The organism is Frankia sp. AiPa1 (assembly GCF_023243075.1).
Taxonomy (GTDB): Bacteria; Actinomycetota; Actinomycetes; order Frankiales; family Frankiaceae; genus Frankia.
This window is the reverse complement of sequence record NZ_JALKFZ020000175.1, coordinates 57,672-115,342: the sequence shown is the minus strand read 5'-3', so window position 1 is coordinate 115,342 and position 57,671 is coordinate 57,672. Positions and strand designations below refer to the sequence as shown.

The 57,671-nt window shown below is 71.4% G+C and carries 46 protein-coding genes and 1 tRNA gene (1 of these 47 only partly in view); 33 read left to right on the top strand and 14 right to left on the bottom strand.

Going from position 1 to position 57,671, the window contains the following annotated elements; genetic code table 11:
- Both MXD95_RS21650 and clpX read left to right on the top strand, forming a co-directional pair.
- Window positions 1–172, top strand: partial view of an ATP-dependent Clp protease proteolytic subunit gene (locus MXD95_RS21650; RefSeq protein ID WP_250642539.1) — the end only. The gene continues 485 nt to the left of window position 1, outside the view; 172 of the gene's 657 nt are visible here — the last part of the coding sequence; its start codon lies off the left edge, out of view; it ends in the stop codon at window positions 170–172.
- Window positions 173–478: 306 nt separating this feature from the next.
- Window positions 479–1,768, top strand: a complete 1,290-nt coding sequence (gene clpX, locus MXD95_RS21645; RefSeq protein WP_250642513.1) for an ATP-dependent Clp protease ATP-binding subunit ClpX — start codon at window positions 479–481, stop codon at window positions 1,766–1,768.
- A 49-nt stretch (window positions 1,769–1,817) separates the two neighbouring features.
- On the opposite strand, the gene MXD95_RS21640 is transcribed toward clpX, so the two are convergent.
- Window positions 1,818–3,125: a bifunctional folylpolyglutamate synthase/dihydrofolate synthase gene (locus tag MXD95_RS21640; RefSeq protein ID WP_250642512.1), complete on the bottom strand. Its 1,308-nt coding sequence runs from the start codon at window positions 3,123–3,125 to the stop codon at window positions 1,818–1,820.
- Between the two features lie 164 nt (window positions 3,126–3,289).
- Here MXD95_RS21640 and MXD95_RS21635 point away from each other — a divergent pair, with 164 nt between their 5' ends.
- The 10 genes from MXD95_RS21635 to MXD95_RS21590 all read left to right on the top strand — a co-directional run bounded on the left by MXD95_RS21635 (window position 3,290) and on the right by MXD95_RS21590 (window position 20,194).
- Window positions 3,290–4,801 (top strand): glutamate ligase domain-containing protein, encoded by a 1,512-nt coding sequence (locus tag MXD95_RS21635; protein WP_250642511.1) that lies wholly within the window; start codon window positions 3,290–3,292, stop codon window positions 4,799–4,801.
- Window positions 4,802–4,904: 103 nt separating this feature from the next.
- On the top strand, window positions 4,905–5,318 hold the full coding sequence (ndk, locus tag MXD95_RS21630) for a nucleoside-diphosphate kinase (RefSeq protein WP_250642510.1): 414 nt from the start codon (window positions 4,905–4,907) through the stop codon (window positions 5,316–5,318).
- Window positions 5,319–5,781: 463 nt separating this feature from the next.
- A complete protein-coding gene (locus MXD95_RS21625; RefSeq protein WP_250642538.1) occupies window positions 5,782–6,813 on the top strand; it encodes a rod shape-determining protein in 1,032 nt (343 codons plus the stop codon).
- A 325-nt stretch (window positions 6,814–7,138) separates the two neighbouring features.
- Window positions 7,139–8,215: a rod shape-determining protein MreC gene (mreC, locus tag MXD95_RS21620; protein ID WP_250642509.1), complete on the top strand. Its 1,077-nt coding sequence runs from the start codon at window positions 7,139–7,141 to the stop codon at window positions 8,213–8,215.
- A gap of 6 nt (window positions 8,216–8,221) precedes the next feature.
- Window positions 8,222–8,782 (top strand): rod shape-determining protein MreD, encoded by a 561-nt coding sequence (gene mreD / locus MXD95_RS21615; RefSeq protein ID WP_250642508.1) that lies wholly within the window; start codon window positions 8,222–8,224, stop codon window positions 8,780–8,782.
- Entirely contained in the window at window positions 8,779–11,178 is a 2,400-nt protein-coding gene (gene mrdA / locus MXD95_RS21610; RefSeq protein ID WP_250642507.1) for a penicillin-binding protein 2, read from the top strand. Before mreD ends, mrdA begins: the two co-directional genes overlap by 4 nt.
- A 457-nt stretch (window positions 11,179–11,635) precedes the next feature.
- Window positions 11,636–12,871, top strand: coding sequence for a rod shape-determining protein RodA (rodA, locus tag MXD95_RS21605; protein WP_250642506.1), 1,236 nt, complete (start codon window positions 11,636–11,638; stop codon window positions 12,869–12,871).
- A gap of 71 nt (window positions 12,872–12,942) precedes the next feature.
- A complete protein-coding gene (locus MXD95_RS21600; RefSeq protein ID WP_250642505.1) occupies window positions 12,943–14,883 on the top strand; it encodes a TIGR03960 family B12-binding radical SAM protein in 1,941 nt (646 codons plus the stop codon).
- Window positions 14,867–15,706, top strand: a complete 840-nt coding sequence (locus MXD95_RS21595) for a TIGR03936 family radical SAM-associated protein (protein ID WP_250642504.1) — start codon at window positions 14,867–14,869, stop codon at window positions 15,704–15,706. Before MXD95_RS21600 ends, MXD95_RS21595 begins: the two co-directional genes overlap by 17 nt.
- Before the next feature lie 942 nt (window positions 15,707–16,648).
- The gene (locus tag MXD95_RS21590) at window positions 16,649–20,194 is read left to right on the top strand and encodes an Rne/Rng family ribonuclease (RefSeq protein ID WP_251078801.1); all 3,546 of its coding nucleotides are present in this window, start codon (window positions 16,649–16,651) and stop codon (window positions 20,192–20,194) included.
- 256 nt (window positions 20,195–20,450) lie between these two features.
- Here MXD95_RS21590 and MXD95_RS21585 read toward each other — a convergent pair whose 3' ends face one another.
- Window positions 20,451–21,080, bottom strand: a complete 630-nt coding sequence (locus MXD95_RS21585; RefSeq protein ID WP_250642502.1) for an MFS transporter — start codon at window positions 21,078–21,080, stop codon at window positions 20,451–20,453.
- A 350-nt stretch (window positions 21,081–21,430) separates the two neighbouring features.
- On the opposite strand from MXD95_RS21585, the gene rplU reads away from it, so the two are divergent.
- From rplU to proB, 4 genes are all read left to right on the top strand, one after another.
- Entirely contained in the window at window positions 21,431–21,748 is a 318-nt protein-coding gene (rplU, locus tag MXD95_RS21580; RefSeq protein ID WP_250642537.1) for a 50S ribosomal protein L21, read from the top strand.
- Between the two features lie 5 nt (window positions 21,749–21,753).
- The gene (rpmA, locus tag MXD95_RS21575) at window positions 21,754–22,026 is read left to right on the top strand and encodes a 50S ribosomal protein L27 (RefSeq protein WP_250642501.1); all 273 of its coding nucleotides are present in this window, start codon (window positions 21,754–21,756) and stop codon (window positions 22,024–22,026) included.
- A 230-nt stretch (window positions 22,027–22,256) separates the two neighbouring features.
- Entirely contained in the window at window positions 22,257–23,879 is a 1,623-nt protein-coding gene (gene obgE / locus MXD95_RS21570) for a GTPase ObgE (protein WP_250642500.1), read from the top strand.
- A gap of 128 nt (window positions 23,880–24,007) precedes the next feature.
- Entirely contained in the window at window positions 24,008–25,129 is a 1,122-nt protein-coding gene (proB, locus tag MXD95_RS21565) for a glutamate 5-kinase (protein ID WP_250642499.1), read from the top strand.
- A gap of 30 nt (window positions 25,130–25,159) precedes the next feature.
- Here proB and MXD95_RS21560 read toward each other — a convergent pair whose 3' ends face one another.
- The gene (locus tag MXD95_RS21560) at window positions 25,160–28,573 is read right to left on the bottom strand and encodes an AAA family ATPase (RefSeq protein ID WP_250642498.1); all 3,414 of its coding nucleotides are present in this window, start codon (window positions 28,571–28,573) and stop codon (window positions 25,160–25,162) included.
- The gene (locus MXD95_RS21555; protein ID WP_308301547.1) at window positions 28,573–29,883 is read right to left on the bottom strand and encodes a metallophosphoesterase family protein; all 1,311 of its coding nucleotides are present in this window, start codon (window positions 29,881–29,883) and stop codon (window positions 28,573–28,575) included. Before MXD95_RS21555 ends, MXD95_RS21560 begins: the two co-directional genes overlap by 1 nt.
- A 306-nt stretch (window positions 29,884–30,189) precedes the next feature.
- Between MXD95_RS21555 and MXD95_RS21550 the strand changes: the two genes are divergently transcribed.
- From MXD95_RS21550 to MXD95_RS21535, 4 genes are all read left to right on the top strand, one after another.
- A complete protein-coding gene (locus MXD95_RS21550) occupies window positions 30,190–31,464 on the top strand; it encodes a glutamate-5-semialdehyde dehydrogenase (RefSeq protein WP_250642497.1) in 1,275 nt (424 codons plus the stop codon).
- Between the two features lie 246 nt (window positions 31,465–31,710).
- Window positions 31,711–33,339, top strand: coding sequence for a malate synthase A (aceB, locus tag MXD95_RS21545; protein ID WP_250642496.1), 1,629 nt, complete (start codon window positions 31,711–31,713; stop codon window positions 33,337–33,339).
- 209 nt (window positions 33,340–33,548) lie between these two features.
- On the top strand, window positions 33,549–34,436 hold the full coding sequence (locus MXD95_RS21540) for an AAA family ATPase (RefSeq protein WP_250642495.1): 888 nt from the start codon (window positions 33,549–33,551) through the stop codon (window positions 34,434–34,436).
- A 73-nt stretch (window positions 34,437–34,509) separates the two neighbouring features.
- The gene (locus tag MXD95_RS21535; RefSeq protein WP_250642494.1) at window positions 34,510–35,955 is read left to right on the top strand and encodes a vWA domain-containing protein; all 1,446 of its coding nucleotides are present in this window, start codon (window positions 34,510–34,512) and stop codon (window positions 35,953–35,955) included.
- 40 nt (window positions 35,956–35,995) lie between these two features.
- On the opposite strand, the gene pgm is transcribed toward MXD95_RS21535, so the two are convergent.
- Window positions 35,996–37,681, bottom strand: a complete 1,686-nt coding sequence (gene pgm, locus MXD95_RS21530) for a phosphoglucomutase (alpha-D-glucose-1,6-bisphosphate-dependent) (RefSeq protein ID WP_250642493.1) — start codon at window positions 37,679–37,681, stop codon at window positions 35,996–35,998.
- Between the two features lie 286 nt (window positions 37,682–37,967).
- Between pgm and nadD the strand changes: the two genes are divergently transcribed.
- From nadD to MXD95_RS21510, 4 genes are all read left to right on the top strand, one after another.
- Window positions 37,968–38,582 carry a nicotinate-nucleotide adenylyltransferase gene (gene nadD / locus MXD95_RS21525; RefSeq protein WP_308301546.1) on the top strand — a complete coding sequence of 205 codons (615 nt, stop codon included), beginning with the start codon at window positions 37,968–37,970 and terminating at the stop codon, window positions 38,580–38,582.
- A gap of 117 nt (window positions 38,583–38,699) precedes the next feature.
- Window positions 38,700–39,179, top strand: a complete 480-nt coding sequence (gene rsfS / locus MXD95_RS21520) for a ribosome silencing factor (RefSeq protein WP_250642492.1) — start codon at window positions 38,700–38,702, stop codon at window positions 39,177–39,179.
- On the top strand, window positions 39,176–39,877 hold the full coding sequence (locus MXD95_RS21515; RefSeq protein WP_250642491.1) for a histidine phosphatase family protein: 702 nt from the start codon (window positions 39,176–39,178) through the stop codon (window positions 39,875–39,877). Before rsfS ends, MXD95_RS21515 begins: the two co-directional genes overlap by 4 nt.
- Before the next feature lie 101 nt (window positions 39,878–39,978).
- Window positions 39,979–40,052, top strand: a tRNA-Ala gene (locus tag MXD95_RS21510).
- 335 nt (window positions 40,053–40,387) lie between these two features.
- Here the strand turns inward: MXD95_RS21510 and MXD95_RS21505 are convergent.
- Window positions 40,388–40,948, bottom strand: coding sequence for a nuclear transport factor 2 family protein (locus tag MXD95_RS21505; protein WP_250642490.1), 561 nt, complete (start codon window positions 40,946–40,948; stop codon window positions 40,388–40,390).
- Between the two features lie 135 nt (window positions 40,949–41,083).
- Between MXD95_RS21505 and MXD95_RS21500 the strand changes: the two genes are divergently transcribed.
- A complete protein-coding gene (locus MXD95_RS21500) occupies window positions 41,084–41,623 on the top strand; it encodes a TetR/AcrR family transcriptional regulator (RefSeq protein WP_250642489.1) in 540 nt (179 codons plus the stop codon).
- 98 nt (window positions 41,624–41,721) lie between these two features.
- Here MXD95_RS21500 and MXD95_RS21495 read toward each other — a convergent pair whose 3' ends face one another.
- The 3 genes from MXD95_RS21495 to MXD95_RS21485 all read right to left on the bottom strand — a co-directional run bounded on the left by MXD95_RS21495 (window position 41,722) and on the right by MXD95_RS21485 (window position 44,040).
- On the bottom strand, window positions 41,722–43,221 hold the full coding sequence (locus tag MXD95_RS21495; protein WP_250642488.1) for a class I adenylate-forming enzyme family protein: 1,500 nt from the start codon (window positions 43,219–43,221) through the stop codon (window positions 41,722–41,724).
- 106 nt (window positions 43,222–43,327) lie between these two features.
- Complete coding sequence (locus tag MXD95_RS21490; RefSeq protein ID WP_250642487.1) at window positions 43,328–43,642, bottom strand: hypothetical protein; 315 nt, start codon at window positions 43,640–43,642, stop codon at window positions 43,328–43,330.
- Window positions 43,643–43,839: 197 nt separating this feature from the next.
- Entirely contained in the window at window positions 43,840–44,040 is a 201-nt protein-coding gene (locus MXD95_RS21485; RefSeq protein WP_250642486.1) for a hypothetical protein, read from the bottom strand.
- Window positions 44,041–44,310: 270 nt separating this feature from the next.
- Between MXD95_RS21485 and MXD95_RS21480 the strand changes: the two genes are divergently transcribed.
- Window positions 44,311–45,090 carry an SDR family oxidoreductase gene (locus MXD95_RS21480; protein WP_250642485.1) on the top strand — a complete coding sequence of 260 codons (780 nt, stop codon included), beginning with the start codon at window positions 44,311–44,313 and terminating at the stop codon, window positions 45,088–45,090.
- A gap of 17 nt (window positions 45,091–45,107) precedes the next feature.
- Here the strand turns inward: MXD95_RS21480 and MXD95_RS21475 are convergent, their stop codons facing one another.
- Window positions 45,108–46,556, bottom strand: coding sequence for an ATP-binding protein (locus MXD95_RS21475; RefSeq protein ID WP_250642484.1), 1,449 nt, complete (start codon window positions 46,554–46,556; stop codon window positions 45,108–45,110).
- A gap of 77 nt (window positions 46,557–46,633) precedes the next feature.
- Window positions 46,634–48,397: an NAD(P)/FAD-dependent oxidoreductase gene (locus tag MXD95_RS21470; protein WP_250642483.1), complete on the bottom strand. Its 1,764-nt coding sequence runs from the start codon at window positions 48,395–48,397 to the stop codon at window positions 46,634–46,636.
- A gap of 41 nt (window positions 48,398–48,438) precedes the next feature.
- On the opposite strand from MXD95_RS21470, the gene MXD95_RS28655 reads away from it, so the two are divergent.
- The 5 genes from MXD95_RS28655 to MXD95_RS21450 all read left to right on the top strand — a co-directional run bounded on the left by MXD95_RS28655 (window position 48,439) and on the right by MXD95_RS21450 (window position 52,169).
- On the top strand, window positions 48,439–48,570 hold the full coding sequence (locus MXD95_RS28655; protein WP_285223706.1) for a hypothetical protein: 132 nt from the start codon (window positions 48,439–48,441) through the stop codon (window positions 48,568–48,570).
- A gap of 844 nt (window positions 48,571–49,414) precedes the next feature.
- Complete coding sequence (locus MXD95_RS21465) at window positions 49,415–50,089, top strand: CE1 family esterase (protein ID WP_250642482.1); 675 nt, start codon at window positions 49,415–49,417, stop codon at window positions 50,087–50,089.
- A 79-nt stretch (window positions 50,090–50,168) separates the two neighbouring features.
- Entirely contained in the window at window positions 50,169–50,882 is a 714-nt protein-coding gene (locus MXD95_RS21460) for an MBL fold metallo-hydrolase (protein ID WP_250642481.1), read from the top strand.
- A gap of 82 nt (window positions 50,883–50,964) precedes the next feature.
- On the top strand, window positions 50,965–51,753 hold the full coding sequence (locus MXD95_RS21455) for a carbon-nitrogen family hydrolase (RefSeq protein ID WP_250642480.1): 789 nt from the start codon (window positions 50,965–50,967) through the stop codon (window positions 51,751–51,753).
- Window positions 51,754–51,767: 14 nt separating this feature from the next.
- A complete protein-coding gene (locus MXD95_RS21450; RefSeq protein WP_250642479.1) occupies window positions 51,768–52,169 on the top strand; it encodes a pyridoxamine 5'-phosphate oxidase family protein in 402 nt (133 codons plus the stop codon).
- Between the two features lie 10 nt (window positions 52,170–52,179).
- Here MXD95_RS21450 and MXD95_RS21445 read toward each other — a convergent pair whose 3' ends face one another.
- Window positions 52,180–52,908, bottom strand: a complete 729-nt coding sequence (locus MXD95_RS21445) for a TetR/AcrR family transcriptional regulator C-terminal domain-containing protein (protein ID WP_250642478.1) — start codon at window positions 52,906–52,908, stop codon at window positions 52,180–52,182.
- Window positions 52,909–53,144: 236 nt separating this feature from the next.
- Between MXD95_RS21445 and MXD95_RS21440 the strand changes: the two genes are divergently transcribed.
- The gene (locus tag MXD95_RS21440; RefSeq protein ID WP_250642477.1) at window positions 53,145–54,689 is read left to right on the top strand and encodes a DHA2 family efflux MFS transporter permease subunit; all 1,545 of its coding nucleotides are present in this window, start codon (window positions 53,145–53,147) and stop codon (window positions 54,687–54,689) included.
- A gap of 61 nt (window positions 54,690–54,750) precedes the next feature.
- Here MXD95_RS21440 and MXD95_RS21435 read toward each other — a convergent pair whose 3' ends face one another.
- Entirely contained in the window at window positions 54,751–55,926 is a 1,176-nt protein-coding gene (locus MXD95_RS21435) for a sensor histidine kinase (protein WP_250642476.1), read from the bottom strand.
- Between the two features lie 203 nt (window positions 55,927–56,129).
- Between MXD95_RS21435 and MXD95_RS21430 the strand changes: the two genes are divergently transcribed.
- Window positions 56,130–56,543: a DUF7715 family protein gene (locus MXD95_RS21430; RefSeq protein ID WP_250642475.1), complete on the top strand. Its 414-nt coding sequence runs from the start codon at window positions 56,130–56,132 to the stop codon at window positions 56,541–56,543.
- Between the two features lie 238 nt (window positions 56,544–56,781).
- Here the strand turns inward: MXD95_RS21430 and MXD95_RS21425 are convergent, their stop codons facing one another.
- Entirely contained in the window at window positions 56,782–57,573 is a 792-nt protein-coding gene (locus MXD95_RS21425; RefSeq protein WP_250642474.1) for a hypothetical protein, read from the bottom strand.
- Window positions 57,574–57,671 lie beyond the last annotated feature (98 nt).

Here is a 57,671-nt window from a genome sequence, read left to right as displayed (position 1 = left end):
GCGCTCGCTGCTGGAGCGGATGCTGGCCGTGCACACCGGCCGCAAGGAAGAGGACATTCGCAAGGACATCGAGCGAGACAAGATCTTCAGTGCCGATGAGGCCAAGGAGTACGGCCTCATCGACGAGGTGATCAAGACCCGTAAGTCCTCCCGCCTCGCCACGACGAGCTGAGGCGTGCCAAGCCCGCGTACCCGGCGATTGGGACCTACCACGCCGGGTACGCAGGCGGACGCACATGTGGTCAGCGGGTCCAGTCCGTGACGCCTTGGCCTAACGGGACGGTGTGGACGCGCGAGGTCGGCCGAGGTGACCGTAGGCTGACCGGTATGAGCCGAGCGATAGGGCACTCACCGGGTCGCTCGGCGGGGTACCGTCCCCACGGGGATGGTTACAGGCAGACATGCGACGACCGGGCGGTGTCAACCGCCCCTGACACGCAGGCGACACCATCGTCTGGACGAAGGGACTGAGTCCTCGGTGGCACGCATCGGTGATGGCGGTGACCTGCTCAAGTGTTCGTTCTGCGGCAAATCGCAGAAGCAGGTGAAAAAGCTCATCGCCGGCCCTGGCGTCTATATCTGCGACGAATGCATCGATCTGTGTAACGAGATCATCGAGGAAGAGCTCTCGGAGTCCTCCGAGCTCAAGTGGGACGAGCTTCCCAAGCCGCGGGAGATCTACGAGTTCCTCGACGGCTACGTCGTGGGCCAGGAGACGGCGAAGAAGACCCTCTCCGTCGCGGTCTACAACCACTACAAGCGGGTGCAGGCCAGCGGATCCGGGGCCGGCGACGGGGTCAAGGGCGAGGTCGAGCTGGCCAAGAGCAACATTCTGCTGCTCGGCCCGACCGGCTGCGGCAAGACGCTGCTGGCCCAGACCCTGGCGCGGATGCTCAACGTCCCGTTCGCCATCGCCGATGCCACGGCGCTCACCGAGGCCGGCTACGTCGGCGAGGATGTCGAGAACATCCTGCTGAAGCTCATCCAGGCGGCTGACTATGACGTCAAGAAGGCCGAAACCGGGATTATCTATATCGATGAGGTCGACAAGATAGCCCGTAAGTCCGAAAATCCCAGTATTACCCGGGATGTGTCGGGCGAGGGAGTGCAGCAGGCACTGCTCAAGATTCTCGAGGGCACCACGGCGAGCGTCCCGCCGCAGGGCGGTCGCAAGCACCCGCATCAGGAGTTCATCCAGATCGACACGACGAACGTGCTGTTCATCGTGGGTGGTGCCTTCGCAGGTCTGGACCGCATCATCGAGTCCCGGATTGGCAAGAAGTCCCTGGGCTTCCGCGCGGTGTTGCACGGCAAGGACGACCCCGACTCCTCCGACGTCTTCGGCGACATCATGCCCGAGGACCTGCTCAAGTACGGCATGATCCCCGAGTTCATCGGCCGGCTGCCGGTCATCACCAGCGTGTCGAACCTCGACCGCGAGGCTCTGATCCGCATCCTCACCGAGCCCAAGAATGCGCTGGTGCGTCAGTACAAGCGGCTGTTCGAGCTGGACAGCGTCGACCTCGATTTCACCTCCGACGCGCTGGAGGCGATCGCCGATCAGGCGATCCTGCGTGGCACCGGCGCCCGTGGCCTGCGGGCGATCATGGAAGAGGTGCTGCTGTCGGTGATGTATGACATTCCGAGCCGCAAGGACGTGGCCCGGGTGGTTGTCACCCGGGAGGTCGTCCTCGAGCACGTCAACCCGACCCTGGTGCCCCGGGACGTCGCGTCCAAGCGCGCCCCTCGCCAGGAGAAGTCCGCCTGACGTCGCGGACGTCGCCTCTGACCCCACCCGAGGCCGCCGGACGCACCGCTCACCACGGCTGTGGCGTCGCGGAGAGGATCCGGCGGGCCTCGGTCAGGTGGTAGAAGGAGCCGGTCACCAGGATCGCCCCGCGGGGGCCTTCCTCGCGCAGGGCAAGCCGGACGGCCGTGGCTACATCGGCGGCTCCCCGCGCCGGCAGCCCGAGCCGCCCGGCGGCGGCGGCGACCTGCTCGACCGGGATGGCCCGTGGCGACGCCGGCTCGCAGCACAGCAGCGACTCCACTCGGGAGCCGGCCAGTTCGGCGAGGGTTCCCTCGAAGTCGTGCCCGCGTAGCGCCCCGTAGACGACAGTCCAGCGCCGGCCCGGGAACTCCTCGGCGAGTGACCGGGTGAGCGCGCCGGCCGCCGCCGGGTTGTGCGCGCCGTCGAGGACCCGCAGCGGACCGGTGCCGACGATCTCCAGCCGGCCCGGGGCCCGCACCGCGGCTAGCCCGGCCCGGACCACGTTGCCCGGCAGCCGGTGGCCGACGAACGCCTCCACCGCGGCGAGCGCGCAGGCCGCGTTGGCCTCCTGGTAGGCGCCGTGCAACGCGAGCAGCACATCGTCGTAGCGGGCGAGCGGCGTGCGCAGGTCGCCCCGGCGACCCGCGGGGTCCGGGCGACCGCGCTCCAGGGCGAACTGGACGCCCAGACGCGCCACGCCCGCTGTGGGCAGGCGGGTGAACACCGGGTCGAAGCGGGCCTCGACCTCGCCGAGGACGAGCTGTGACCCTGGCTTGACGATGCCCGCCTTCTCCTGCGCTACCCCGTCCAGGCTGCCGGCATAGTCCAGGTGGTCGGCGCCGACAGTGGTGATGACCGCGACCCGGCCGTCGACGATGTTGGTAGCGTCCCACCGGCCGAGCAGCCCCACCTCGATGACCGCCACCTCCACCGCGCATGCGGCGAACCAGTCGAAGGCGGCGGCGGTGAGCAGCTCGAAGAACGTCGGCCGTTCGGCCATCGGCGCGGCGGCGTCGACCGCCGCGCCCACATAGCGGGCGAAGGCGTCGTCGTCGATCGGCGCGCCGTCGACCACCAGCCGCTCGTTGACCCGCTCCAGATGCGGGCTGGTGTAAAGGCCGACGCGCAACCCGGCCGCGCCGAGCAGCGCCGCGGTGATCCGGGCGGTCGAGGTCTTGCCGTTCGTCCCGGTCAGGTGGATGACGGGGAAACGGTGCTGCGGATCGCCGAGACGCCGCGCGAGCTCCCGCATGCGGGACAGGCTCGGCACCGGCGGCTGTGAGGTGATCGCCTGCTTCTCCAGGTCGACCGATCGGTCAAGGGCGGCGCGTGCCGCCTCGTATGTCCACGTCACCGGATGACTCCGCCCTTCTGCCCGGCCTGCCGACGCTCGTCTCGTCTGCCTGGACGGCCTCGACAGTAACCACTAGTGCAAGACGGACGAATCCGTGCGCACCGGCGCCGACGCAAACGTGCCGCAACACACTTGGCCGGATAGGTACCCGTAGGATCGGGCCCGTGACAGGCGCTGCTGCCAATGCCGGCCCGACGCCCGGCCCCTCGCCGGGCCAACAGTCGGGTTCCAGGTCATCCGCTGGCGGGGCATCCACGTCGAGACCATCCGCCGCCGGCGCCGCCGGCCCGCTCGGGTCGGCCGATGGGGCGTGGACGGGTCCGGCAGGGTTCACCGCCGCCTACGCGCAGCGGGCCGCGGTCGTGCCGAAATCGGGGCTCACGCGCCTGCGTCGCCTGCTCGACCTCCTCGGCCAGCCCCAGCGGGCGTTTCCGAGCATCGTCGTCACGGGTTCGGTGGGCAAGAGTTCCACCGTCGCCGCGATCATCGCGCTGCTCGATGGGTTCGGTATCCGTGCCGGTAGCCTGCGCGCGCCCACCTGGCTGGGGCCAGCCGCGCAGATTTCGGTCGCTGGCGGGGAGATCCCGGCCGATGCGCTCGGTCGGGCCTACGACGACATCGCGCCGTATCTGCCCCTGGTCGAGGACGACGGGCCGCTGGGAGCCACCGAGCTGCTGGTCGCGGTCGCCGTCGCGGCGTTCGCCGACGCGCCAGTAGATCTTGTCGTGGTGGAGTCCGGTGGGAACGCTCTGGGCGGGTTCGGCGATCTGGCCGACCTGCTCGACGCGCCGGTGACCGCGGTGACCCCGGTGGCCACCTCGTGGTCGGGCCAGGACTGGCCCGAGGACCTCGACGGGTTGCCCGCCACAGCGGACGCGCCGGTGGACACCGCGGCGGACGTGACCTCGGTGGGTACCGCGATCCGGGCGGACACGCTGATCGTGCTGGCGCAGCAGTCCCTGCCGGCCGCGCGGGCCCTGCTTGGGCAGGCGGCCCTGGCCGGGGCCACGGTGGCCCGAGAGGGCATGGAGTTCGGTGTGCTGAGCCGCCGCGTCGCCGTCGGTGGTCAGATGATCACGCTGAAGGGGCTTGGTGGGACCTATGAGGAACTCTTCCTGCCCCTGCACGGCGCGCATCAGGCCCATGACGCGGCGGTCGCGCTCGCGGCCGTCGAGGCGTTTCTCGGCGGCGGGCAGAACCAGCTCGACCTCGACGTGGTGCGCGTCGGGCTCGCCGCGGTCGACGGCCGGGGACGGCTCGAGGTGGTGCGGCGCAGCCCGACCATCATCCTCGACGTCGCGGACAGTCCACTCGCCGTGACCGCCGTGGTGCAGGCCCTGCGGGAGGCGTTCACTTTCGACTCGCTGGTCGGCGTGGTCGCCGTCGACGGGGACGAGGCGCTCGCCGCCCGCATCCTCGCCGTGCTGGAACCGGCGCTTGCGGCGGTCGTGGTCACCAGCGCGGCGACCCCGGCGGCGCTGCCCGTGGACGACCTGGCCGCCGTCGCCGCCGGTGTGTTCGGCGCCGAGCGCGTGGAGGTCACCCCTCGCCTCGACGACGCTCTCGACGACGCGGTCCGGCTTGCCGAGCAGGAATCCGAGCTCGGTGGAGCCGGTGTGCTGGTGACGGGTTCGGCGCCTGTTGTGGGCCGGGCGCGGGCGTTGCTGCGGTCCTGAGGTGGCCCGGTTCGGGCGGTGTGGTGAACCGGGCACCCTGTAAGTTGACGAGGGGCCCGCGGGTTCCCGAGGACGACGACGTCAATGATCGAGAAGGAGTACCGTGTCCGCCGAGCGCACCCTCATCCTGGTCAAGCCGGACGGCGTCAGCCGTGGTCTCGTCGGTGAGGTGGTCGGCCGGCTCGAACGTAAGGGGCTCACCCTGGTGGCTCTCGAGCTGCGCACGCTGGACCGCTCGGTCGCCGAGACGCATTACGGCGAGCATGCGAGCAAGCCCTTCTTCGGGGAGCTCGTCGACTTCATCATCTCCGGTCCGCTGGTGGCTCTCGTGGCCGAGGGGCCGCGGGCCGTCGAGGCCTCCCGCGGCCTGATCGGTGCCACGGACCCGGTGAAGGCGGCGCCCGGCTCCCTGCGGGGTGACTACGCGCTGGAGATCGGCCAGAACCTCGTGCACGGGTCGGACTCGCCCGAGTCCGCCAAGCGGGAGATCGACCTGTTCTTCCCGGGCCTGAGCTGACGCTGGCCCTCGGCCGACGCTGGCGGTGAGCGCACGTCGGCGCCGCGCTGACGGCTCTGCCGCACCGGGGCCGGTCGGTCCCCCCAGGACCACCGGCCACTGGTCGCCGCAAGGGTCGAGAACCCGGCCCGGACAACTGCGCTGTGTAGTGTCTATGTGACCCATGGGTATCCAGCGGGTCGATCCGGTGGAAGCGTGACACGAGCGGCTCCACCGTCGGCCAGGGCAGCGGCGCGCTGCGTGGCGGTCTACGCTTCACGTACTCGCCCGGAGCGTGTTCGGTGGGTCGCGCGAGGCCGGCAGTGTCAGCCGGCCGCGTGCGTCCTGGCGGGAGCTCCGGCCAGCCCTGCCCGAGCAACGAACCCTGTACGTGTTCCACGCGGTTGTCCGGTTCGTGGCCACCGGCGTCGCCGCGCCGGAGGCGGCCAGGACCGCATCCCCCCGGGAAGGTCGGTACCCGTCGATGTCCAGTTCGCTGTCGTTCCTCGGTCGTGACATGGCCGTCGATCTCGGTACCGCCAACACCCTCGTGTATGTGCGGGGGCGCGGCATCGTGCTGAACGAGCCCAGCGTGGTCGCCATCAACACCACGACCTCCGGGATCCTCGCGGTCGGCACGGACGCCAAGCGGATGATCGGCCGCACCCCGGGCAACGTCGTGGCCGTCCGGCCGCTCAAGGACGGCGTCATCGCCGACTTCGAGACGACCGAGCGGATGCTGCGCTACTTCATTCAGAAGGTGCACCGCCGCCGCCACTTCGCCAAGCCGCGGCTGGTTGTGTGCGTGCCGTCGGGGATCACCGGGGTGGAGCAGCGGGCAGTGAAGGACGCCGGGTACGAGGCGGGTGCGCGGCGCGTGTTCATCATCGAGGAGCCGATGGCCGCCGCGATCGGGGCGGGCCTGCCGGTGCACGAGCCGACCGGCAACATGGTCGTGGACATCGGCGGCGGCACCACCGAGGTCGCCGTGATCTCGCTGGGCGGCATCGTCACCAGCCAGTCGATCCGTACGGCCGGGGACGAGCTGGACGTCGCGATCATCTCCTACGTGAAGAAGGAGTACTCGCTGATGCTCGGCGAGCGCACCGCGGAGGAGATCAAGATGGCGATCGGCTCGGCTTACAAGGTGCCCGAGGAGCCCAGCGCCGAGATCCGCGGGCGTGACCTGGTCACCGGGCTGCCCAAGACAATCGTGGTGACGGCGGAGGAGATCCGCAAGGCGATCGAGGAGCCGGTCAACGCGGTGATCGACGCGGTGAAGGTGACCCTCGACCGCTGCCCCCCGGAGCTGTCCGGCGACATCATGGACCGTGGCATCGTGCTCACCGGTGGTGGGGCGCTGCTGCGCGGCCTCGACGAGCGGCTGCGCCATGAGACCGGCATGCCGATCCACATCGCCGAGAACCCGCTGCACTCGGTGGCGATGGGCTCCGGCAAGTGCGTCGAGGAATTCGAGGCACTGCAGCAGGTGCTGATCTCCGAGCCGCGGCGCTAGCACCGGGTACCGGTCGATCGGCATCGCGTGCCGCTCACGGGTCCGCCGGGTGCGGGCCGCCCGGAGTGAGGCACCCGCGCCGAGCAGGTGCGGCTCGTCCGTGTGGCACCGGGTTGCGGGCCGGCCGGGGCTCCGCAGGGGACCACTTCCGGGTGGACTCCTGGCTGGGTCGGCCGGACGTGTTCGTCCCGTCGAGAAGTGCGGGGTGGATCCGGGAACGCCGCGGCGGCATGAATCGTCCGATGGGGGCGACGGGAGGGTTGTCCGGCGCCCGACGCACGCCCGATCGCTGTACGTGACTGGAAGAGTTGGTTCGGAGGCCGTTGTGGGGCGTGGCACAGGGCGATCCCGCCTGGTGATCGTCGCTCTGCTCATCCTGGCGTTCACCCTGATCACGCTCGACTACCGGACGGGTAGGTCGGCGACCGGCGCCCGCGGCGTAGTGCACAGCGCGCTCGGCGGCGTCGAGGACGGGCTGACCGCGGTGGTGCGGCCGGTCGGCCGCGCCCTTTCGTCCCTGGCGCACCCGAACCGCTACCACGACCGCGCCGACCGGCTCGCCGAGGAAAACGCCAAGCTACGCCGCCAGCTCGCCGACGACGGCGAGATCACCCGCACCGGCAAGGAACTGGCCGACCTGCGGCTGCTCGCGGACAAGGGGCAGTACTCCCTCGTGCCCGCGAAGGTGATCGCGATCGGCGACGTCTCCGGAACCGACTGGACTGTCACCATCAACGCGGGCAAGGCCGACGGCGTGGCTGCCGACAAGACCGTCGTCAACTCCGACGGGCTGGTCGGGACGGTCGCCACGGTCACCGCGCACACCGCCGTCGTGCGGCTGGCCTGCGATCCGAACAGCCGCATCGGTGCCCGCCTCGAACGCACGCAGCTGCTCGGCGCCGTGGCTGGCGGCCAGGGGCCGTCCAGCCTGGTGTTCACCTTGTACGACGCGTCATACCGGGTGCAGAAAGGCGACCGGCTGACGACCTTCGGCAGCCTGGACTATGTCGCCGGTGTGCCGATCGGCGAGGTCACCAAGGTCACCGACGTCGGGGGGCTGTCGCGGACCGCGGAGGTGAAACCGTACGTCTCGGTCGGCTCACTCGATCTTGTCGGTGTGGTTGTCGCCCGTCCGTCGACCGATCCCGGCGACCGCCTGCTGCCTCCACGGCCCGCTCCTGCCGCGTCCGCCGCGCCCACGACCCCGCCGCCCACGACCCCGCCGTCCTCGGCGCCCTCCCCTGCGGTGTCAGCGGGTGGCACGGCTTCCCCGGGAGGCACCGTCTCCCCAGGAGGCGCGGCCTTGCCGGGCGGCGGTGCGTCCACGGGGGCGATCGGATCCCCGCGGGCGGCTGTGTCGCCGAACGCTCCGGTGGCGGCTGGCGCGGTCGGGGCTGGCTGAGCCGGCATGTGGGAGATCCTCGATACCGACGAGTCCGTGCGGGTGCGCACGGTGGCCGTCGCCGTCGTGCTGCTCGTGATCGCGAGCGTCGTGCAGGTCTCGGTCGTGGCCCGTCTTGACCTGCCCGGCGGCCGGTTCGACCTCGTTCTCGTGCTGCTGGCGTCGGTCGCGCTGATCGAAGGGCCGCTGGTGGGGGCGATCAGCGGCTTTGTGGCCGGGCTCGTGGCCGATCTGGCGTCGACGCACGTTCTCGGGCAGTCTGCTCTCGTAATGTGCCTGATCGGTTACGCTGTGGGTCTGGTGATGGATGCGGCGGAGCAGTCGGTGGCGGTGCCCCTCGTGGTGATCGGTGGGGCCGGTGCGCTGGGCACTCTGGGCTATGGGGCAATCACGTCCCTGCTCGGCGAGGCGGCGATGACCGGAGGGGAGGCGGTGGGCCGAGCCCTGGCAGCCGGTCTGTACGCGATGCTGGCCACGCCGTTCGTCTTCCCGTTGTTGTCGCGCGGCGCGCGCCGGCTGGCCGGTGACCGCCGGCTGGCCGGTGACCGCCGTCGGGGCGGCCGATGAACGACCGGATGCGGATTCGCGTCACGCTGCTCCGGGTGGTGGTGCTCTCGCTGCTGGTCACGCTGGGCGCACGCCTGTGGGTGCTACAGATCCTCGACGGTGATCACTACCGGCAGGTCGCCGAAACCAACCGGGTGCGCGAGGTGGTCACCCCGGCCACCCGGGGCATGATCCTCGACGACCACGGCCAGCCACTCGTGCGCAACCGCACGTCGCTGGTCATCTCGGTGAACCGGTCGACAACCGACCGGCAGGCCGACCACGGCAAGGCCGTCCTCACCCGACTGGCCAGCGTCATCGGCACGCCAGCGAGCGAGCTGGAACAGCGCGTCCGGTTCTGCACCGCGACGGTGCGGCCGCCCTGTTGGAACGGTTCGCCCTACCAGCCGGTTCCCGTCGCCAAGGATGTCTCCCCGCAGCAGGCCCTGGCGGTGATCGAGCACCCCGACCGGTTCCCCGGGGTGTCCGCCGACCTGCAGGCCGTCCGGGAGTACCCGCACGGGTCACTCGCCGCCCACGAGCTCGGCTACCTCGCCCCGGTCACCCAGGATCAGCTCGACAAGCAGGGCGACGAGAAGGGCTACCACCTCAACAGCCTGATCGGCGTCGCGGGCCTGGAGAGCACCTACGACGACGAGCTGCGCGGCGTCGACGGCGTCCAGCGCCTCGAGGTCGACCGGTTCGGCCGGGTCGCCGGCACCGCCTCCACCGCCGCGCCGGTCAGCGGCGACCATCTGGTGCTCAATCTCGATCTTGGTGTGCAGGAGGCCGCCGAGCAGGCCCTGCAGGACACCATCAACAAGCTGGGCGGGGGTTCGCGCACCGCGTCGGCGGTCGTGCTGAACGCCCGCGGCGGCGGAGTGGTCGCGATGGCGAGCCTGCCCTCGTACGACCCGTCGGTGTTCGTCGGCGGCGTGTCGGAGGAGGACTATCAGGCGCTGTCCGACCCGGCCAACGGCATCCCGTTGCTGTCCCGGGCCTACCAGGGATCGGGTGCGGCCGGTTCCACCTTCAAGCCGGTCTCAACCGCCGTGGCCATGCAGAACCTCGGCGCCACCGGTGACCAGGACTTCTCCTGCTCGCCGACGCTGCAGATCGGCGACCAGATCTTCCACAACTTCGACGGTGAGTCCGCGGGGCCCATCACGCTGCACCAGGCCCTGGTCATCTCCTGCGACGTCATCTTCGACCAGTTCGCCTACGACGCCTGGCTCGCCGACGGCGGCCTGCGCAACGGCCGCGGCCCCTACACCCAGCCCAAGGAGTACTTCGTCCGGATGGCCGAGGCCATGGGCTTTGGTAAGGCCACCGGCATCGACCTGCCCGGGGAGTCGAAAGGCTCCGTGGTGGACCGAGCCGACGCCAAGGCCGTCTGGGAAGAGCTGAAGGACTCCTACTGCCGGCGGGCGAAGAACGGCTACCCGGAGGAGAAGGATCCGGCGACAGCGGAGCGTTACCGCAAGTACGCCGCTGAGGCCTGCGTCGACGGCTATCTCTACAACGCCGGTGCCGCCACCCAGTTCGCCATCGGGCAGGGCCAGTACCTCTCGGTGAGCCCGCTGCAACTGGCCAGCGCGTACGCGGCGATCGCCGACGGCGGGACGCTGTACAAGCCGATGCTGGCCAAGGCCGCGATCTCACCAGAGGGCAAGATCGTGCGGACCTACCAGCCGAGCAAGGCCGGCATCCTGCCGGTCGACCCGAAGATCCTCGCCTACATCCGCGACAGCCTCAAGGGCGTGACCACCGAGCCCGGTGGCACCGCGAGCGGAGTGTTCGCCGACTGGCCGAGCGCGCAGATCCCGATCGCCGGCAAGACCGGTACCGCCGAGGTCGAGGGCAAGGGTGACACGTCCTGGTTCGCCTCGTTCGCCCCGGCCGACAATCCCCAGTACGTCGTCGTGGTCACAATTCCGGAATCGGGGCAGGGCGCCCAGTACGCCGCCCCTGTCGCCAAGCGGATCTACCAGGCCATCTACGGCGTCGGCCAGCAGGCCGCGCAGCCCGGTGGCAAGCCGCCGGCCAGCCTGCCGAAGATCAACCGCGACGGCACGATCGCCGCGGCCACGATCAGCGACCCGTTCACCGCGGTGGGTGCCGCCAGCGGGGCGACCCCGACCCCGGCGGCGAACACGGCCACCCCGCCGAACCCCGCCGGCGCGCTGCTGCCCGCGCTGACGGCCACGCCCACGAAGGCCCCTGACCCGCCGACGCCTGCCACCAGCACGCCGGTGTCCCACGCTCCCGCCATCGGTGACCTACCGGTGAGGGGAGCGGCGTCCGGTGGTGTGGATGGCGGATCCACCACCGGGCGGGCGCCACCCGGCAGCGGTGCGCCCAGCGGCGCCGCCGCTGGGATGACGCCGGCGTCCGCGCCGAGCCGCGCCCCGCCTTAGCCAGCCGCGCCGAGCCGCGCCCCGCCTTAGCCAGCCGCGCCCCGCCTTGGCTGCGCGCCGAGCCGTGCCTGCCCTACCGGCGCGCCAGCCGTGCCCCGCTCGGCTGGCGCGCCGAGGCGCGCCCTCTGGCGGCGGTGGGGCCAGCCCATCGCTCGTGCGCGGCGCTGTCCCCACCCGGCCCGCCTTCCAACCGGCGCCGAGAGTCACGATGTGTGATCGAAACCTGCGGCATCTGTGGAATCATGATCCAAACAGGTTCTTGTGGGGGTGTTTGTGTCCGATGTGCCCCCCACGGCGACCTGGATAGCCGGATCTTGCTCGATGGTGGAATGCGGAGCGTGTCTGGTGGCTCTGCCGGGAGAGCGTTCCGGTCAGGGGCGGGGGCGGTGTAGGTGCCAGGGGGTTGTGGAGAGTCACAAGCTCTCGTAGGAGTCGAACAGGGCGGAGGGAATCGGGCATGGCGCAGGAGGCCGGACCGACCGCGTTGCGGTCGTCCCCGGTGCCGATCCGGGGGCGGATCGGGCAGCTGCGGGACCGCGCTTCCGGGCGGCACTCGCCGATGCGGCGGCTGGACTGGACGCTGCAGCTGTGCGTCATCGCCCTGTCCGTCGTCGGCGCCCTGCTGGTGTGGTCCGCCACCCGCCAGCGGCTGGGGGAGGCCCACGCGGACCCGCAGACGTTCCTCAAGCGGCACCTGCTGAACCTGGTGATCGGGCTGCTGCTCGGCGCGGTGGCGACGGTGGTCGACTACCGGGTGATCCGCGCCTACGTCCCGTTCGTCTACCTGGGCTCACTGCTCGGTCTGGTCGCGGTCCTGGTCCTCGGCTCGACGATCAACGGTGCGCACTCGTGGATCGTGCTGCCGGCCGGCTTCCAGCTGCAGCCGTCGGAGTTCGCCAAGGTGGCCCTGGTCGTCGGCGCGGCGATGATCCTCGGTGAGAAACACGAGGACCGGCATACCGGCATCCAGCGCAGTGCCCCCGGTCACGGCGACGTGCTGCTCGTTCTCGGCCTGACCGTCGTGCCGATCGGCCTGATCATGATGCAGCCGGACTTCGGCACGGTGATGGTGCTGGTGTTCACGGTACTGGGCATGCTGGCCGTCAGCGGGGCGCCGCGTCGCTGGGTGCTGGGGCTCATCCTGTGCGGGGTGCTGTTCGGCGGGGCGATCCTGCAGTTCCACCTGCTACAGCCCTATCAGGAGGCCCGGCTCACCTCCTTCGTCTCGGAGAACAAGGCGGCGTCAGGCACCGGCTACAACGTCTCCCAGGCGATGATCGCGATCGCCAACGGCGGGATCTTCGGGCGCGGGCTGCTGCATGGCCAGCAGACCCAGGGGCAGTTCGTCCCGGAGCAGCAGACCGACTTCGTGTTCAGCGTGGCGGGGGAGGAGCTTGGCTACCTCGGCGCGGCCGGCGTGATCGTGCTGCTCGGGGTGGTGCTGTGGCGGGCCCTGTCGATCGGGTTCGCCTCGCAGGACTCCTTCGGCGCGTTGATCGCCACGGGAGTGGTCTGCTGGTTCACGTTCCAGTCGTTTGTCAACATCGGGATGTGTCTGGGCATCATGCCCGTCACCGGGCTGCCGCTGCCGTTCCTCTCCTACGGCGGTTCGTCCATGTTCGCGAACATGATCGCGGTGGGTTTGTTGCAGAACGTACGTCTCCGATCACGTTCGGATCCGTATGCCCTGTAGAGGGTCTCCCGCCGGCATCCGGCTCGGCGCGATCGTCAGATGCTGGTGCGGCGTGCCGTAGGCTCGCGTGCATGTCCGGACAGTCGCTGTTCGCTCGCCTGGAGCCGCTGCTCCCGCGGGTGCGTCGGCCCGTGCAGTACGTCGGTGGCGAGGGCAACTCCGTCGTCAAGCCCTGGGAGTCCGCCGCCGTCCGCTGGTGCCTGATGTATCCGGACGCCTACGAGGTGGGCCTGCCCAACCAGGGCCTGCAGATTCTCTACGAGATCCTCAACGAGCGGCCCGACGTGCTGGCCGAGCGCACCTACTCGGTGTGGCCGGACCTCGAGGCACTGCTGCGCGAGCACGACCTGCCGCAGTTCACCGTGGACGCGCACCGCGCCGTGGGCGACTTCGACCTGTTCGGTGTGAGCTTCTCGACCGAGCTCGGCTACACCAACCTGCTCACCGCGCTGGACCTCGCGGGCATCGGCCTGCACGCCGACCAGCGCGGCGAGGACGCCCCGCTGGTCGTGGCTGGTGGACACGCCGCGTTCAACCCCGAGCCGATCGCCGACTTCGTCGACGCCGTCGTCCTCGGCGACGGTGAGGAGGCGGTGCTCGGTATCACCGACGTCGTGCGGGACTGGAAGGCCACCGGGCGCCCTGGCGGGCGGCGGGAACTGCTGGTCCGCCTTGCCCGGCGCCGGCTGGTGTACGTCCCGGCGTTCTTCGACGTCACCTACCGGGCCGACGGCAGGATCGAGCAGGTCCGGGCGAACCGCACGGACATCCCCGCCCGGCCGAGCAAGCACACGCTGTCCGACCTGGACTCCTGGCCGTATCCGAAGGCGCCGCTGGTCCCGCTGGCGGAGACCGTGCACGAGCGGATGAGCGTGGAGATCTTCCGCGGCTGCACCCGTGGTTGCCGGTTCTGCCAGGCCGGAATGATCACCCGTCCAGTGCGGGAGCGCAACATCGAGACGGTGGGCGCGATGGTGGATGCGGGGCTGCGGGCCACCGGCTTCAACGAGGTCGGCCTGCTCTCCCTGTCCAGCGCCGACCACACCGAGATCGGCCGGATCGCGACCGGTCTCGCCGATCGCTACGCCGACAGCCGGGTCTCGCTGAGCCTGCCCTCGACCCGGGTGGACGCCTTCAACGTCACGCTGGCGAACGAGTTCTCCCGCAACGGTCGGCGCAGCGGGCTCACGTTCGCCCCGGAGGGCGGCTCCGAGCGGCTGCGCAAGGTCATCAACAAGATGGTCAGCGCCGAGGACCTGGTCCGCACGGTGAGCACCGCCTACGCGCACGGCTGGCGCCAGGTCAAGCTCTACTTCATGTGCGGGCTGCCGACCGAGACCGACGAGGACGTGCTCGAGATCGCGGAGCTCGCCCGGCAGGTCATCCGGGCGGGCCGGGTCGCCAGCGGGCACCGGGACATCCGGTGCACCGTGTCGATCGGCGGTTTCGTACCCAAGCCGCACACCCCGTTCCAGTGGGTGGGGCAAGCGTCGCACGAGCTCACCGACGCGCGGCTGAAACTCCTGCGCGACACGGTGCGAGCCGACCGGGAGATCGCCCGCGCGGTCGGGTTCCGGTACCACGACGGGCGCCCAGGCATCATCGAGGGACTGCTCGCCCGCGGGGACCGGCGGGTCGGCGCGGTGATCGAGCGAGTCTGGCGCGACGGCGGCCGGTTCGATGGCTGGAGCGAGCACTTCTCCTTCGACCGCTGGTCGAATGCCTGCGCCGCCGAGCTCGAGCCGCTGGGCATCTCGTTGGGCTGGTTCACCACCCGGGAGCGGGAGGAACGCGAGGTGCTCCCCTGGGACCACCTCGACGCCGGGCTCGACCGGGACTGGCTCTGGGCGGATTGGCAGGAGGCGTTGCGCGGAACCGAGCTCGACGACTGTCGCTGGACGCCTTGCTACGACTGCGGGGTCTGCCCGACCATGGGCACCGACACGCAGATCGGCCCGACCGGCCGTACCCTGCTGCCGATCGTGGGAGTGGGTAGTGGCGCGCCGGCCTGAGGGACCGCCGCCCCCGCCCGTCGTCGCGCGGATCCGGGTGCGGTTTGCCAAGCGGGGCCGGTTGAGGTTTCTCTCCCACCGTGACATCGCGCGTGCGATCGAGCGCGGCCTGCGGCGGGCGGGCGTGCCGATGGCCTATTCGGCCGGGTTCAGCCCTCATCCGCGGATCTCCTGGGTGGGGGCGGCGCCCACCGGAGCCGCGAGCGAGGCCGAGTACGTCGAGTTCGGGCTCGCCGCCGCTGTCGACCCCGAGTGGCTGCGGTCGGCGTTGGACGCGGCGCTGCCACCCGGCCTGGATGTGCTCGACGCCGTCCTTGTGCCCGGCTCGTCCACAGTGGGCTCGTCCGGCTCCGGCCCGGGTTCGGATGGGGCGGGCCCGGCCGGTACGCGCATGTCCGGGTCGGGGAGTCTGGCCGAGCGGATCGACGCCTCGCGCTGGTGGATCCGGTTGCCGGGGGTTGGCGAGCCCGCGCTGTCCGCCGCGGTGGCCGAGCTGCTGGGCCGGGACGAGGTGGTGGTGGAGCGGGCGACCAAGGATGGTCGTCGGCGTTTCGACGTCCGGCCGGCCGTTGTCTTGGCCGTTTGTCGTGCAGAGAACGGCACATGTGCGATACTGGAGTTGGTCGCGCGGCACACGACGCCCGCCGTGCGGCCAGACGACGTGCTGACCGCCCTGTACGTGGTAGCTGGTCTGCGCCTGTCGGCTCCTCCCGAGCCCATCCGGCTTGACCAGGGCCGGCTGCTCGACGATGGAACGCTGGCTGATCCACTGGCGCCGGACCGCAACGACGCTGGCCGGCTGGTGGGTCGCTCCTCAGCGTGATGCAGGGCGTCGCAGGATTTCCCGGCGCTGCTCGCGCCGGACCGAGACAACGGCTTCTGCGCGGTCGCGACTGCACCTGCAGCGCGCCCGGGAGCCCGAGAGGCTTCTTAACCCGTGCCCGACGATGACCTGACCACTCAGCCCGATCTGGAATCCACCCGCCCCGCGCCGCGTCGGCGCCGAGCGGCGGGACGCGCCGCTGGCGCGCCTACCGACTCGCCGGCAGTCGTGGATCCAGCCTCCCCGATCAGTGCCGCGCCGGCTGGCGACGGCGCGACCGCGACCTCCCCGGCCGATGCGGCTCCCGCCGACACGCCTGCCGCGGCAGCCGCCGACGCGGCTCCGTCACCGGCCAAGCGGCGTACCCGAAGCGCCGGCAGCACAACGGCGCGTACTCGATCCGGCCGCGCTACCCCGGCGAAGGCCGCCGAGACCGACACCCCATCCGCCGGCACCCCACCGTCCGACGTGCCGCCTCCCGATGCGTCCGCGTCGGTGACGCAGCCGTCGGTGGCTGAGCCGCCTGCGGCGCAGGAATCCGGTACGGCCTCGCCGGCCGCGCCCCCGCGGCGCTCCCGCGGCCGCCGTGCGGTTCGCGAGACGGCCCCGGCCGACGCCCCGCCCGTGGTGGAGGGCGGGACCGGCATCGATGCCGCGGAGGGACAGGTGAGTGTTGAGCTGGCGCCGGTCGCTGCTGTCCTCGTGGCCGCGGCCGGGGCGCCGCCCGCTGACGCCCCGTCGGCCGCGGCCCCAGCGCAGGAGGCTCCCAGGACCCGCCGCACCCGTGCGCGCCGGGCGACCTCCGGCCCGATCAGCCCGCCGCCGGCAGCCGATGCCCCAGCCGGCCCGGCCGCTGCGGCATCCGTTGCCGCAGAGGACATACCCGGAGGAAAAGACGCCGTCGCTGTGCCGGACGCAGCCTCGGACGCGGCATCCGCCGCCATGACACTCGGGGACGAACCCACCGCCGAGTCCGTGGCCGCTCCGCGCGCTCGCAGCCGCGCCCGGAGCACCCGGCGTCGCGCCACGTCCGAGAACGTCTCCGCCGAGAGCGCCGTCCCTGCCGAGAGCGCCGTCCCTGCCGAGAGCGCGGTCCTCGCGCAGAGCAGTGCCGCCTCGGAAGGCACTGCCCCCGGGCATAGCACTGCCTCAGTGCGAGACGCCGTCTCCACAGATAGCGCCGTCTCCTCGCAGAGCGCTGCTTCCTCGGATGGCACTGCCTCCGCCGAGAGCGCCGTCCCCGCCAAGGGCGCCCGGCGTTCCACGCGTGCCAGCCGGGCCGCCAGAGCGGCCTCGTCGCCTGCGCCGGCCGGGACCGCGTCGACCGACACCGCCGCTGCGCCGACCCTGACCACCCCGCAGACCACACCTGCGGCGTCCGAGGTCGCCTCCACCGGACCGAAGGCTGCCGAGACGGAAGCTGCCGGCACAGAGGAAGCCGTCGAGGCCGCGATCCTCAGTGTCGAGGCTCCGGTCGCGCAGCCCACGGCGCCCACGGCGGCGTCCGAGTCCGCCTCCGAGGCGGCTGCGGCCCAGCCGGCGCCGGTCGACCCCGTGGCGAGCACGGACGCCGGCACCATCGGTGCACCGATTGGTGGGGCCGGGTCCCGTGGCCGGACGCGGTCCCGGCGAGTAGCCGCACCGACCTGGACGGATGCCGTCGAGGAGCCGTCACAGCCGCCCGCGTCGCGGCCCTCTGTGCGCCGACCCGTGGCGATGGTGACCTTCCAGGCACCGGAGCCGGCGGCGGAGCCCCGGTGGCCCCGGGAGAATGCTGTCGGGCGGCTCCCAGCAGAAGACCTGGCGCCGCCGCCCCCCGAGGCAGGACCGGATTCCGCCCTGGTCGAACCGGAGAGCACCGCGCCGGTCGTCGACGAGGAGGACGAGGAGATCACCGCCGGCGAGTTCGCCATGGCCGACGACGGCGAGTTCGACGACGACGAGCAGGGCTCCGGCTCGGGCTCGACCCGCCGCCGGCGGCGTGGCCGCCGGGGACGCGGCCGGGCGCGCGGCGACGAGGACGAGTCGGACCTGCATGCCGACGAGTCCACCGAGGCGGGCACGACCGACGATGCGCCGACCGCCGCCGCCGTGGTGGACCCGCAGGCGGCTGGCGCCGAGCTCGCGGATGGTGTCGCCGCAGGCTGGGAGAGCGATGCGGCCGACACGTCCGACGACACCGAGGACACGGCCGACCGCGATGGCGAGGACGCCGACGGTGACGACGAGTCGTCAGGTGGCTCCCGTCGGCGCCGTCGTCGGCGTCGCCGCACCGGCGGCGAGGAATCGCCCACCGTGGACGATCCGCCGAACACCGTCGTGCATGTCCGCGAGACGCGGCGTGATGATGATCTTGTCCGTGGCCTGAGTGGGTCGACGCGGCTCGAGGCCAAGCGCCAGCGTCGGCGCGAGGGCCGGGACAGCGGGCGGCGCCGCCCGCCGATCGTCACCGAGGCCGAGTTCCTCGCCCGCCGTGAGGCCGTCGAGCGTCGCATGATCGTGCGTCACGCCGGTGACCGCACCCAGATCGCCGTGCTCGAGGATGGCGTGCTCGTCGAGCACTTCGTCACCAGGGCCAGCTCCGCGTCCTATGCGGGCAACGTCTACCTCGGCCGAGTGCAGAACGTGCTGGCCAGCATGGAGGCAGCGTTCGTCGACATCGGCAAGGGGCGCAACGCCGTGCTGTACGCCGGCGAGGTCAACTACGACGCGTCCGGGCTCGATGGCCGTCCCCGCAAGATCGAGCAGGTGCTCAAGTCCGGGCAGTCGGTGCTGGTCCAGGTGTCCAAGGACCCGCTCGGGCACAAGGGCGCCCGGCTCACCAGTCAGATCAGTCTGCCCGGCCGGTACCTCGTGTACGTACCGGACGGCCAGAACGCCGGCATCAGCCGCAAGCTGCCCGACACCGAGCGGGCTCGACTCAAGGGCATCCTGAAGAAGATCACGCCTGAGGACGGCGGGGTCATCGTGCGCACCGCGGCCGAAGGCGCGAGCGAGGCCGAGCTTGCCCGCGACGTGGAGCGGCTCGCCGCCCAGTGGGACGACATCCAGCGCCGGTCGAAGAAGGCGTCCGCGCCGGCGCTGCTCTCCGGCGAGCCCGACCTCGTCGTGCGGGTCATTCGCGACATCTTCAACGAGGACTTCACCGAGCTCGTCGTCCAGGGCTCCGGCGAGGCACGCACGATCGAGGAGTACATCGACACAGTCGCGTCCGACCTGCGTCCGCGCATCCGTCGCTACACCGGGACGGGTGACGTCTTCGCCGACTACCGCGTCGACGAGCAACTCGCCAAGGCGCTCGACCGTAAGGTCTGGCTGCCCTCGGGCGGCTCGCTGGTCATCGACCGCACCGAGGCGATGACGGTGATCGACGTCAACACCGGCAAGTTCACCGGCAAGGGCGGCAACCTCGAGGAGACGGTCACCAAGAACAACCTGGAGGCCGCGGAGGAGATCGTCCGCCAGCTCCGGCTGCGCGACATCGGCGGGATCATCGTCATCGACTTCATCGACATGGTGCTGGAGAGCAACCGGGAGCTGGTCCTACGCCGGCTCACCGAATGCCTCGGCCGCGACCGCACCCGTCACCAGGTCGCCGAGGTGACGAGCCTCGGCTTGGTCCAGATGACCCGCAAGCGGGTGGGTCAGGGCTTGCTCGAGGCATACAGCGAGCCCTGCGTGCACTGCAACGGCCGCGGCGTCACCATCCACCTGAACGGCGGCGGTCATAGCGGCAACTCGCAGAGCGGCAACGGCCAGAGCGCGAACGGTCATAACGGCCATGCGCAGAACAGCCAGGGGGCGCAGGCCGCGCCCGAGCCGGCGTCGGGCGTCGGCGGGTCTGGCGATGGGACTGACTCTGCCAGCGGGAACGGCTCTACTGGCGGGAACGGCTCTGGAGGCGGCACCGGGTCCGGCGGCGGGGGGCGACGGTCCCGGGGAGCCGCGACGCGGGCCGCGGGCGGCCCGGCGTTGGTCGCGGCACTGAGCCAGGCTGTTTCCTCCTCGGCCATCGCGTCTGCCTCGGGGTCCGCGGCCGCTGTCGGCTCCTCCGGCGGTGCGTTGGCAGCCGACGCGACGGGGCCTGACCCGGTGCCCTCCGGGGCTGTCGCACCGTCTGAGGCTGCACCGTCTGGGGCTGCACTGTCTGGGGCTGCACCGTCTGGGTCGTTGGCGGCGGCAGGGTCGGTGCGGGTGGTGGGGGAGAATGCCGCCTCCTCGGGCGGGCCGGACGGCGTCGGGGCGCTGGCGGTCAACGGCAACGGACACGGCCCGACCGCGAGCGTTCCTCCCGCGGCTTCGGAGAGCGACCCGACGCCACCCGTCTACGCCAATTCCGACGATCCCGACAGCCTGGCCGGCGGGACTGGCGGCGCGGGCTCGGACAAGCCGGCCCGTCGACGGCGCCGGGCCTCCCGGCCCGCATCCCAGCCGGCCGCCGAGACGCTCGTGCCCGTCCCGTCGACAGCGGAGAGCACCACCGACTGACGCCCGACCGACGATCGCCCGACCGACGATCGCCCGACCGACGATCGCCCGCATGCCGGACAGCCGGTGGCCGGCACCTCAGCGGCTGTCCGGCCTGGACGCTTGCCACCCGCGCGGAACCATGGTTGTCACACAGTGCAGCGGTCCACCAAACAAGATCCGCCCAAACAGGTCGCCGTGGGGGGCAAAGGGGCCAGGGGCCGAGCATGGGGTCGGGGACGGGTACGGCGGCCGTCGGCCGTGAGCCGTCGGGGGATCAGGCCGCGGTGGGTCCGGCCGAGCTCTGAGTGGCTGGTGCGGACCGGGTGAAGCGACGGCCCGGGTCCTCGCGCAACAGCAGGTCCAACGTGGCCCGGGAACGGCTCAGCGCGGCTTCGACCGCCTGATGGGCGCGCGGCGCGTCACCCATCTGCAGCGCATAGGAAGCGATCGTCAGTGACTGTACGAGATCGTCCTGATCGGCCAGATCCGGGTGCATCAGGCGGCGGGGAGCGGCTTCGGCGTCCGGCAGGGGCGTCGGCTTCGATTCTGGCGCGGCGACGAGCCCCCAGGCGGCCGGGTCCCGACGGCGCACCGCGATCCAGCCGGCCGCGAGAGCGGTGGCCAGCAGCCAGCAGGCGCCAGCCCAGGCCGGGACTCTGGCGAGCGCCGTCAGAACCAGTCCAGTGACGCCCAGCACGACCAGGGCGCCGGTCGCCGCGGGCACGGTGCCGGGGATCGAGCCATGCCGGCGCGCGGCCAACGCGGCCGGCCGGCAGGCGACGGCGAGCGCCCCCGCCGTTCCCGTGGCGGCGCCCCAGACCAGCACCTGCCAGACCATCCCCATCACCCCCGGCGCGACCATCTGGCGCCGGAGCCGCACGATCCTTCGCGGACTGCGCGCCATGTGGACGATCCATGCTTCTCTCTGGCGCGGGCGGTTAACCATGGCCCGTATGGGTCATCCGCGGAATGACCCGTGGCGGGGATCGAGGGGCCCCGATCTTCGTCTGGCCGGCTCCCGACCGTCACCCTGGGGCGAAGGACCTGTAAGGTGGAGGCCGCGTGTCCACCGGATCGGGGCCAACCCACCGGGGAATCGGGACCCGGCATGATGCGAGCCGGGATTCTGTGTGGTCCGACACGTGGTGGTTTCGCATCGGAGCTCCGCGCGGAGCCGTCGTCCACACGCGGGCGTGGTTTCACGTGATCACAGCGGGTGTCAGCAGCAGGGCACAACAACAGCAGGGAGATCTGGTGTACGCGGTCGTTGCCAGCGGCGGCAAGCAGCACAGGGTCGCCGTCGGCGATGTCGTCGACGTCGAACTCCTTTCCGGAAAGCCGGGCGCGGCCGTGAATCTTCCGGCGCTCCTGCTTGTCGACGGCGACTCGGTCACCCACGCCGCGGACGCGCTCGCGTCCGTCGCGGTGACCGCCGAGGTGGTCGGCGTCGTCAAGGGTCCGAAGATCCGGATCCACAAGTTCAAGAACAAGACCGGCTACCACAAGCGTCAGGGCCACCGCCAGAAGCTGACGCGGCTCAAGGTGACCGGCATCGAGACCGGGAAGGCCTGACACCGATGGCGCACAAGAAGGGCGCGAGCTCCTCGCGCAACGGTCGGGATTCCAACGCCCAGCGCCTTGGGGTGAAGCGGTTCGGCGGCCAGGTCGTCAAGGCTGGCGAGATCCTGGTCCGCCAGCGCGGCACCCACTTCCACCCCGGCGAGCTGGTCGGGCGGGGCAAGGACGACACGCTGTTCGCCCTGTCTGCGGGGCACGTCCAGTTCGGGTACCGCCGTGGCCGGCGAGTCGTGAACGTGGTGGCCGCCGAGGCGGCGGCACGCGCGGCCTGAGCCGGCTGCGGCCGGTGGCGCGGCCCCGGTCCGGCTGGTGCCGGGTCGGGTGAGTGCTCGGTCGTGAGCGAGTGAGCCGCGCGCGTCGTCCTGCTGGGATTTCGATCCGCCGCAGGAAGACGCGCGCGGTTTGCCATGTAAAGAGCCCGACGTGGCAGGCGGCCCCGGTGCGCTCGGCGCCGGGCGTTCAGGCATAGGCGGGGCGGGAGTCGGCGGGAGAGGAGGCGGCGGTGTCAAACTTTGTTGACCGGGTGGTGCTGCATGCGGCGGCTGGGGACGGTGGGCACGGCTGCGCGTCCATCCACCGGGAGAAGTTCAAGCCGCTGGGCGGGCCGGACGGGGGAGACGGCGGTCGCGGCGGCGATGTCCGGCTCGTCGTCGACGCCAGCGTGACGACGCTGCTCGACTTCCACTTCCATCCGCACCAGCGGGCCACTCGTGGCCGTCCCGGGCAGGGGTCCAACCGCCACGGCGCGGACGGGGAGGACCTCGTCCTGCCCGTCCCCGATGGCACGGTCGTGCTGAGCGACGACGGGCAGCAGCTCGTCGATCTGGTCGGTGTGGGCAGCGCGTACGTGCTGGCCCGGGGCGGGCGGGGCGGGCGAGGTAACGCGTCGCTGGCGTCGGCCCGCCGCAAGGCACCCGGGTTCGCCGAGCTCGGTGAACCCGGCGAGCTGCTCGACGCCGTCCTCGAGCTCAAGACGGTGGCGGACGTGGCGCTCGTGGGCTTCCCCAGCGCCGGCAAGTCATCGCTGGTCTCGGTGCTCAGCGCCGCCCGGCCGAAGATCGCGGACTATCCGTTCACCACACTCGTGCCGAACCTCGGCGTCGCCCAGGCTGGTGACCACCCTCCGTACACGGTGGCGGACGTCCCGGGGCTCATCCCCGGGGCAAGCGAAGGTCGTGGCCTGGGCCTTGAGTTCCTGCGGCACATCGAGCGGTGCTCACTGATCGTGCATGTGCTGGACTGCGCCACTCTCGAGCCCGGCCGCGACCCGTTGACCGATCTGGACGTGATCGAGTCCGAGCTCGCCGCCTACTCCTCGGATCTGTCGACCCGGCCTCGGCTGGTGGTGCTCAACAAGATTGACGTCCCGGACGCGGCCGACCTCGCCGAGCTGGTGACCCCGGACCTGCTAGCCCGCGGGCTCGACGTGTTCGCGCTCAGTACCGCGACCCACCAGGGGGTGCACGCACTGTCGCTGGCCCTGGCCGCCAAGGTGGCCGAGCATCGGGCGAGCGCGCCGAGCCAGAGCGCGACCCGCATCGTCCTGCGTCCGCGGGCGGTGAACGAGCCCGACTTCGCGGTGACGGCCAGCGGTGACGGCTTCCTGATCAGCGGGCCGAAGCCGCACCGCTGGGTACGTCAGACCGACTTCACCAACGACGAGGCCATCGGCTTCCTGGCTGACCGGCTGGCCCGGCTCGGAGTGGAGAAGGAACTCGCCCGTCTCGGGGCCACCTCGGGCGTCGAGGTCACGATCGGTGAGGTGACCTTCGAGTGGGAGCCGACGCTCAGCGGCGGCGGCCTGCTCACCGAGGAGGCGGCGCCCACTGCCCGGCCCGCCCCGGCTGGCGGTAGGTCTGCTCCAGACGGCGACGAGCTCAGGCTCGGACCGCGCGGCAGCGACGACCGGCTGCGCGCCTCGGTCCGCCTGACCCGGGCCGAGCGCATGGCTCGGGCCGAGCGCACCCGCACCTTCGACCCGGTCGGCCACCTCGAGGACGACGACCTGGAACGCCGCAACGGCGCGCAGAGCCCGGTCGATCGCGACGGCCCGCGCGCCGCCGCTGATCATGTCCCGCCGGGTGCTGCTGGTCCCGCGGAATCGGACGGCCGGGCGTCGGCCTAGCGCGGTCCCGGCGAGAAGGTGCTTCTGGCCGGCAGAGTTCCTGGCCGGCAGAGTTCCTGATCAGCAGACGTTCCCGACCGGCTGCCGGGCAGGACGTCGCACAGGCGGCAAGCGGTGGAGGGTGGGACGTGCGCGGGTTCGTGGCCGAAGCGCAGCGGGTCGTGGTCAAGGTCGGCTCCTCCTCGCTGACGACGGCCGCAGGGGGCCTCGATGTCGGACGGCTGGAGGATCTCGTCGCCGCCCTGCTGCCCCGGGTCGGTCAGGGCGGGCAGCTGGTACTGGTGTCCTCCGGCGCGATCGCCGCCGGGCTCGCGCCGCTGGGGCTGGCCCGCCGCCCGCGTGACCTCGCCACCCAGCAGGCAGCGGCGAGCGTCGGGCAGAGCTCGCTCGTCCACAGCTACGCCGAGGCGTTCGGCCGGGCGGGGGTGCGCGTTGGGCAGGTGCTGCTCACCGCCACCGACGTCATCCGACGCACCCACTACCGCAACGCGCGGACCACGCTCGACCGGCTGCTCGAGCTCGGGGTCGTCCCGATCATCAACGAGAACGACGCGGTGGCCACTCAGGAGATCCGCTTCGGCGACAACGACCGGCTGGCCGCGATCGTCGCCCACCTCGTGTCCGCCGACCTGCTCGTGCTGCTGTCCGACGTCGATGGCCTCTACGACGCCAATCCGCGCCTGGGCCCGGCGAGTCTGGTCCGGGAGATCCGGTCCGACGACGACCTCGTCGGCCTGACCGCACGCGGTACCGGCAGTGCAGGTGTCGGCAGTGGGGGCATGGCAACCAAGATCGACGCAGCTCGGATGGCGACGTCCGGCGGCGTGCACGCGATCATCACCTCGGCGGAGAACGCTGCGTCCGCCCTGCGCGGGGACAAGGTCGGCACGGTCTTTCACCCCACCGGCCCGCGCCGGGCGTCGCGCCTGCTGTGGCTCGCCCACGCCACCGCCCCGGAAGGACGGCTACGCCTTGATGCGGGTGCGGTCGCCGCGGTGGTGCGCCGCCGGGCGTCCCTGCTGCCCGCCGGCATTCTCGCCGTGGACGGCGATTTCGTGGCCGGCGATCCGGTGGACCTGGTCGACCCGCAGGGCCAGCCCGTCGCCCGGGGCCTGGTCGCCTTCGACGCCACCGAGCTCCCCCAGATGCTCGGCCGCTCCACCGCCGAACTCGCCGCCGAGCTCGGCCCCACCTATGAACGCGAGATCATCCACCGCGACGACCTCGTCCTGCTCCTCCCGGCCCGCTGACGGGTCCACCCGGCCGGCTGGCGGTGACCGTCACGGTGTGGTTTCGACCCGGCTGCCGCTGGTCTCCTTGATGACGCGGACCTGGTTGGGGATGCGCGTGCGAAGTTCGGCGACGTGGCTGACCAGGCCGACGAGGCGGCCGCCGGAGCGCAGTTCGTCCAGGACGGCCATGACCTCGTCGAGGCTGTTGGCGTCGAGGGTGCCAAAACCCTCGTCGATGAACAGGGCGTCGAGGCGGCGGCCGCCGGCCTCGGCGGTGACGACGTCGGCGAGTCCGAGGGCAAGAGAGAGAGCCGCCTGAAACGTCTCGCCGCCGGACAGGGTGCGGGTGTGGCGGGGGCGACCCGTCCAGGCGTCGTCGACGAGCAGGCCGAGACCGGCCCGTCGGCGACGGTCGCGGCGGCCCTCGGTGTCATGGACGAGAGTGAACCGGCCGGAGCTCATCGCGGCGAGGCGGCGGCTGGCGGCGGCGGCGACCTCCTCCAGACGAGCGGCGAGAACGAAACTTGACAGCGGCATGCCCTCGGTGTTGCCGCCGCGGCCGGCAGTGACCTCGGCCAGGTGGTGCAGCTCGTCGACCTCGGTGCGCAGGGGGCGCAGCGCCGTGAGGCCGCCCGTGTAGACGATATGCAGTTCGGCGAGTTCGGCCGCGCGCTGTGCGGCCTGGGCCTGGGCGCCGACGGCCGCCTCGTGGCTGGTCCGGGCCTGGGCCGCCGCGGCTTCGTGCTCGGCCAGCGGGAGGTTGGCCTCAGGGTCGACGGCAAGGTCGGGGGAGGCGAGGGCGCGGGCGATGCCGGCAAGCTCGTCGCGGTGGTCGCGGACCTCGGTCTCGGTGGCGCGTAGCCACGGATCGTCGCGCAGGGCGGCGACGGCGTCGTCGAGATCAGTGAAGCCGGCCTGGCGGACCAGCTCGAGGGTGGTGAGACCGGCCCGGACATGGGCGGCGCGCGCCTGCTCGGCGGTCTGTTCGGCGTAGCGGGCGGTTTCGGCATCGTCGGCCAGGGCGCGCACCGTCTCGAGCCGACGTGTGAGGGCGCCGTCCGTCCGCAGGCTGTCGGGGATCTCGGCGAGCCCGCGGGCCGCCCGATCCCGAGCCTGGTCGGCGCGCAGTCCGGCGGAGGACCCGGCCTCGCGCAGTGCTGCCAGCCGGGCCGTCGCGTCGGTCAGGGCTGTCTGGGCCTGGCGCTGCGCCTCCTGCGCCGCGGGCAGGTCGTCGCTTGCGTGCCGATGCTCGTCAACGGCGAGATCCAACCTGTCGGCGATCGTTGGAAGCGCCACCTCCACCGCCGCATCCTGGGCCGTTGCGGTGCCGGTGGCATCCGAGTCGCCGGTGGCATCGGCGGGGACCGCGGCGTGTCCGGTGCCCGTGGCACCCGTTGCCTCGCTGACGTCTCCCACGAGCAGCTCGACGGGGGGAATGAGGGCGGTTTCGGCTGCCGCCGAGGCGACAGCGGGCGCTTGGCCGACCTCGGCCCGGAGCGGGTCGGCCGGCGGGAGCTGGGACGGAGCGCGGGTCAGCTCCGCGTGCAGGGTGCGGATACGTTCGTCGAGGGCGCGCACGGTGCCGAAGGCATCGGCGGCGACGATCGCCGCGCGATCTGCCTTCCTGGCGGCGTCGGTTTCTTCCTTTTTGCTGATCGGACGGGCGCGGACTTCGGCGGGGTCGGGGTGCTCCAGAGCGCCGCAGACCGGGCATGGGGTGTCGTCGACGAGAGCGGCGGCGAGCTCGGCGGTCATCGCGTCGACCCGTTCTCGGCGCAGATCGTCGGCATGGGTGCGCGTGTGGTCGGCCGCCGCGCGGGCGTCGCGGGCGGTGGCGACGGCGGTGCGGTGCTGGTCGACCGCCACGGTGAGTTCCCGGGCCCAGCGAGCGCGTTCGGTCAGGCCGGGAAGGGCTGCACTGGCGTCGCGGGCTGCGCCGACCCGGGCATCGGCGTCAGCGAGCCGGGTGGGCAGTTCGTCGCACAGACGAACCTCCAGGCCGACGGCCTCGTCGCGGTGGGCGGCGGCCTGTGCGTCGGCCTCGACGGCGTCGCGGGTGTCCCGATGGGCGGCGGCGAGGGTATGGGCGAGGCCGGTCAGCCGGCCGATCTCGACATGGGCGACGCGAACGGTCGCGGTGAGCCGATCGATCACCAAGGCGTCGTCCGCCGCGAGATCCTTGTCGGCCATGTAGGCATCGTTGGCCTCGACGGCGCCGCCTCCGGCCGAAACATCATTTCCGGCCACGGAACCACCGTCAGGGGCCGGCGTGCGGCCGGTGGCCGTAAGCAGGTCGGCCGGATACCGGGCAAGTGACCGGTGGGCGTCGTCGGCCGCGGTGCGGGTCTGCGCGGCAGCGGCAGTCAACTGGCGCAGTTCGGTCAGCGCGGGGGCGACGACCGTGGCGCGGCGGGCAGCGTCGGCGGTGGCCGCGAGTGCCTCGATCCGGTCCTGGTCGCCGGTGAGCTCGTCGTGGCGCAGGTCCAGCTCGCGCCGACGGCGGATCCGGTCCGCGAGGTCGCGGGTGGCGGCCAGGGAGGTCTCGGCGGCGTCGAGGGCCTGGCGGGCGAGATGCAGATCCGCCGTAGCCGCCGTCGCTGTCTCGGCGGCTGTGTCGGTGAGGACAGCAGACCAGGACGGCTCGTCGGGCAGGCTCTCCGGTTCGATGACGCCAGCGGCCTGGGCGATGCGGGCGGCGACCCGGCCCAGCGCGGTCCTCGCCTCGTCGAGGTCGGTGCGGCGGGTCTTGGCGCGGTCGTGCAGCCACTGCTCGGTGAACTCGAAGCGGCTGACCCGGAACAGCCGTTTGAGCAGCTTTTCCCGATCGTCGTGGTCGGCTTGGAGGAAGTCGGCGAACCGGCCTTGCGGCAGCATGACGACCTGGAAGAACTGGTCGGCGGTCATGCCGAGCAGCAGGCCGATCTCGTGGCCCACGTCCTGCGGGCGGCTGGCGATCGTCTCCCACCCGTCGGCCGAGACGCTGGTGGCTGAGGCGCTGGTGGCCGAGGCGTCGCCGGCCGAGATGCTGTCGGCCGGGAGCCCGCGGGCGTGGGCGCCCGCCGTCGCTGAGCGGCGGGGCGCACCGGTGGTGGCGAGCCGGTGCTCCAGAGTGGCGGTGGGATGCGCCCGGGTGGTGCCGCTGGCGCGTCGTGGGCGGTCCCAGGCGGGGGAGCGGGTGGTCCGGTACCGGTCGCCGGCCACGGTGAACTCCAGGCTCACCCATGGCCGGGCCGCCGCCGGCGCGTGGTGCGACCGCAGGTCGGGACCGCCGGCGAGCTTGCCGCGCAGACCCGGGACCTCGCCGAACAGGGCGAAGCCGATCGCGTCGAGCAGAGTGGTCTTGCCCCCGCCGGTCTCCCCGCACAGCAGCAGCAGGCCACCCCCACCGACCTCGTCGAGATCGAGGTCGACCCGCCCAGGGAACGCGCCGAACGCCTCCAGACTCAGCCGGTGCGGGCGCATCAGGCGGCGTCCTCGGCGGCGCGGGCGGCGTCCAGCGCCTCGCTGAGCAGACCCCGCTCGCCCGGCGACGGGGCGGTACGAACGTGCGTGACGAAGGCCAACGCGATCTCCAGGTCAGTGCGGCCGCGGGTGCGCGCGGCGAAACTGCGCTCGTCGGAGTCCGCGGCGGGCGGCTCATGGGTGAGGCGTACCGCGAACGGGAAGCGGCGTTGCAGCGTCACCATCGCATCGAGCGGGCGGACCGGATCGGTGACCACCGCCGCGACGATGTCGCGCTCGTACGGGGAGTGGGCGGGCGAGGCGAGCAGGTCGGCGAGGGCGCCGCGTAGCACGGTGAGCCGGCGTTCCACCGGGACGGGCACGGCGTGCACCGCCCCCAGCCCGCCAGGGCCAAGCTCGACGAGCAGGGACGCCTTGCGGTCGGACGCCTCGGAGAACGAGAACGCCATCGGTGATCCGCTGTACCGGATGGCGTGGGTGATCGCCTGCGGACGGTGCAGATGGCCGAGCGCCGTGTAGGTGATGCCGTCGAACAGGCCCGCCGGTACGTTGCCGAGCCCGCCGACGGAGATGTCCCGCTCACTGTCACTGGTCGAGCCACCGGTCACCCAGACGTGTCCGAGCACCACACTTCGGGCACCCGGATGCCCGTGAAGATCGGCCCGAACCGCACCCATCGCCCTGCGCATCAGGGCTGCCGGCCTGACGGTCCTCCTGTCTGCACCCCCGTCCTCGCGCTGCTCGCCGGTGGCCAGGTCGCCGTCAGCGTTCGGCTCACCGGTCGAGACGCTCCGGTCGGCAGTGCGCTGGTCGACATCAGGGCCGCCAACGTCAGGGTCGCCGGTGTCGGGAAGGAGAGCGGGAGCGCTGGTGGGCTCCAGGTAGGGAATCGGGTAGACGCGTACGGAGCCGTGGGAGTCGGCGATGACGACAGGCCGGGCGACGGCGGTGGGACTGGTGCGGATGCTGATCCGCGGGTCGAGCAGGCCGGCTTTGTCGCCGAGACGCCGCGCGGCGTCATGATTGCCGCTGATCACCACGACCCGGGCGCCCGCGTCGCGCAGCCGTGACAGCGCGTCGTTGAACAGTTCCAGTGCGCGCACCGGCGGGATTGCCCGGTCGTGCACGTCGCCGGCGACGAGAACGAGGTCGACCCGCTCGGTGCGGACGACCTCCACGAAATGGTCGACCAGGGCGACCTGGGCCGGGAGCAGATCGTGCCCGTGCAGCGCGCGGCCGAGGTGCCAGTCGGAGGTGTGCAGGGCCAGCATGCGGATCACGGTAGGCGGGCCGTCACGTCGTTCGGGCATGGGGGGTCGGCCTGCGCGGATGTGTGACTGTGCCGCGTCGACTGCCTTGGCGCGATGGCCGTGGATCTGGTGCGCGCGGCGTCCCGAACCGCAGATCGGACGTGCTGCGCCGTAACGCCGGTGACGACCGGCCGTGACCGCTGTTCGCCGGTCGCCAGCTCCGCGGCGATCGCTGTCCACAGGACACGTCTGCACGGGTGGCTGTCCACAGGCTGGCGTGAAGCCGGCGAGGGATGCCGGTTGGCCGGTAGCCTCGAAGGGCGCGTGGTGCGCGGCGGCACCCGCAGCACTGGAGGATCTCAACAGATGAATACCTCAGCGGAAGCTGTCCGCGAAACGGCCGAGCGGGCCAGGATCGCGGCGGCGGCGCTGGCCACGGTGAGCCGGGAGGCCAAGGACCGGGCACTGCTCGCCATGGCCGAGGCGCTGGCCGCCCGGTCGGCCGAACTGATCGACGCGAACGGACAGGATGTCGAGGCCGCGCGGGCCGCGGGTACGCCCGAGGCCATGGTCGACCGGCTGACCCTCACCCCGGCCCGGCTCGCGGCCATGGCTGATGGCCTGCGCCAGGTCGCCGGCCTCGACGATCCGGTCGGTGAGGTCGTCCGTGGGCGGGTGCTGCCGAACGGCCTGGAGCTGCGTCAGGTCCGCGTCCCGCTGGGCGTCGTCGGGATCATCTACGAGGCCCGGCCGAACGTCACCGTCGACGCCGCCGGGCTGTGCCTGAAAAGCGGCAACGCGGCACTGCTGCGGGGCAGCGCGTCGGCCGTGCGCTCGAACACCGCGCTGGTCGGCGTCCTGTGTGACGCCGCCGAGGCCGCGGGCCTGCCAGCCGACGCGGTCCAGCTTGTCCCCGGGGTCGACCACGAGTCGGTCAAGCACCTGATGCGGCTGCGCGGGCTGGTCGACGTGCTCATCCCGCGTGGCGGCGCCGGCCTTATCCGCGCGGTCGTCGAGGAGTCGACGGTGCCCGTCATCGAGACCGGTACCGGCAACTGCCACGTGTACGTGGACGCCGACGCCGACCTCGACCAGGCGCTCGCGATCGCCCTCAACTCGAAGACCCATCGGGTCTCGGTCTGCAACTCCGCCGAGACGCTGCTGATCCACCGCGGTGTCGCGGACCCCTTCCTGCCGTCCGTGCTCGCGGCGCTCGCCGAGGCCGGGGTCACCGTGCACGGCGACGAGAGCGTGTGCACCGCGGCCCGGAGCATCGAGGGGGTGCGGGCCGTGCCGGCGACCGACGAGGACTGGGCGGCGGAGTACCTCTCGCTGGATCTCGCGGTGCGGGTCGTCGACTCGCTGGACGACGCCGTGGCGCACATCCGCCGGTGGGGCACCGGGCACACCGAGGCGATCGTCACCCGCTCGTTGGGCGCCTCCCGCCGGTTCATCGCCACCTGTGACAGCGCGGCCGTGCTGGTCAACGCCTCGACCCGGTTCACCGACGGCGAGCGGTTCGGGATGGGCGCCGAGATCGGAATCTCCACCCAGAAGTTGCACGCCCGCGGCCCGATGGGGCTGACGGAGCTGACGTCGACCACCTGGGTCGGTATCGGGGACGGACATCTCGTCTCCTGAGCGGTGTCCCCAGACCGACGCCTCTGGACCGCCGCGGGGCACCGTCGCCCCGCGGGGATGACGTCCGCGGCGTCACGTAACCAGCGTTCATACTGGCACCTGCGCCGTGAACCCGCTCACGACGCGGCCCGCCGAAGCGTGACTGATGTGCGGCCGACGGGCCCAGGTCCGACACTGGCAGAGGCGACGGACAGCGACGGTGAGCCGCGCAGGATGGGCGTGCCGCGCAGAAGGTGAGGGACGGGCATGGGCGATCTGGTCGGTGTGAGCACACAGGGTGTCTCGGTGGTACGCGACGTTGCGGGTCTGACGTCGGCGCAGGTCGATGCGGTGCTTTCGGACGAGGCGATCGCGTTTGTCGCGGGTCTGCACCGCACGTTCGCCGCCCGTCGCAACGAGCTGCTCGCGGCTCGGGCCACGCGCCGCGCCGCGATCGCCGCCGGCGCGAGCGTGGACTTCCTTCCCGAGACTGCCGACATCCGCGCCGGCGACTGGCAGGTCGCGCCCCCGGCGCCCGGCCTCGTCGACCGGCGCGCCGAGATCACAGGTCCCACCGACGCGAAGATGCTCATCAACGCCCTGAACAGCGGTGCGAAGGTGTTCATGGCGGACTTCGAGGATGCCAACGTCCCGACCTGGTCGAACATGGTCGTCGGGCAGCACAACCTGAGCGAGGCCATCGCCGGCACGCTCGTCCACGCCAACCCGGACGGCCGCCGCTACACGTTGAACGAGACCATCGCGACTCTCGTCGTGCGCCCCCGCGGATGGCATCTGCCCGAGCGGCATCTTCTCGTCGACGGCACACCGATCGTGGGTGCGCTGTTCGACGCCGGGCTCTACCTGTTCCGCAACGCCCGCGCGCTTCGGGCGATCGGGCGCGGACCGTACTTCTACCTGCCCAAGATGGAGAGCCATCTCGAGGCACGGCTGTGGAACGACGTCTTCACCGCCGCGCAGGCCGAACTCGGCCTGCCGGTGGGCACGATCCGGGCGACAGTGCTCATCGAGACCCTGCCCGCCGCGTTCGAGATGGCCGAGATCCTCTATGAACTGCGCGAGCACTCCGCCGGGCTCAACGCCGGACGCTGGGACTACATGTTCTCCACCATCAAGACGTTCGCGTCCCGGCCAGCCGAGTTCCTGCTGCCTGACCGCAACAGCGTGACGATGACCGTGCCCTTCCTGCGCGCCTATACCGAGCTGCTGGTCTCGACGTGCCACCGGCACGGCGCGCACGCGATCGGCGGGATGGCAGCGTTCATCCCGTCCCGGCGCGACCCGCAGGTCAACGCGGCGGCGCTGGCGAAGGTTCGCGCCGACAAGGAGCGTGAGTCCGGCGACGGGTTCGACGGCAGCTGGGTGGCGCATCCCGATCTCGTTCCGGTGTGCACGGAGGTGTTCGACGGCGTGCTGGGCTCGGCGCCGAACCAGCTCGGCCGGCAACGCGACGACGTCCAGGTGAGTGCCGCCGACCTGCTCGCGGTGCGGGACACTCCCGGCGCGATCACCGCCGCCGGCCTGCGCGGCAACATCAGCGTCGGCGTGCGTTACCTCGAGAGCTGGCTGCGCGGGACCGGCGCGGTCGGCATCGACAACCTGATGGAGGACGCGGCGACCGCGGAGATCTCCCGCAGCCAGATCTTCCAGTGGATCGCGGCCGGCGTCACGCTCGACGACGATGGCCGGCCGGTCACCGCCGAACTGGTGCGCGCGATGCTCACCGAGGTGCTCGACGAGCTGCGCGCCACCGTGGGTGAGGCGGCGTTCGACGGCGGGCGATGGAAGGACGCGGCCGCGGTGTTCGAGGAGACGGCGCTCGGCGAGCAGTTCGCCGAGTTCCTCACGCTGCCGGCCTACGAGCGGATCGACTGATCCGGCGGCGGCCCGCGATCCGGCGGTGGCCAGGGGATCCGGTGGTGGGCCGGTGATCCGGGCGACGATTCGTCCGGTCGCTGCCGGCCTCGTCCGTGCTCGTCCAACCTGGGTGCATCGGTCCATAAACAGACCGTGAAGTACACGTGTGACACGTGTGCCTGGCACTATGGATGGTGCGGTGCTTGAGTCGGGGACGGAAGGTGGCCATGTCGCTACAGGAACACGCCTTCGCTGATGTGGCGGACGTGCGGGAACGCCTTGGCACGACCGGCTACCTCGCGGACGAGGCGATCGCGACCACCGTTTTCCTCGCCGACCGGCTGCGCAAGCCGCTTTTGGTCGAGGGGCCGGCAGGCGTGGGCAAGACCGAGCTTGCCAAGGCCCTCGCCACCTGCGTCGGTGCCGAGCTGATCCGTCTGCAGTGCTACGAGGGTCTGGACGAGGCCCGTGCGCTCTACGAGTGGAACTACAAGAAGCAGCTCCTGCGTATCCAGGCGGGTTCCGGCTCGGGTGACGAGGGGGGCTGGCAGCAGGCCCACGATGACATCTTCAGCGAGGAGTTCCTGCTCTCCCGGCCGCTGCTGACCGCGATCCGCCGCGAGTCGCCGACGGTGCTGCTCATCGACGAGACCGACAAGGCCGACGTCGAGGTGGAGGGCCTGCTGCTCGAAGTGCTCTCCGACTTCCAGGTGACGATCCCCGAACTTGGCACGATCACCGCGTCCCGTCGACCGTTTGTCGTTCTCACGTCGAACGCCACCCGGGAGCTGTCCGAGGCGCTCAAGCGACGCTGCCTGTATCTCAACCTCGACTATCCGTCGGCCGAGCGGGAGAAGGAGATCGTGCTCTCCCGGGTCCCCGACCTGTCGGAGAAGCTGGCCGAGTCGCTCGTGCGAATCGTGCGGGCGCTGCGGGCGATGGAGCTCAAGAAGGCGCCGTCGATCGCCGAGACGATCGACTGGGCGCAGACCGTGCTTGCCCTTGGCTTCGACACCTTCGACGAGAAGGCGGTTGCCTCCACGCTCGGCGTCGTGCTCAAACACGCCAGCGACCAGGCACGTGCCATCGGCCACCTGAAGCTCACCGCGAACTGACCGTTTCCTGGTCTCCGACCAGCCGACCAGCCGACCAGGCCAACACCGACGGACGACTCAGGGGAGCGCCGGCATGAACCTGCTGGACCGCACCGTCGATTTCGTCGCTGCGCTGCGTCGCGCCGGGATACCGGTGAGCAGCGCCGAGACAGTGGACGCGGCCACCGCCGTCGGCGCCATGGGCTGGGCCGATCGGGATGCCGTGCGTGCCGCGTTCGCGGCGACGCTGATCAAACGGCCGCTCTATCGGTCAGCTTTCGACACCCTCTTCGACCTGTATTTCCCGCCCCGCATCGGCGACGGCGTATCGCTCGACCCGTCTCCGGAACCGCATGCGGCGTCCGGGTCCGGAGACGGCGAGCCTGTCGACAAGGCGCCCGCGCCCGAGGACCTCAGTCCCGAGGAACTCGAGGAGCTGCGCCGTGCGCTGCGCGACCAGCTGCTCGACGCGTTGCGCGACGGCAACGACGAGGCACTGCGCGACCTCGCCCGCCGAGCGGTGACGTCCTTCGGCGGCGGCGCGGGCGTCGGTGGCAGCACCGGCCGTTCCTGGTACCTGTACCGGGCCCTGCGCGCGATGTCCGCCGAGACCCTGATCGCCCAGCTGCTGAACGATCGCCTGGGCGAGGCGGAGCGTGGCGGCCTCGCCGAGCGGGTCGCCCGGCAGACGATCAGTGACCGGATCCGTGCGTTCGAGGAGATGGTCGCCGCCGAGGTGCGCCGTCGGATGGCGGAGGAACGTGGCATCGAGGCGGTGGAGCGCAGTGCGGTCGGGCCACTCGACGACCAGGTCGAGTTCCTGCGTGCCTCCCAGCGTGACCTGATCGAACTGCGCCGGCAGGTGTATCCGCTGGCCCGGCGCCTGGCCACCCAGCTCACCGCACGGCGCCACCTCGGCCGCACCGGCCGGCTTGACTTTCGCCGCACGGTCCGTGCCTCCCTGGCCACCGGCGGCGTGCCGGTCGACACCAAGTTCCGGCCCCGCAAGCCGCACAAGCCCGAGCTCGTCGTGCTCTGTGACGTATCCGGGTCGGTGGCGTCGTTCGCGCATTTCACGTTGCTGCTTACCCATGCCCTGCGCGAGCAGTTCTCCAAGGTCCGTGCGTTCGCGTTCATCGACACCACCGACGAGGTCACTCGCTTCCTGCGCGGACTTGACCTCGGCGACATGATGGCCCGCATCTCCAGCGAGGCCGAGCTCGTCTGGTACGACGGGCACAGCGACTACGGCCATGCCATTGACGTGTTCGCCGAGCGGTACGGCGAGTCCGTTGGCCCGCGCACCTCGTTGCTTATTCTCGGTGACGCCCGCAACAACTACCGGCCGACGTCGGCGCAGCTGTTTCGCCGGCTGTGCGGGCAGGCCCGGCACGCCTACTGGCTCAACCCCGAGCCGCGCGGCTACTGGGGTTCGGGCGACTCCGCGACCGACGTCTACGCCGACGTCGTCGACGAGATGGTCGAGTGCCGCAACGTCGCGCAGCTCGAGGAGTTCATCGAGCGCATCCTGCCCTCCTGACCGCCCGACCTCGACGCGACCTCAGGGCAGCGACCGGAGATCAGCGGGTAACCGACAGGGCTGCATCCACGATCGTCTGGGCCTCGGCGAGGACGGTGTCGAGGTGCTCAGGGCCGCGGAAGCTCTCGGCGTAGATCTTGTAGACGTCCTCGGTACCGGATGGGCGGGCGGCGAACCAGGCGTCGGCGGTGAGGACCTTCACTCCGCCGATCGCCGCGCCGTTGCCGGGCGCGTGCGACAGCGCGGCGGTCACCGGCGCCCCGGCGAGCCGCGTCGCGCCGAGGCTTTCCGGGGTGAGCGCGGCAAGGATCTTCTTCTGCGCCGGGGTGGCGGGGGCGTCCACCCGCCGGTAGGCGGGCGCCCCGTAGCGTGCGGTCAGCTCCTCGTAGGCACGGCCGGGGTCCCGCCCGGTGACGGCGGTGATCTCGGCTGCCAACAGGCAGGCGATGAGCCCGTCCTTGTCGGTGGTCCACACCCCGCCGCCGCGGCGCAGGAACGACGCGCCGGCGCTCTCCTCTCCGCCGAAGCCCAGAGCGCCGCCGAGGAGCCCGTCGACGAACCACTTGAACCCAACCGGCACCTCGACGACGCCGCGCCCAAGGCCTGCGCCCACCCGGTCGATCATGCTGGAGCTCACGAGCGTCTTGCCGATCGCGGTCCCCGCTGGCCAGTCAGCGCGATGGCCGAACAGGTAGTCGATCGCGACGGACAGGAAGTGGTTCGGATTCAGCAGACCCGCGCCCGGGGTGACGACGCCGTGCCGGTCGGCGTCAGCGTCGTTCGCGAGTGCGACATCGAACGAGCCGGCGAGACGCAGCAGTGAGGCCATCGCGTAGGGGGAGGACGGATCCATCCGGATCTTGCCATCCCAGTCGGTCGTCATGAAGCCGAAGGTCGGATCGACCGTGGTGTTCACCACATCCAGGTCGAGCTTGTAGCGTTCGGCGATCGCCTGCCAGTAGACGAGGCTCGCCCCGCCGAGTGGATCGACCCCGATGCGCACGCCGGCGCCGCGGATCGCCTCGAGGTCGATGACGTCGGCCAGGTCCTCGACGTAGGCGCCGATGTAGTCGTGCACCGTGGCCGCGGCCCGGGCCCGCGGGTAGGGAACCTGGATGACCCCGGCGAGACCGGCGTCCAGCAGCGCGTTCGCCCGGTCCTGGATGACCTTCGTGACCGCGGTGTCGGCCGGGCCGCCATGAGCGGGGTTGTACTTGAACCCGCCGTCGGCCGGCGGGTTGTGCGACGGTGTGATCACAATCCCGTCGGCAAGACCCCGCCTCGCCCCGCCCGCCATGCGGCCGCCGGCTACACCGACACCGCCGTGTTCGCGGTTGTGGCGCAGGATCGCATGCGAGATGACCGGGGTCGGTGTGGCCTCGCCGTCCGGCGCGATGCGCACCTCCACACCCTGGGCGACGAGCACCTGCAGCGCGGTGGCGAGCGCTGGAGCGGACAGCGCATGCGTGTCGATCCCGACGAACAGCGGCCCGTCGACCCCAGCGGACGCGCGGTAGTCACAGATCGCCTGGGTCGTTGCAAGAATGTGGTCGACGTTGAACGAGCCACGCAGCGCCGACCCACGATGCCCGGACGTGCCGAACGCCACCCGCTGTGCCGGGTCCCCCAGGTCGGGATGACGCTCGTGGTAGGCGACGAGCAGGGCGTCGACGTCGACGAGGTCCTCGGCGGCGGCGGGCTGGCCCGCGCGCGGGCTGGTCGGCATGAGCGGCGGCTCCTCGCAAGGGGGCGGGCTGGCCGGCGGAATGACATCAGCCTAGCCGGATCGCCGGTCGGGAGGCGGACCGCCCGGCTCCCTGTGGATGACCTGACGGTGAAGCCGAGTCCTGTGGACAACCGGCGCTGCGCCTCGGGGCGTCCCATCCCGGCGAGCCAGAGCCGCGCCGCGAACCCTACCCGCACGGCGCCCGGGGCGGGGGGTGGTGTGGGACATCTCTAGTCCGGAGGGGCACCGCGGGCGCGTGCGGCACCTGGGGCGTTAGGGTCCCCACGTGCGACTGGGCGTGATGGGCGGAACCTTCGATCCCGTCCATAACGGTCACCTTGTCGCCGCGAGCGAGGCCGCCGCGCTGTTCGATCTGGACGAGGTGGCCTTCGTTCCGGTCGGCCGGCCCTGGCAGAAGGTCCACCGTGCGGTGTCCGCAGCCGAGGACCGTTATCTGATGACCTTCCTCGCCACGGCGGAGAACCCGCAGTTCACTGTCAGCCGGATCGAGATCGACCGGGACGGTGCCACCTACACCATCGACACGCTGCGCGACCTGCGTCGAACCCGGCCGGGCGACGAGCTGTTCTTCATCACCGGTGCCGATGCCCTCGCCCAGATCCTCAGCTGGCGAGACCACCACGAGCTGTTCGACCTCGCCCAGTTCGTCGGCGTCAGTCGGCCGGGCTACCACCTCGCGCTGGACGCCACACTGCCGCCCGAGCGGGTGAGCCTGCTGGAGGTGCCCGCGCTGGCGATCTCGTCGTCCGACATCCGGGCGCGGGTCGGGCGGGGCGCTCCCATCTGGTACCTGACGCCGGACGGCGTTGTGCGCTACATCGCCAAGCGCGGCCTCTACCGTGGGGCCGATACGGATTCTGGGGAATCCGAGACCTGTTGAGTGCCCTGTCCGGGCAGGAATGTGTCAGGCTGGACGTAGCCGCCCGACCGTGGGCGGTGCCGTGCGGCGGAGATGTCCGGCCGCGTCACGGCCGTGACCACCCTGGAGACCTCGAGCGTGACCGCTTCCTCCCGAGCCGTCGAGCTCGCCCTCGCCGCCGCGCAGGCCGCCGCCGACAAGCTCGGCCATGACCTGCTCGTCCTCGACGTGAGTGAGCGCCTCGCCATCACCGACTGCTTCGTCCTCGCCTCCGCGGGCAACGAGCGGCAGGTCAAGGGCATCGTCGACGAGATCGAGGAAAGGCTGCGCCAGCATGGCGCCAAGCCCGTGCGCCGCGAGGGTGAGCGGGAGGGCCGCTGGGTTTTGCTCGACTTCGTCGACGTCGTCGTGCACGTGCAGCGAGATGAGGAGCGAGTGTTCTACAGCCTCGAACGGCTGTGGAAGGACTGCCCGACCATCCCGTTCATCGATGCGACGGTCGGCGCCGGCGCCGGTGTCGGTGTAGCCGCGTCGGTCGGGTCTGTGGCGTCGTCCTCGTCGGCGGTGGCCTCGGAGGCTGGCGAGGCGGCTGCGGGCGGGCCGGCGGGCGCTCTGTGAAGCTGCTGCTGTGGCGGCATGGCCGCACCACCTGGAACGACGCCGGCCGCTTCCAGGGCCACGCCGACCCGCCGCTGGACTCCACCGGCGAGGCCCAGGTCGCCGCCGTCGCACCGCTCATCCGGGCGATGAACCCCGACCTTGTCGTCTCCTCGGACCTGCGGCGCTGTCGGGCCACCGCCGCCGGGCTCGACCTGCCGTTCCGCACCGATGCCCGGCTGCGTGAGATCGACCTCGGTGGCTGGTCCGGTCTCACCGGCGCGGAGGCGGCCGTCCGCTTTCCCGAGGAGGACCAGGCCTGGCGCGCCGGACAGGACGTGCGTCGAGGCGGCGGCGAGACCTACCGCGAGGTCGCCGAGCGAGCCGGTGAGCTGCTCGACGAGATCCGGGCCGAAGGCCTGGCCGGCCGGCCTGACGGGCTCGTGGTCTTCGTGCTCCACGGTGGGACCGCCCGTTCACTGATCGGCCACGTCCTCGGCTTCCCCTCGGAGCTCTGGTGGCACTTCGGCCCGCTGTCGAACTGTCGCTGGTCCCTGCTGCGCCTCGCTGAGGGCGGCTACCGGCTCACCGAGCACAACGCCGGCCCGCTGCTGGCCGGTAAGGTCGGCCTCGCCGGATCAGGCCTGTCCGAGCCCCTCCTGCCCAGCCAGGGGGCACCCGTCGGGTCCGACACGGAGCCTGTACACTTGCCGAGGTAGCTCAGCGGGCCGCGTGATCGGTCCGGCCGAGTCGCCGAGGCAGGGTGGACTGGGGGCCAACACACATGGTCTTCCCGGTCTGATATAAATGAATGGCAGTTGGGGCTGTGGCGCAGTCTGGTAGCGCATCACACTGGCAGTGTGAGGGTCAGGGGTTCGAATCCCCTCAGCTCCACGTAACTCACTCTGGATTCCTATTGCCTTCTCCCCTTTGGGGAGGGGGCCTTTTTCGTTTCGTCATGCTGGCCGGGGGGGCCGAGCCCCCCCCGAACCCCCCACGTGTGCCCGGGTGGTATTAGGGCAGGGTGGTGGGGTGGGGGGCGGGGTTTTCGCTTTCTCTGGTTGGGGGTGGGGGCGTTCCTGGATGCTGAGAGGCGCGGTCGTTGGTGTGCCCGGCTTCTCGGTGGGTTTCCCTGGCCCGGATCGGTGCTCCAGGCTTCGCGGATTCTGCTCGCCGACTGCGTCTGGATGTCTGCGTGACCAATTCTCGGAGCCGGAGTCCTGTCTCGGCTATGCCGGTTCTGCGGCAGTGAATCCCATAGCCTGGGCGTCCTCGGCGGCGAGGGCCTGGGCGAGGCTTGGAAGCTGGCCGAAAGCGCGGGCGAAGGCGAGGGAGTCTGCGTAGTCGCGGGACTCGATGATGCGGCCGGCGCGAACGCGCACGACGAAGATGCACGGGACGGTGAACGCGCCGCGGTCGGTGGTGATGGCGTAGGCGAACTCCGCGATGACGACTTCGGGGTCGGTCGTCTGGTGCACGACCATCCCGACGGGCGCGAACGTGTGGACACCGGATGTGCGGCCGGGGCCCCCGGCGAAATGGGCGCGGAGCTCGGCGCGGGTGTGCATCGGATGGTCGCCAAGCGGTGCGAGTGGGTGCCGTACCGCGGTCTGCTCGGAGTACAGGTCGGCGAGCTCGTCGAGGGTGTGTTCCCGCTCCTCGGGGGTGAGATCGCCGACGATGAGCCGGGTCACCCCGGCGACCACCGCGCGGACGACATCAGCCGGATCGTTCGCAGCCGGATCGTTCGCGGTGGGTGCGGGCCCGGGTGGTGGCGGCTTCGGTAGCATTGGAACCTCCTAAGCGAAGTCGTGACTTCGTTACCGTAGCGAAGTCACGACTTCGTTAGCAAGGGTGGGTGCCGCAGCGGATGGGGCCGACCACCACTGACGGGATCGATCGGCGGAGGGGAGGTGCGCGGGCCGGTGCGCAGGAACGCGGTCGCCAACCGGGAGCGCATCCTGGCTGCGGCGCAGGAGGTGTTCGGGGAGCAGGGGGCGACCGGTTCGACCGAGGAGGTCGCCCGGCGGGCCGGCGTCGGGATCGCCACCGTCTTCCGGCACTTCTCGACGAAGGACGCGCTGATCGAGGCGGCTCTGGTCTGTCACTTCGAGCGCCTCAACGAGCAGGCGGTGCGGCTTGCGGGCCGTGCGGAGCCGGATGTGGCGCTGCGGGAGCTGCTCCGCACGATGATCGAGACGGGAGCGACCAAGCTGACCCTCGCGGCGAAGATGCCGGCCGGCCTGGTCGCGCCGGAGGTCGGTGCGGCGGCGGGCCGGCTGCGGGCGACGGTGGCGGAGCTGCTCGACCGGGCCGTGGCGGCAGGGGTGGTCCGCCCAGATGTGACCGTCGATGAGGTGTATCTGCTCATCCGCGGGCTCGCCCAGGCATCCGCCACCGCACCGACACCGCCGGACACACTGCGTCGCGCCACCGAGATCGTGCTCGCCGGGCTTGGCGTCTGATCGCTGCGCCGCAGCCGAACCTGACCGCGGCTCGGTGAGAATGAGCGTGAGCCCGGGATCCGGAGCCCGGACCGATCAGGATCTCGGGCCCACGCCGCTCAGGCGAACGTGTCCGCGAGCTCGGTGCGCAGCACGCGGCGCAGCAGCTTGCCGCTCTCGTTGAACGGCAGCTCCTCGCGAAACTGGATGCGGTCGGGCGTGCGGCTCGAACGCAGCCGGGAACGCACATGCGCCTTCAGCTCGTCCTCGGTCACCGCGCCGGAGACGACGACGGCGGCAGCGACTCCCTCGCCCCACTCCTTGCTCGGGATGCCGACTACGGCGGCCTCGAGCACGGCCGGATGCTCGAGCAGCACGGCCTCGATCTCCCCGGGGGAGAGGTTCTCCCCGCCGCGCACGATCACGTCGTCGAGCCGGCCATGGACGAACAGGTAGCCGCCGTCGTCCAGATGGCCCTCGTCCCGGGTGGGGAACCAGCCGTCGCTGTCGAGGCTCGTGCCGCGGCCGAGGTACTCGCCGGAGACCTGCCCGCCGCGCACGTAGATCTCGCCGCGCTCGCCGACGGGCAGCTGTTCGCCGGCCGCGTCGCGGATCGACACCTCCAGCGCGGGCAGCGGCCGGCCGACGGAGGCCAGCCGGGCCCGCACCTGCGGGTCGTCGCTGGCGAACGCCGCGGCGTGGTCGTCCGGACCGAGGACCGCGATGGTGCTGGAGGTCTCGGTCAGGCCGTAGGCATTGACGAAGCCGACGTCGGGCAGCAGGCTCACGGCGCGCTCGATGACGGGCAGCGGCATCGGCCCGCCGCCGTAGGACAGCGATCGCATCGACGGCAGGCCCAGCCCGTCGGCCTCAACGATGTCGAGGATGCGTCCGAGCATCGTGGGCACGACCATCGCATGCGTGATCGACTCGGCCCGGACGATGTCGACCCACGCCTGCGGCTCGAACGCCTCGAGCTGCACGACCCGGCGCCCCGAGTAGGTCGACGAGAGCACCGCTGAGATGCCGGCGATGTGGTACGGCGGGACGCTGACGATCGCGGCCTCGTCCTCGCCGGAGCCGGCGAACTCGACCGTGGTGATGATGTACTCGGTCAGGTTGCTGTGCCGCAGGACGGCGGCCTTGGGCTCGCCGGTCGTGCCGCTGGTGAACAGCAGCACGGCGATGTCGTCGGCGTCACCGCCCCAGCCGTCGGCCTGTTTGGCCTCGGGATCCGCGGCGAGGGCGAGGGCGTCCGCCCGGTGCAGGTAGGTGATGCCCTCGACCGGGCCGACCCGCTCCGCCACCCCCTCACCGACGATGATCGTGGCCGGGGCGGTGCGGGTGACGATGGCGCGCAGTTGGGGATCCGCGAGCCGGTAGTTGATCGGCACGAACGGCTTGCCGGCGAGTGCCGAGCCGAGCAGCGTCAGGGGTACGGCGGGTGAGTTCAGGTCGATCAGCCCGACCCGCTCTCCCGGCGAGGTCGCGAGCGCAGCCCCCAGGCGGCGTGCCCGGTTGGCAAGCTCCGCGAAGGTGATGCCGGACGCCTTTGGACCGAGGGCGACCCGGTCCGCCATCCCGTCGGCGGCCATTTCGAGCAGCATCCCGAGGTGCATGCGATGACTCCGTCAGTTGGAGGGCAGGGCCAGTTGTGGAGGGCTGGGCCAGTTCGAGGGCTGGGCCAGGTAGGGGACGGCGAGCGCGGTGCCGACGGCGTGGCGTTCAGTCGGAGGAGGGCAGCGGCTTGGCGTCCTTGAGGGGCAGCGGGGTCGCCCCGATCGACAGCGAACCCTCACCGGCCTTCGTGCACAACAGTTCCAGGCCGGAGTCGGTGTCGGCGAACCGCTTTCCCAGCGGGGTGCCGTCGGCGAACGACGGGTCCAGGGCAAGTCCGGCGGGCACCTCGTCGCCGACCGCCACCACCGGGTGGCCACCGCAGCGCAGGTCGATCGGGCTTGTCGCGGCCTTCACGACGATGATCTCGGTTGCATCCACGGTCGAGCGATACCGACCACCCGGCTTGGTGACAAGACTCACGTTCTCCAACCTTCCTGGTTGCACGGGCAACCGCAGGCGCGGAAGCACGCATCACCTGTTTCTACTGCCAGGGGTGGAGTGCGTGCCACCGGCTGCGGCGTCGACTACATTCCAGCCACGTAGCGCATGCGGTCGGAGCGGCTAGGTGTTTTCTATTTGACAACTTCTGGCCAAATGCCGTTTTTGTTAAGAATTGACTACTCTCCGGCTTCTCGGGTCGCGTCGGCGCGGGGTCCGTCCGCAACGGCGCTCGCCGTGGCGTCCGATCCGCGGATCGGCATCGCGTACAGGTCGACGAATCCGTCCGCCGCCTCGACCACGTCGTGCATCGGCTCACCGGCCAGCGCCGTGCGCAGCAGGTTCATGGCATCGGGCAGGTCCGCGAACAGGGCGGACACCGGTGTTCCGTCGGGATGCTTCGGCGGGCGGCGGCGTGGGCGCATCGCGTCGATCAGGCCACCGCTGACGTGCACGAGCCCGGCCCGGTACCCGTGAGGCCGACATTGCATGCGGCCCGACGGGCCACGGGAAGCTGTGATGTGGTGGTTGCGCGGCGGAACGGTACCGGCGCGGGGCCGGTCGGTACGAGGCCGGTCGGTACCGGGGACGGCCGATACGGGGACGGCCGGCGCCAGGACGGCCAGGACGGCCAGGACGGTGGGAGCGGAATGGACCTACAGCTGGTGGGGCGCGTGGTGCTGGTGACCGGTGGTTCGGACGGTCTGGGCGCGGCACTCGTGCGCACCCTGGCCGCCGAGGGCGCCCGGGTGGCGTTGTGCGGGCGGGACATCTCGCGGCTGCACGCCGTCGCCGAGCAGGCCGCAGCCGGCCCGGGGGAGACGTTGCCGGTGGTGGCCGACGTGCGCGACCCCGCGGCGCTCGCCCGGTTCGTCGAGGCCGCGGTCGAGCGGTGGGGGGCGGTGCACGCGTTGGTCAACAACGCCGGAGCGAGCAGCGCCGGGCCGTTCGAGACGCACACCGATGAGATCTGGCAGGCGGACCTCGACCTCAAGCTCCATACGGCGGTGCGGGCCGTCCGGCTGGTGCTGCCGCACCTGCGCCGTGCCGGTGGCGGAGCGATCGTGAACTCGCTGGCGATCGGAGCGCGGGCCCCCGGCGCCGGCTCCACGCCGTCATCGGTGAGCCGGGCGGCGGGACTCGCACTGACCAAGGCGCTGTCGAAGGAGCTCGGGCCGGTCGGCGTGCGGGTCAACGCCGTGCTGGTCGGACTGGTGCGCAGCGGGCAGTGGGAGCGGACGGCCGCCCGGGAGAATGTCGAGGTGGAGGAGTTGTACGAGCGGATGGGCCGCAACTCGGGCATCCCGCTCGGCCGGGTCGGGCGCGCCGAGGATTTCGCCGACCTGGTCGCTTTCCTGATCTCCGATCGCGCCGCCTACCTCACCGGCACGGCGATCAACCTGGACGGAGGACTGAGCCCGGTGGCCTGAGCGCAACCGTCGGCCCGTCAGCCGTCGGCAGGTGTACCGTCCGGCGCCGGAGGTCCGACGGCGAACGGCAGGTGGACCTGAAACCGGGTGTCGCCGGGAACGGACTCGACGGTGATGTTCCCGTGATGCTTGTTCACCACGATCCGCCACGAGATGTCCAGCCCGAGCCCGGTGCCCTCGCCGACCGGCTTGGTGGTGAAGAACGGCTCGAAGATCCTCCCCTGGATCGACGGATCGATGCCGGGGCCGGTGTCACCGATCTCGACGGCGAGGCAGTCGTGGTCGGCGAAGGTGCGCACGGTGAGCACGCCGCGGTGGTCCATCGCCGCCGCCGCGTTGTCGAGGAGGTTGGTCCAGACCTGGTTGAGCTCGGCGGCGTAGGCGGGCACCGGCGGCAGGGAGCGGTCGTAGTCGCGGTGGATCTCCACGTCCGGACCGATCTTGCGGCTGAGCATGATCAGTGTGCTGTCGAGCAGCTCGTGGATGTCGACGGTCTGGAACGGCGCCCGGTCCATCTGCGAGTACTGCTTGGCCGCGGTGATCAGGGACGAGATCCGGGTGGTCGAGTCCTCGATCTCCCGCATGAGCATCTCGCTCTCGACGGTGTACGTCAGCCAGCGCACCGCGCCGGCGACCGCGTGCGCCGGCACCGTGGCGACCAGATGGTCGAGCCAACCGGTGTCCAGCCCGGCCTGCACGAAGACCGGCGCGATGTCCCAGGCGTCATCGACGCCGTGCTCGTCCAACCAGTCCCCGAGGGTGTCCTCCCGGTCGGCGGCCTCCATCGGGGTCAGTGCCGGGGCCTTGGCGACCCGCTCCACGGCCTCCTCCTGCAGGCGGATGAGCGATTCGAGCTCCGGGCGATCCCATGGCCCCGCCGCGATCTTCCCGAGCTTGTGCCGCATGCCCGCGACCCGCTCCCGCAGGGCCGAGGTCGCCCGCACCGCCGCGGCCGCCGGATTGTTCAGCTCGTGAGTCAGGCCCGCCGACAGGGAGCCGAGCGCCAGCAGCCGTTCCCGCTGCCCGACGATCTGCCGGGCGTTCTGCATCCCGAAGAACAGGCCCTCGAGCAGGTGCAGGGCCATCGGGAACCACTCGCGCATCATCTCGGCCACATCGGCGGCGTCGAGGAGGAACAGACGGCTCGGTGCGGTCGCCCGCATCGAGTTCTGGTACTGCTGCGGCATCCGATCGCCGAGGTAGGCGTGCCAGGCGCCGGCGTACACCCCGGGCTGATCGGTGCGCACCACCTCCACCTCGTCCCCGCTGACCCGGGAGGACAGCACCACCGCGCCCTCGATGAGCACGTAGAAACAGGTCGCGGGCTCGCCCTCCGCGTAGATCGGGCCCGGTTCGAGCCGCTCGACCCGGCCGTGCTCGCACAGCCAGGCCAGCTGGCCGTCGTCGAGCTTCTCGAACAGGAACAGGGTGCGCAGCTCGTCGGCGTCGCAGGGAGTCCCTGCCATGACCGTCCTCCCGTCTCCGGTGATGCAGTGGCCTGCTGGTTCAGCGGACATCGTGGTGCAGCCGTGGGTACCGCGGATCAGTGCTTTGCCAGGTAGCGGTGCACCAGGGCGATGGCCATCGCCCCCTCGCCGACGGCCGAGGCGACCCGTTTCACCGACTCCGCCCGGGCATCGCCGGCGACGAACACGCCCGGCGCCGACGTCTCCAGGTGGTACGGATCGCGCGGCAGCGGCCAGCCGGCCGGGCGCTGACCGTCGACCATCAGGTCGGGGCCGGTGAGCAGGAAGCCGTTCGCGTCGCGGGCGAGCACTCTGTCGAGCCAGTCCGTGCGGGGCGCGGCTCCGATGAACACGAACAGCCACTGCGTGTCGACCGGCTCGGTCTGCCCGGTGGTGTTGTCCCGGACCAGGAGCCGTTCCAGGTGGCCGTCCCCCTCGGCCCCGACGACCTCGGCGCAGGTACGCACGGTGATCGCGTCGACGGCGGCGATCTGCTGGATGAGATAGTGCGACATCGACGCCTCCAGCGACGACCCGCGCACCAGCAGGGTGACCCGGCGGGCATGCCGGGCGAAGTGCATCGCGGCCTGCCCGGCGGAGTTCGCCCCGCCGATGATGTAGACCTCCTGCCCGGCGCAGGCGGGCGCCTCGGTCAGCGCCGAGCCGTAGAAGACCCCCCGGCCGGTGAACTCGGCGAGCCCGGGCGCGGACAGCTGCCGGTAGGAGACGCCGGTGGCGAGGACGACGGCGTGCGCGGAGATCTCCTGGCCGTCGTCGAAGCGGACCGTGCGCGCCGGCCCCTCGACGTCCAGGGCGACGGCATCGCGGGTGGTGAGCACCTCCGCGCCGAACTTGATCGCCTGGCGGCGGGCCCGGTCGGTGAGCTGGGCGCCGGACACACCGTCGGGAAAACCCAGGTAGTTCTCGATCCGCGAGCTCTGCCCGGCCTGCCCGCCGGTGGCCATCCGCTCGACGAGGACGGTGCGCAGGCCCTCGGAGGCGGCGTACACCGCCGAGCCGAGCCCGGCGGGGCCGCCGCCGATCACCACGACGTCGTAGAAGTCCTCGGCCGGCGTGGTGGTCAGCCCCACGCGGCCCGCGAGCTCACTGTCGGACGGGTCGGTCAGCGCCGTTCCATCCGGGGTGATGACGACGGGCAACGTGTCCGGCGACGCCTGCGCCGCGGCCAGCAGCCGGGCGGCCTCCGGTTCCTCGGACAGGTACCAGCTATACGGCACCTGGTTGCGGGCCAGGAAGTCGCGCACCTCGTACGACCTCGCCGACCAGCGATGCCCGACCACCCGGGTCTCGGCCACCGGGGTGTGGTCGGCGGCCGCCCAGGACTCCAGCAGGGCGTCGACGACCGGATAGAGCTTCTCCTGGGGCGGGTCCCACGGCTTGAGCAGGTAGTGGTCGAGGTCGACGATGTTGATGGCGTCGATCGCCGCGTTCGTGTCCGCGTAGGCGGTGAGCAGCACACGCCGCGCCGTCGGGTAGAGATCCATCCCCTGCTCGAGGAACTCCAGGCCGTTCATCCCGGGCATCCGAAAGTCGGCGAGCATGACCGCGACCCGATCGCCGCGCAACTTCATCTCCCGCAGCGCGTCCAGTGCCTGCTCACCCGACTCGGCGCGCACGATCCGGTACCGCTCGCCGTACTGGCGGCGCAGGTCGCGGGCGACGGCCCGGGAGACGCTCGCGTCGTCGTCGACGGTGAGGATGGCCGGACGGCCGCGGGTCCGAGAGCCGGCCGGTGTCACAGCATCCGTTGAGGTCGTGGCATCCGTCGAGGTCGTGGCCTGCGGTGCGCCAGGCGTGGTCGTGGCCGGTGCGGTCGTCATGGTGCCCCTCGATGGATCGGGCGCGAGCGCGGTTCGGACGCTTGCGCGCGGGATGCGGACTGCGGGCCCGCGGGCTGGTCATCGACGTGTCGGCGGGCTCGACGGCGTGGCACGGCGGGCTGGTCGGCGGCGTGGCTGGTCGGCGGGCTCGCCAGCATGACGGGTCGGCGTGACGTGGTCGGCATCTCGACCCGTCGGCGTCCCGGCCGGGTGCCCGGTTCGGGGGACATCCGTGAGCTGGCGGGAGATCGGATGGGGGCCGGACAGTCCGGGTACCTCCGCAGGGAAAGTCTAGGACGCCGCGCCGGGCTTCGCGGGTGTCCGCCACCGAAGAACTCCGACATGTCCGGAGCATCACCGTGAAGCGGGCGTCGTCCGGGCCATGAACGTCGCGTCCTCCGGCCCTGTGGTCGAGCCTCGCGGGGGCGTCGGCGGCGAGTCTCCTCCGAGGCCGTCGCATGTCGTCCCGCCGCGCGCCGTTTCGACCGTCGGCCGCCACCCACGAGTTGCGGTAAGGTCGCCCGTCGCCTTCACGGGTCGCTCTGGTAGGGCACAACGGACTCGAAACCGGCCGGTGTCGTCCACGCGTCCATCGGCGGCCCGTTTTTACGCCGCGCCAGCTTCTATCATCAACTCGTGCGTCATCTACGGGGTGTTCTCGCTGCGCGGCGGGGCATCGCCGGCCGGGCTGTGGCCATGGTGGCCGGCGCGGTTGTTCTCGTGCTGGTGGCCGTTTTCGTGTCGCATGGTCTTCCGGGTACCGCACGGGCATCCCGGGATCGCGATGTCTCGCCTGTGGCCAGCTCGGCACGCTCCGGTCCCACTGATGGCACAGCCTGTTCGGTGGCCTTCGACGGTGTGCCGGTCGGCGGGCAGCATATCTTTGTCTATCGAGGATCCACGCGCAAATACCATCTTTCGATACCGGATTCCTACGGAGCCCACCGGCCTTCTCCCGTGGTGTTCGACTTCCACGGCTTCAAGGCCAACGGAATCCTCGAGGACCAACGATCGAGAATGGCTGCCACGGGCTCCGGTCGGGGATATATGGTGGTCACACCGGATGCCCTGGGGACCCCCTCGCGCTGGAACACCCCGGGCGACCCGGCGGCGGCCGACGACTTCGGCTTCGTCGATGCGCTGCTGACCGACCTCGCTGGCCGATACTGTCTGGATGCCACGCGGATCTACGCCACCGGGCATTCCAACGGCGCCGAGTTCGCCGCGGCTCTGGTCTGCCGTTCGGGGCGGTTCGCCGCCGTGGCGATGGTGTCGTCGACCTCCGCGGTGACCTGCCCTGACGGTCGGACCCCGGCGACGATGGCGGTGCACGGCACCGCGGATCCCTCGGTGCCCTACGCCGGTGGTCGGGTGGTGGGCGCGCCCGCGCCGGTGCCGGCGGCGCAGGTCGTCATCCGCGGATACGCCAACCGGTACGGCTGCGACCCGCTGCCCGTCTCGTCGACACCCGTGCCCGGCGTGGTTACGCTGCGCTATGGCGGCTGCGTCGGCGGCGGCGAGGTCGTGCTCGACACGGTGGTCGGCGGTACCCATCTCTGGCCGGCCAGCCCCGAGGCTCGCCGGGACCCGACGACGTCGGCGGCGGGAAAGACCTTTGACGCCACCGCCGCGATCCTCGATTTCTTCGCCGCCCACCGGCTCGTCCCCGCTGGCTCGTCTCCGCCAGCGTGAGGAGTCCGATCCGGTGACGGAAGTGGGCCGCCGACGTGGCCGCGTGCCCCCGGGGTCCCTGCCTTCGTAGGCTGACCGAATGACCGAGCGTCTGTATTTTCGCCAGCTGCTGTCCGGCCGGGATTTCGCCGTGGGTGATCCGGTTGGTACCCAGATGGTCAACTTCGTCTACCTGGTGGGTGACCGGGAGACCGGGGAGGCCGTGATCGTCGACCCGGCGTACCGGGTGAGCGATCTGCTTGATCTACTGGCCGCGGACGGGATGCGGCTGACCGGAGCGCTCGCCACGCACTATCACGCCGACCACGTCGGCGGTTCCGCCTTCGGCCTGGAGATCGAGGGTATCCGCGCGCTGCTGGCCCGGGAGAACGTGCCGATCCACGTCAACCGGGCCGAGGCCGAGTGGATCCGGCGCGCCACCGAGGTCTCCGCGTCCGAGCTGGTCGAGCACGATGACTCCGACGTGCTCATGGTCGGACAGATCCCGATCACCCTGCTGCACACCCCCGGGCACACCCCGGGCAGCCAGTGTTTCCTGGTCGACGACCGGCTCGTTGCCGGCGACACCCTGTTCCTCGAGGGCTGCGGCCGGATGGATCTGCCCGGCGGCGACGCGGGGCTGATGTACGACAGTCTGCGGCGGCTTGCCGCCCTGCCCGACACCACCACGCTGTTCCCCGGTCACCAGTATTCGCCGAAATCCTCCGAGGACCTTTCCGTGGTGAAGCGGATGAACCACGTGTTCCGGCCGTCCAGCGCCCAGCAGTGGAAGGCCATGCTCGGTGTCGGCTGACCGCACGGGAACGGCTGACCCGGCCGACCTCCTTGGCCAGCCCGACCAGGCTGGTCAAGGAGGTCGGCGGACGGCGCGAATCGTGTGCCTGCAGCTCGAGTGCCCGGACGACGAGAGCGCGCCGGACCGGATGCGCCGGGTCCTGGCCGCGCTGCGCCGGGTCGAGGCCGACCTTGTGGTGCTGCCCGAGCTCTGGGTTACCGGCTTCTTCCATTTCGATGACTACGCCGCGCAGGCCGAGCCGCTCACCGGGCCGACGCTGAGCGCCCTGCGCGAGGTCGCCCGCGAGCGCCGTCTACACCTGGCCGCGGGCAGCCTGATCGAACGGGCCGACGACGGGGCCCTGCACAACACCGCGGTGCTCATCGGCCCCGACGGGGAGATCCTGCACGCCCACCGTAAGATCCACCTGTTCGGCCACGACGGTGCGGAGTCCCGGCTGCTGACGCCGGGCACGACCGTGCGCGCCGTGCCGACCGCGCTCGGCCGCATCGGCCTGGCCACCTGTTACGACCTGCGCTTCCCCGAACTGTTCCGGCTGCTGGCACAGGATGGTGCGGAACTTGTCGTCGTGGTGTCCGCCTGGCCCGCGGCCCGCGTCGAGCACTGGCGGGTGCTCACCCGGGCGCGCGCGATCGAGAACCAGGCGTATCTCGTCGCCTGCAACCTGGCGGGCCGGCACGCCGGCCGGCTCCTGGCCGGGGCAAGCGTCGTCGTCGACCCGTGGGGACGGGTGCTGGCCGAGGGTGACGCCCGCCCCGGTGAGGTGACGGCCGTGGTGGACCGGGACGCCCCGGCCGCGGTGCGGGCGGAGTTCCCGGTGCTCGCCGACCGCCGCCTCGGCCTGCCTGCCCCCGGCGGTCTGCGGTGACGGCCGGGCCGGAGATGGCACGCGCGCTGGCGGACCGGGGCGAGTCGTTCGCCGCGTTCTGGCGGGAGCGGCACCTGTGCAGCCTGACGACCGTGCGCCCGGGCGGTGGAGTGCATGTGGTCGCGGTCGGAGCCACCCTGGACGTTGCCACCGGGACGGCGCGAGTGATCACTTCGGGTCGGTCCCGGAAGGCACGGATCGTCGCGGGCGGGCCCGCCGCCGGAACCGCCGTGGCCCTCTGCCAGGTCGATGGCGGCCGGTGGTCGACGCTGGAGGGTCTGGCCGTCGTCCGGGACGACCCGGGCAGCGTCGCCGACGCCGTACGCCGTTATGCGCAGCGTTACCGCGAACCGCGGGTGAATCCGCTGCGGGTCGTGCTGGAGATCCGGGTCACGCGCATCCTGGGCAGCGTCTGAGCCGGCCCGGTCAGGCCGGCTTTGCGCCAAGACTCGTCGAGACGCCCGCGAGCAGCCAGTCCAGCCCGTCATCGAAGCTCTGCTGCGCCACGGAGCTGGGCGCGAGAAGGTCGAGGCGAGGTATCTGGGCGAGATGCGGGTACTCGCCGCTGTCGATCACCGTGTCCAGATAGGAGCTGAGATCGAACAGGTCGTGGCCGGAGGCCCGCTCCAGTAGTTCGATCGCGACCTGACCGAGCGTGTAGGTGTCGACCGCTCGCAGCAGAGACACGCGGCGGGCCGGCGGTAGTGGCAGATCGGCGATGCAGGCGGCGGACTGCTCGGCGTGGCGCAGCGAGTTCGGGCCGAGGCGGGTGGTCCTGGTGTTCGTCTCCAGCAGCCAGGGATGGCGCAGGCAGCACTCACGGGTGCGGCGAGCGATCATCCGCAGCGCCTCGCGCCAGTCCGCTGGCAGGGGCTCGGGCACCAGGACCTCGGCGGACACCTGATCGTGCATGAGCGCGAGCAGGTCGTCCTTGCGGTCGAAGTACGAGTACAGGCTCATCGGCCTTGCGGCGAGGACGGCAGCGACCCGGCGGATCGAGACCGCGGACAGGCCCTCGGCGTCGGCGATACCGACGGCGGCGTCGACGATCTCCTCGCGGGTCAGGCGAGGGCGGCGCCGGGCGTGCGGGCGCACCCACGGCAGCGCAGCGGGCCCGGGGCCGGACGTCGTCGCTGCCGGGTCGTGGTCGCCCATGCTCCGAGACTACGGGCACAGGCGGCGAGTCGGCGCTGTGGTCTGGCTCATTACCTCGAGTCTGACCTGGCGCCTCTGCGTTCGGTCACGGTTCGCCCGCGTGAAACGAGACGATGTACCAGTAGCCGATACGGTGTATCGTCGGTACCCGATCTCGAGCTCGACTCTCGGCCACCTCGACTCTCGGCCACCTCGACTCTCAGCCACCCAGCCGTATGCATCCACGCGGAGTTCGCATGGCGACGCAGGAATCCACGCCGCAGGTCGTATCCTCGGCCGACCCGGACAAGATCGACGGAGCGCTTGTCCGGCTGGCCCTGGTGCTGCTTGCCGGAGTCGTCGTGGTGCAGCTCGACGCGACGATCGTGTCCGTCGCGCTGGACCGGCTGGGCCGGGCGTTCGACGTCGACATCCCCACCGTGCAGTGGGTGACGACGGCATATCTGCTCGCGCTCGCCATGGTCATCCCTGTGAGTGGCTGGGCGGTCAGCCGCTTCGGTGGCCGTCGGATGTGGCTGCTGGCGCTCGCGCTGTTCCTGGTCGGATCGGCGTTGTGCGGGGTGGCCTGGTCCGTTGACAGCCTGATCGCGTTCCGGGTCGTCCAGGGGCTCGGTGGAGGCCTCCTGCTGCCCGTGATGCAGACCATCCTGGCGCAGGCGGCCGGGCCGCGGCGGCTTGGGCGGCTCATGGCGGTGGTCTCCGTGCCGGCGCTGCTGACCCCTGTGCTCGGCCCGGTCCTCGGCGGACTGATCATCGGCAGCCTGAACTGGCGGTGGATCTTCCTGATCAACGTGCCGGTCTGTGTCGTCGCGTTCGTGTTGGCCTGGTGCACGATGCCCGAGGCGGCAACGACCACGCGCCAGCGGTTCGACAGTGTCGGCTTCGCCCTGCTCTCCCCGGGGCTCGCCGCCGTCGTTTACGGTTTTGCCGAGGCGGGCCGCCACGGTGGTTTCTCCTCGGTCACAGTGATCGTGCCGCTGATCATCGGCGTCGCGCTGCTGCTCGCGTTCGGCGGATACGCGCTGCGTACCCGGATCGTGCCGTTGATCGACCTGCGCATGTTCCGCTCCGCGTCGTTCAGCGGCTCCGCGGGGTTGATGTTCCTGTTCGGTATCTCGCTGTTCGGTGGGCTGTTTCTCCTGCCGCTCTACGAGCAGCAGGCACGTGGCCGCAGTCCCATCGAGGCGGGACTGCTTCTCGCGCCGCAGGGCCTGGGCATGATGATCGGAATGATCACGCTCGGCCGGATCGTCGACCGTACCGGCCCGCGGCGGATCGTTCTCATCGGGGTGGCGCTGAGTGTGCTCGGCTCGGTGGCCTACACACAGGTCACTCCGCACACCAGCGAGATCCTGCTCGGCGCGTCCCTGGTCGTGCGGGGTCTGGGGCTTGCGGCGGCGATGGTTCCGGTGATGAGCACGGCCTACGTCGGTCTCTCCACCGCGGAGATCCCCCGGGCGACGTCCGCGGTGCGGATCTTCCAACAGGTCGGTGCGTCGCTGGGGACCGCCATGCTCTCCGTCGTGCTCGCCACCGTGCTGCGCAACGCCGCGCACGGCGGCCACCCCGTGGACGCCGCGGCGACCGCCCATGCCTACGCGGTCTCCTTCTGGTGGACGCTCGGGTTCAGCATCGTCGCCGTTCCGCTCGCCTTCCTGCTGCCCAGGGACTCGGCTGCGGCGCAGCTGTCGGCCGAGCCGGCCGAGCCCGTCAGGTCCGATGCTCCTGTCGCACCGGCCGTTGCCGTCCCGGCCGAGCTTGCGGGCGAGACGGACGGGTAGGAGCCGGCGCCGTCCGGCCTGCCTGCCTGCCGAGGCCCGGTATAGTCCCGGCCGTCGGCCGTCAGTCGCCGGGATGTGGGTCATCCCGCCAGGGAAAGCGGACCGTGACCGTCGTGGGCCCCCCGGGCGGGCTGCCCACGGTCATCGTCCCGTCTATCGCATCGATGCGTTCCGCGAGGCCGGCGAGGCCGCTGCCGCCGCGGGGGTTCGCTCCGCCGACGCCGTTGTCGCGGACCTGCAACAGCAGCGATCCATCCTCGGCGCGATGCAGGTCGACGGTGGCTTCGCTGGCCTGGCTGTGCTTGCTGATGTTGGTCAGTAGTTCGGCCGTGGTGAAATAGACGATGCCCTCCAGCGCGGGGGCCGGTCTGGTCGCCAGTCCTGCCGTCACCAGCGCCGGCACCGTGCAGCGGTCCGCGAGGGCGGCCAGGGCCGCGGGCAGGCCGCGATCGGTGAGGATGGCCGGGTTGATCCCACGGGCCAGGTCACGCAGCTCGCTCAGGGCGAGCTTCACCTCGCCATGGGCCTCGGCGACCATCCGCGCCGCGCCCCGCGGGTCATCGACGAGGATCTCCTTCGCCATACCCAGGCCCATCGCCAGGGCGACCAGCCGTGCCTGTGCCCCGTCATGCAGGTTGCGTTCGATCCGGCGCAGGTCGGCCGTGGCGTCCTGCGCCGCCCGCTGCCGCGCCGCGGCGTCCCGTACCCGCTGCTCCACCCGAGTGGACGGGGCGAGTAGCCCCCTGATCATCGCCCGGTCGACGGCCAGCAGCGCCCGGGTGACCCCCGGAAGCACCACCCAAGCGAGGAGCAGGAGCACCAACGCCGCCACGAAGCTCACGATGCCCCACGGCAGCCGGACGAACAGGTACAGCGCCGCTCGCCAGGCCACCGGATCGCCGAGGGTGGCAAGGCCCGGGCCCGCTCTGCCGGCACGCCGCGGCGGCGGATGGGAGGGGCTGGGCAGGCGTAGGCCGAGCAGCCACCGGGCCCGGCTGCGCTCCAGTGTGGCGAGCCCCCGGCAGATCCGCAGGCCGGCGACCAGCACCGGAATGCCGACCACGGTGATGGCCAGGCCCGCACCGAGCGAGATCACGACCGTGACGACGACGAAGCCGAGCAGCGCTATCGGAAGGTTGAAAAGCAGAAACAGCACGCCCCGCCAGGTCGCGCCGTCCGCGGCGAGCCACGCCGGCCGTCCCGTCCCGGCCGTCGGCGCGTTGGACGGCACACTCACCGGTTGTCACCCTCCTGCCACGTCCGCCGGACCGGGCTATTATCCGCCCTCCTCGAGGAGGGCCGCTTGTGAGGTGGCTCGGGAGTACCGCGATCACGGGTAGTTCGAGACTTTGTCGGTGGGGGATGATTGTCTTCTCGTGGATCCGGAGGGCATCCGCTTCCCACCCGGAAGCGGCAGGCGACCACGAGGAGCTTGAGGTCATGAAACTTCTCACGGCCACGGCGTACGCGCAGGGACTGCGCGTCGACGATTTCCACTGGGCGGTGGAAGGCGAGTTGGTCACCCTGCGTGCATTCTGCGACATGCACCTGGACCGGCCGCACGCGCGGTGCGAGTGCGGCCGGGTCTTCGTCGGGCTGGGCTCCTACTACGGCACCACGACGGCAATGGTGCGGCACGTGCCCGGAATCACGGAGGAGGATTATCGGGCCGCGCTGCGTCATAGCCTCGATGCCCAGGGATGGAAGGCCGCTGACGCGGATGCCGAGGCCACGCGCCTGATTGCAGAAGTGGAACGGTGGCCCGTGGGCGCGATCATCGAAAGGTTCGTCGACCGGCTCGCCATTCGCGCGCTCTCGGACGCCGACATCGGCCGGGTGCCCGACCGGCACTGATGCTGGGTCGGCTCTGACGCTGGGCCGGCTCTGATGCGGTCGCCGCACCTGCCCGCCGCCCCGGTGCGGCGGCGATGTCCGGCTGGAGTCGGCGGGGCGGCGGGGTCGTGGTGGGCCTGCCGCAGCCCGGGCCGCGGCTTATCCCTGTCCGGGGTGCCGTCGTCTGTCCAGGGCGTCGGCGGCCTGAAACGCTTCTGGTACGTCACGACCGGGCGAATGACGCGTGCGGTGGGCAGGGTTACCCGGCCGTGGCCACCGCCGACCCTTCCGGATCCGTCCGCGGTGCCGCAACCGCGGACCGCTCCGGACCCATCGTCGCCAGCGTCTGCGCGAGAGCCTCGCGACGGCCGCGCGGCGTCCGCCCCCACGGCTTGGCGATCGACAGTATGGTAGCGGTGATGAACAGCAGGTTCATCAAGGTTCCGCACACGATAAGCGCCACCGCCTGGGCCGGGTAGCCGGTCGAGGACGTGGCGCTGGCGTGCGATGCGGAAACGATGAGCGTGCGGATCACCGCACCCCCGCTGATCACTGCCACCACGGTAATCGTCAGCTTCGCCGCGACCCACCAGTGCCGCAGCAGGCCCCAGCGGGTCTTCGTGGACAGCACGACTCCGCTGATCAGAGTGAGCAGGGCCAGCGGGATGTCCAGAGTTCGGTCGATGACGTGCATAAGCTCGTACGCCGCGGGCCGCAGTCCTGGATCGGCCGCCGCGGTGGAGGCAAGGACGAGCTGGGCGAACGCGACGCCGTTCCACCCGACGCTCACGATCACGTGGGCGGTGACCAGCGCCGTCCGTAGAGGTTTCCGGAGATGGCGGTGGCGGGTCCGAACACTCTCGGTCGCCTTGCGTGGCTGGGGGACCACAGGGCGCGGCTCGTCAACATGGCCCGGCTCGTCGGCGGAGAGGGCCGCTTTGACCGCATCGGACGGTGCGGCGTCCGGCTGGGCATCGTCAGTCGTGATGTCCGGCCTGGTCTCCGTCAGGGCTACGCCCTGCGGGCCTGCCGGACTGGGTCCTGCGGTCACCGGACCGGTGCCATCCGCGGCGATATTGGAACTAGCCTCGCTCGGGCCGCCAGCCTCGCTCGGGCTGGCTTCACTCGAGGGGGAACCGGGTGAACTGA

What these genes read in the sequence shown, in the direction of transcription:
- MXD95_RS21535 (WP_250642494.1), top strand. Translation starts at nt 34,510, where the DNA reads ATGAACCTGCTGGACCGCACCGTCGATTTCGTCGCTGCGCTGCGTCGC.
- MXD95_RS21475 (WP_250642484.1), bottom strand. Translation starts at nt 46,556, where the DNA reads ATGGCAGGGACTCCCTGCGACGCCGACGAGCTGCGCACCCTGTTCCTG.
- MXD95_RS21555 (WP_308301547.1), bottom strand. Translation starts at nt 29,883, where the DNA reads ATGCCCGAACGACGTGACGGCCCGCCTACCGTGATCCGCATGCTGGCC.
- pgm (WP_250642493.1), bottom strand. Translation starts at nt 37,681, where the DNA reads ATGCCGACCAGCCCGCGCGCGGGCCAGCCCGCCGCCGCCGAGGACCTC.
- MXD95_RS21540 (WP_250642495.1), top strand. Translation starts at nt 33,549, where the DNA reads ATGTCGCTACAGGAACACGCCTTCGCTGATGTGGCGGACGTGCGGGAA.
- MXD95_RS21440 (WP_250642477.1), top strand. Translation starts at nt 53,145, where the DNA reads ATGGCGACGCAGGAATCCACGCCGCAGGTCGTATCCTCGGCCGACCCG.
- mrdA (WP_250642507.1), top strand. Translation starts at nt 8,779, where the DNA reads ATGAACGACCGGATGCGGATTCGCGTCACGCTGCTCCGGGTGGTGGTG.
- rodA (WP_250642506.1), top strand. Translation starts at nt 11,636, where the DNA reads ATGGCGCAGGAGGCCGGACCGACCGCGTTGCGGTCGTCCCCGGTGCCG.
- mreD (WP_250642508.1), top strand. Translation starts at nt 8,222, where the DNA reads ATGTGGGAGATCCTCGATACCGACGAGTCCGTGCGGGTGCGCACGGTG.
- MXD95_RS21600 (WP_250642505.1), top strand. Translation starts at nt 12,943, where the DNA reads ATGTCCGGACAGTCGCTGTTCGCTCGCCTGGAGCCGCTGCTCCCGCGG.
- MXD95_RS21560 (WP_250642498.1), bottom strand. Translation starts at nt 28,573, where the DNA reads ATGCGCCCGCACCGGCTGAGTCTGGAGGCGTTCGGCGCGTTCCCTGGG.
- MXD95_RS21465 (WP_250642482.1), top strand. Translation starts at nt 49,415, where the DNA reads ATGGCTGCCACGGGCTCCGGTCGGGGATATATGGTGGTCACACCGGAT.
- MXD95_RS21550 (WP_250642497.1), top strand. Translation starts at nt 30,190, where the DNA reads ATGAATACCTCAGCGGAAGCTGTCCGCGAAACGGCCGAGCGGGCCAGG.
- MXD95_RS21590 (WP_251078801.1), top strand. Translation starts at nt 16,649, where the DNA reads ATGACACTCGGGGACGAACCCACCGCCGAGTCCGTGGCCGCTCCGCGC.
- MXD95_RS21460 (WP_250642481.1), top strand. Translation starts at nt 50,169, where the DNA reads ATGACCGAGCGTCTGTATTTTCGCCAGCTGCTGTCCGGCCGGGATTTC.
- MXD95_RS21470 (WP_250642483.1), bottom strand. Translation starts at nt 48,397, where the DNA reads ATGACGACCGCACCGGCCACGACCACGCCTGGCGCACCGCAGGCCACG.
- MXD95_RS21480 (WP_250642485.1), top strand. Translation starts at nt 44,311, where the DNA reads ATGGACCTACAGCTGGTGGGGCGCGTGGTGCTGGTGACCGGTGGTTCG.
- MXD95_RS21430 (WP_250642475.1), top strand. Translation starts at nt 56,130, where the DNA reads ATGAAACTTCTCACGGCCACGGCGTACGCGCAGGGACTGCGCGTCGAC.
- MXD95_RS21495 (WP_250642488.1), bottom strand. Translation starts at nt 43,221, where the DNA reads ATGCACCTCGGGATGCTGCTCGAAATGGCCGCCGACGGGATGGCGGAC.
- MXD95_RS21445 (WP_250642478.1), bottom strand. Translation starts at nt 52,908, where the DNA reads ATGGGCGACCACGACCCGGCAGCGACGACGTCCGGCCCCGGGCCCGCT.
- aceB (WP_250642496.1), top strand. Translation starts at nt 31,711, where the DNA reads ATGGGCGATCTGGTCGGTGTGAGCACACAGGGTGTCTCGGTGGTACGC.
- MXD95_RS21450 (WP_250642479.1), top strand. Translation starts at nt 51,768, where the DNA reads ATGGCACGCGCGCTGGCGGACCGGGGCGAGTCGTTCGCCGCGTTCTGG.
- rpmA (WP_250642501.1), top strand. Translation starts at nt 21,754, where the DNA reads ATGGCGCACAAGAAGGGCGCGAGCTCCTCGCGCAACGGTCGGGATTCC.
- MXD95_RS21625 (WP_250642538.1), top strand. Translation starts at nt 5,782, where the DNA reads ATGTCCAGTTCGCTGTCGTTCCTCGGTCGTGACATGGCCGTCGATCTC.
- MXD95_RS21505 (WP_250642490.1), bottom strand. Translation starts at nt 40,948, where the DNA reads ATGCTACCGAAGCCGCCACCACCCGGGCCCGCACCCACCGCGAACGAT.
- MXD95_RS21585 (WP_250642502.1), bottom strand. Translation starts at nt 21,080, where the DNA reads ATGGCGCGCAGTCCGCGAAGGATCGTGCGGCTCCGGCGCCAGATGGTC.